54 protein-coding genes (2 of these 54 running past the window's edge) are annotated in these 56698 nt (G+C 71.5%); 26 read left to right on the plus strand and 28 right to left on the minus strand.

Going from position 1 to position 56698, the window contains the following annotated elements; translation table 11 throughout:
* From ACFFR3_RS16725 to ACFFR3_RS16735, 3 genes are all read left to right on the plus strand, one after another.
* Window positions 1-1441: the 3' portion of a DEAD/DEAH box helicase gene (locus ACFFR3_RS16725; protein ID WP_364371311.1), read on the plus strand. It extends 557 nt beyond the left edge of the window; only the last 1441 of its 1998 coding nucleotides appear in the window; its start codon lies beyond the left edge, outside the window; it ends in the stop codon at window positions 1439-1441.
* A gap of 380 nt (window positions 1442-1821) precedes the next feature.
* Window positions 1822-2712: an alpha/beta fold hydrolase gene (locus tag ACFFR3_RS16730; RefSeq protein ID WP_345389812.1), complete on the plus strand. Its 891-nt coding sequence runs from the start codon at window positions 1822-1824 to the stop codon at window positions 2710-2712.
* Between the two features lie 13 nt (window positions 2713-2725).
* Window positions 2726-3625, plus strand: coding sequence for an oxygenase MpaB family protein (locus ACFFR3_RS16735; protein ID WP_379483401.1), 900 nt, complete (start codon window positions 2726-2728; stop codon window positions 3623-3625).
* Window positions 3626-3704: 79 nt separating this feature from the next.
* On the opposite strand, the gene ACFFR3_RS16740 is transcribed toward ACFFR3_RS16735, so the two are convergent.
* The 3 genes from ACFFR3_RS16740 to ACFFR3_RS16750 form a co-directional block, all read right to left on the minus strand.
* Window positions 3705-4544 carry a RecB family exonuclease gene (locus tag ACFFR3_RS16740; RefSeq protein WP_379483402.1) on the minus strand — a complete coding sequence of 280 codons (840 nt, stop codon included), beginning with the start codon at window positions 4542-4544 and terminating at the stop codon, window positions 3705-3707.
* A 63-nt stretch (window positions 4545-4607) separates the two neighbouring features.
* Window positions 4608-5324 (minus strand): MBL fold metallo-hydrolase, encoded by a 717-nt coding sequence (locus ACFFR3_RS16745; RefSeq protein WP_364926337.1) that lies wholly within the window; start codon window positions 5322-5324, stop codon window positions 4608-4610.
* A gap of 52 nt (window positions 5325-5376) precedes the next feature.
* Entirely contained in the window at window positions 5377-6003 is a 627-nt protein-coding gene (locus tag ACFFR3_RS16750) for a DUF6758 family protein (RefSeq protein WP_345389824.1), read from the minus strand.
* Between the two features lie 74 nt (window positions 6004-6077).
* On the opposite strand from ACFFR3_RS16750, the gene ACFFR3_RS16755 reads away from it, so the two are divergent.
* Window positions 6078-6476, plus strand: coding sequence for an NUDIX hydrolase (locus tag ACFFR3_RS16755; protein ID WP_364371323.1), 399 nt, complete (start codon window positions 6078-6080; stop codon window positions 6474-6476).
* A 4-nt stretch (window positions 6477-6480) separates the two neighbouring features.
* Here the strand turns inward: ACFFR3_RS16755 and ACFFR3_RS16760 are convergent, their stop codons facing one another.
* Window positions 6481-9489, minus strand: coding sequence for a WD40/YVTN/BNR-like repeat-containing protein (locus tag ACFFR3_RS16760; protein WP_379483403.1), 3009 nt, complete (start codon window positions 9487-9489; stop codon window positions 6481-6483).
* A gap of 345 nt (window positions 9490-9834) precedes the next feature.
* A complete protein-coding gene (locus tag ACFFR3_RS16765) occupies window positions 9835-10806 on the minus strand; it encodes a CPBP family intramembrane glutamic endopeptidase (protein ID WP_364371329.1) in 972 nt (323 codons plus the stop codon).
* 99 nt (window positions 10807-10905) lie between these two features.
* Between ACFFR3_RS16765 and ACFFR3_RS16770 the strand changes: the two genes are divergently transcribed.
* Both ACFFR3_RS16770 and ACFFR3_RS16775 read left to right on the plus strand, forming a co-directional pair.
* Window positions 10906-11622, plus strand: coding sequence for a hypothetical protein (locus ACFFR3_RS16770; RefSeq protein WP_345389839.1), 717 nt, complete (start codon window positions 10906-10908; stop codon window positions 11620-11622).
* Window positions 11619-12164: a DUF6529 family protein gene (locus tag ACFFR3_RS16775; protein WP_364371335.1), complete on the plus strand. Its 546-nt coding sequence runs from the start codon at window positions 11619-11621 to the stop codon at window positions 12162-12164. Before ACFFR3_RS16770 ends, ACFFR3_RS16775 begins: the two co-directional genes overlap by 4 nt.
* Here the strand turns inward: ACFFR3_RS16775 and ACFFR3_RS16780 are convergent.
* Window positions 12154-13086 (minus strand): HpcH/HpaI aldolase/citrate lyase family protein, encoded by a 933-nt coding sequence (locus ACFFR3_RS16780; RefSeq protein WP_379483404.1) that lies wholly within the window; start codon window positions 13084-13086, stop codon window positions 12154-12156. The two genes, ACFFR3_RS16775 and ACFFR3_RS16780, sit on opposite strands and share 11 nt — an antisense overlap.
* 47 nt (window positions 13087-13133) lie before the next feature.
* On the opposite strand from ACFFR3_RS16780, the gene ACFFR3_RS16785 reads away from it, so the two are divergent.
* A complete protein-coding gene (locus ACFFR3_RS16785; RefSeq protein WP_345389845.1) occupies window positions 13134-13544 on the plus strand; it encodes a hypothetical protein in 411 nt (136 codons plus the stop codon).
* A gap of 7 nt (window positions 13545-13551) precedes the next feature.
* On the opposite strand, the gene ACFFR3_RS16790 is transcribed toward ACFFR3_RS16785, so the two are convergent.
* Entirely contained in the window at window positions 13552-14499 is a 948-nt protein-coding gene (locus tag ACFFR3_RS16790) for an EamA family transporter (protein ID WP_364371344.1), read from the minus strand.
* Between the two features lie 96 nt (window positions 14500-14595).
* Here ACFFR3_RS16790 and ACFFR3_RS16795 point away from each other — a divergent pair, with 96 nt between their 5' ends.
* The 3 genes from ACFFR3_RS16795 (at window position 14596) to ACFFR3_RS16805 (ending at window position 17612) form a co-directional block, all read left to right on the plus strand.
* Window positions 14596-15807 carry a magnesium transporter MgtE N-terminal domain-containing protein gene (locus ACFFR3_RS16795; RefSeq protein WP_345389848.1) on the plus strand — a complete coding sequence of 404 codons (1212 nt, stop codon included), beginning with the start codon at window positions 14596-14598 and terminating at the stop codon, window positions 15805-15807.
* Complete coding sequence (locus ACFFR3_RS16800) at window positions 15797-16321, plus strand: DUF1003 domain-containing protein (protein ID WP_345389851.1); 525 nt, start codon at window positions 15797-15799, stop codon at window positions 16319-16321. The genes ACFFR3_RS16795 and ACFFR3_RS16800 overlap by 11 nt, the downstream gene beginning before the upstream one ends.
* Before the next feature lie 154 nt (window positions 16322-16475).
* Window positions 16476-17612: an Mrp/NBP35 family ATP-binding protein gene (locus ACFFR3_RS16805; protein ID WP_364371348.1), complete on the plus strand. Its 1137-nt coding sequence runs from the start codon at window positions 16476-16478 to the stop codon at window positions 17610-17612.
* Window positions 17613-17680: 68 nt separating this feature from the next.
* Here ACFFR3_RS16805 and ACFFR3_RS16810 read toward each other — a convergent pair whose 3' ends face one another.
* The 4 genes from ACFFR3_RS16810 to sigE form a co-directional block, all read right to left on the minus strand.
* A complete protein-coding gene (locus tag ACFFR3_RS16810) occupies window positions 17681-18046 on the minus strand; it encodes a sec-independent translocase (protein ID WP_364371351.1) in 366 nt (121 codons plus the stop codon).
* Between the two features lie 322 nt (window positions 18047-18368).
* Window positions 18369-20354 carry a S1C family serine protease gene (locus tag ACFFR3_RS16815; protein WP_379483405.1) on the minus strand — a complete coding sequence of 662 codons (1986 nt, stop codon included), beginning with the start codon at window positions 20352-20354 and terminating at the stop codon, window positions 18369-18371.
* A gap of 166 nt (window positions 20355-20520) precedes the next feature.
* Window positions 20521-21048 carry an anti-sigma factor family protein gene (locus ACFFR3_RS16820; protein ID WP_355424404.1) on the minus strand — a complete coding sequence of 176 codons (528 nt, stop codon included), beginning with the start codon at window positions 21046-21048 and terminating at the stop codon, window positions 20521-20523.
* A 1-nt stretch (window position 21049) separates the two neighbouring features.
* Window positions 21050-21682 carry an RNA polymerase sigma factor SigE gene (sigE, locus tag ACFFR3_RS16825; protein WP_355424401.1) on the minus strand — a complete coding sequence of 211 codons (633 nt, stop codon included), beginning with the start codon at window positions 21680-21682 and terminating at the stop codon, window positions 21050-21052.
* A 183-nt stretch (window positions 21683-21865) separates the two neighbouring features.
* On the opposite strand from sigE, the gene ACFFR3_RS16830 reads away from it, so the two are divergent.
* Window positions 21866-22504, plus strand: a complete 639-nt coding sequence (locus ACFFR3_RS16830; protein WP_345389856.1) for an O-methyltransferase — start codon at window positions 21866-21868, stop codon at window positions 22502-22504.
* A 37-nt stretch (window positions 22505-22541) separates the two neighbouring features.
* Here ACFFR3_RS16830 and ACFFR3_RS16835 read toward each other — a convergent pair whose 3' ends face one another.
* Together ACFFR3_RS16835 and ACFFR3_RS16840 are read right to left on the minus strand one after the other, a co-directional pair.
* Window positions 22542-23945: a leucyl aminopeptidase gene (locus ACFFR3_RS16835; protein WP_364371358.1), complete on the minus strand. Its 1404-nt coding sequence runs from the start codon at window positions 23943-23945 to the stop codon at window positions 22542-22544.
* A 79-nt stretch (window positions 23946-24024) separates the two neighbouring features.
* Entirely contained in the window at window positions 24025-24192 is a 168-nt protein-coding gene (locus ACFFR3_RS16840; protein WP_020545024.1) for a DUF3117 domain-containing protein, read from the minus strand.
* 159 nt (window positions 24193-24351) lie between these two features.
* Between ACFFR3_RS16840 and ACFFR3_RS16845 the strand changes: the two genes are divergently transcribed.
* Window positions 24352-25149, plus strand: coding sequence for a PaaX family transcriptional regulator (locus ACFFR3_RS16845; protein ID WP_345389862.1), 798 nt, complete (start codon window positions 24352-24354; stop codon window positions 25147-25149).
* The gene (locus ACFFR3_RS16850; protein ID WP_345389865.1) at window positions 25146-25922 is read left to right on the plus strand and encodes an enoyl-CoA hydratase-related protein; all 777 of its coding nucleotides are present in this window, start codon (window positions 25146-25148) and stop codon (window positions 25920-25922) included. The genes ACFFR3_RS16845 and ACFFR3_RS16850 overlap by 4 nt, the downstream gene beginning before the upstream one ends.
* A gap of 600 nt (window positions 25923-26522) precedes the next feature.
* Here ACFFR3_RS16850 and ACFFR3_RS16855 read toward each other — a convergent pair.
* From ACFFR3_RS16855 to ACFFR3_RS16880, 6 genes are all read right to left on the minus strand, one after another.
* Window positions 26523-27086: a DNA-3-methyladenine glycosylase I gene (locus ACFFR3_RS16855; protein WP_345389868.1), complete on the minus strand. Its 564-nt coding sequence runs from the start codon at window positions 27084-27086 to the stop codon at window positions 26523-26525.
* Window positions 27083-27748, minus strand: a complete 666-nt coding sequence (locus ACFFR3_RS16860; protein ID WP_345389871.1) for a prolipoprotein diacylglyceryl transferase — start codon at window positions 27746-27748, stop codon at window positions 27083-27085. Before ACFFR3_RS16860 ends, ACFFR3_RS16855 begins: the two co-directional genes overlap by 4 nt.
* A gap of 82 nt (window positions 27749-27830) precedes the next feature.
* Window positions 27831-28415: an LOG family protein gene (locus tag ACFFR3_RS16865; RefSeq protein ID WP_345389874.1), complete on the minus strand. Its 585-nt coding sequence runs from the start codon at window positions 28413-28415 to the stop codon at window positions 27831-27833.
* A gap of 11 nt (window positions 28416-28426) precedes the next feature.
* Window positions 28427-29224: an LOG family protein gene (locus tag ACFFR3_RS16870; protein WP_364371367.1), complete on the minus strand. Its 798-nt coding sequence runs from the start codon at window positions 29222-29224 to the stop codon at window positions 28427-28429.
* 258 nt (window positions 29225-29482) lie between these two features.
* Complete coding sequence (gene dapE, locus ACFFR3_RS16875) at window positions 29483-30538, minus strand: succinyl-diaminopimelate desuccinylase (RefSeq protein ID WP_345389877.1); 1056 nt, start codon at window positions 30536-30538, stop codon at window positions 29483-29485.
* A complete protein-coding gene (locus ACFFR3_RS16880) occupies window positions 30538-31371 on the minus strand; it encodes a 2,3,4,5-tetrahydropyridine-2,6-dicarboxylate N-succinyltransferase (RefSeq protein ID WP_345389880.1) in 834 nt (277 codons plus the stop codon). Before ACFFR3_RS16880 ends, dapE begins: the two co-directional genes overlap by 1 nt.
* 37 nt (window positions 31372-31408) lie before the next feature.
* On the opposite strand from ACFFR3_RS16880, the gene ACFFR3_RS16885 reads away from it, so the two are divergent.
* The gene (locus ACFFR3_RS16885) at window positions 31409-32227 is read left to right on the plus strand and encodes a hypothetical protein (protein ID WP_364371372.1); all 819 of its coding nucleotides are present in this window, start codon (window positions 31409-31411) and stop codon (window positions 32225-32227) included.
* Window positions 32228-32231: 4 nt separating this feature from the next.
* Here the strand turns inward: ACFFR3_RS16885 and ACFFR3_RS16890 are convergent, their stop codons facing one another.
* The 3 genes from ACFFR3_RS16890 to fdxA form a co-directional block, all read right to left on the minus strand.
* On the minus strand, window positions 32232-32888 hold the full coding sequence (locus ACFFR3_RS16890) for a DUF4178 domain-containing protein (protein WP_345389886.1): 657 nt from the start codon (window positions 32886-32888) through the stop codon (window positions 32232-32234).
* Between the two features lie 94 nt (window positions 32889-32982).
* The gene (dapC, locus tag ACFFR3_RS16895) at window positions 32983-34053 is read right to left on the minus strand and encodes a succinyldiaminopimelate transaminase (protein WP_364371375.1); all 1071 of its coding nucleotides are present in this window, start codon (window positions 34051-34053) and stop codon (window positions 32983-32985) included.
* Window positions 34054-34144: 91 nt separating this feature from the next.
* The gene (gene fdxA / locus ACFFR3_RS16900; protein WP_175593000.1) at window positions 34145-34471 is read right to left on the minus strand and encodes a ferredoxin; all 327 of its coding nucleotides are present in this window, start codon (window positions 34469-34471) and stop codon (window positions 34145-34147) included.
* 105 nt (window positions 34472-34576) lie between these two features.
* On the opposite strand from fdxA, the gene ACFFR3_RS50250 reads away from it, so the two are divergent.
* From ACFFR3_RS50250 to ACFFR3_RS16935, 8 genes are all read left to right on the plus strand, one after another.
* Window positions 34577-34813, plus strand: coding sequence for a putative acetyltransferase (locus tag ACFFR3_RS50250; protein WP_425569083.1), 237 nt, complete (start codon window positions 34577-34579; stop codon window positions 34811-34813).
* A gap of 11 nt (window positions 34814-34824) precedes the next feature.
* On the plus strand, window positions 34825-35895 hold the full coding sequence (locus ACFFR3_RS16905) for an ABC transporter substrate-binding protein (protein WP_345389893.1): 1071 nt from the start codon (window positions 34825-34827) through the stop codon (window positions 35893-35895).
* A 102-nt stretch (window positions 35896-35997) separates the two neighbouring features.
* On the plus strand, window positions 35998-36774 hold the full coding sequence (locus ACFFR3_RS16910; RefSeq protein WP_364371379.1) for a class I SAM-dependent methyltransferase: 777 nt from the start codon (window positions 35998-36000) through the stop codon (window positions 36772-36774).
* Window positions 36775-36886: 112 nt separating this feature from the next.
* Window positions 36887-39076 (plus strand): hypothetical protein, encoded by a 2190-nt coding sequence (locus tag ACFFR3_RS16915; protein WP_379483406.1) that lies wholly within the window; start codon window positions 36887-36889, stop codon window positions 39074-39076.
* A 4-nt stretch (window positions 39077-39080) separates the two neighbouring features.
* Window positions 39081-40925: a UvrD-helicase domain-containing protein gene (locus ACFFR3_RS16920; protein WP_345389911.1), complete on the plus strand. Its 1845-nt coding sequence runs from the start codon at window positions 39081-39083 to the stop codon at window positions 40923-40925.
* 48 nt (window positions 40926-40973) lie between these two features.
* Complete coding sequence (locus ACFFR3_RS16925; RefSeq protein ID WP_379483407.1) at window positions 40974-42818, plus strand: sigma factor-like helix-turn-helix DNA-binding protein; 1845 nt, start codon at window positions 40974-40976, stop codon at window positions 42816-42818.
* A 20-nt stretch (window positions 42819-42838) separates the two neighbouring features.
* Window positions 42839-43603, plus strand: coding sequence for a nucleotidyl transferase family protein (locus ACFFR3_RS16930; RefSeq protein ID WP_345389917.1), 765 nt, complete (start codon window positions 42839-42841; stop codon window positions 43601-43603).
* 108 nt (window positions 43604-43711) lie between these two features.
* Window positions 43712-46225 carry a penicillin acylase family protein gene (locus ACFFR3_RS16935; RefSeq protein ID WP_364371821.1) on the plus strand — a complete coding sequence of 838 codons (2514 nt, stop codon included), beginning with the start codon at window positions 43712-43714 and terminating at the stop codon, window positions 46223-46225.
* 133 nt (window positions 46226-46358) lie between these two features.
* Here the strand turns inward: ACFFR3_RS16935 and ACFFR3_RS16940 are convergent, their stop codons facing one another.
* Window positions 46359-46784: a hypothetical protein gene (locus ACFFR3_RS16940; protein WP_345389928.1), complete on the minus strand. Its 426-nt coding sequence runs from the start codon at window positions 46782-46784 to the stop codon at window positions 46359-46361.
* Between the two features lie 357 nt (window positions 46785-47141).
* Between ACFFR3_RS16940 and ACFFR3_RS16945 the strand changes: the two genes are divergently transcribed.
* Complete coding sequence (locus ACFFR3_RS16945; protein ID WP_345389931.1) at window positions 47142-47900, plus strand: hypothetical protein; 759 nt, start codon at window positions 47142-47144, stop codon at window positions 47898-47900.
* A 99-nt stretch (window positions 47901-47999) separates the two neighbouring features.
* Here ACFFR3_RS16945 and ACFFR3_RS16950 read toward each other — a convergent pair whose 3' ends face one another.
* From ACFFR3_RS16950 to mshB, 3 genes are read right to left on the minus strand one after another with little or no spacing between them, the layout of a single operon-like run.
* Window positions 48000-48494 carry a flavin reductase family protein gene (locus ACFFR3_RS16950; RefSeq protein ID WP_379483408.1) on the minus strand — a complete coding sequence of 165 codons (495 nt, stop codon included), beginning with the start codon at window positions 48492-48494 and terminating at the stop codon, window positions 48000-48002.
* Between the two features lie 9 nt (window positions 48495-48503).
* Window positions 48504-48929, minus strand: a complete 426-nt coding sequence (locus ACFFR3_RS16955) for a DUF6113 family protein (RefSeq protein WP_345389936.1) — start codon at window positions 48927-48929, stop codon at window positions 48504-48506.
* A gap of 10 nt (window positions 48930-48939) precedes the next feature.
* Complete coding sequence (mshB, locus tag ACFFR3_RS16960) at window positions 48940-49845, minus strand: N-acetyl-1-D-myo-inositol-2-amino-2-deoxy-alpha-D-glucopyranoside deacetylase (RefSeq protein ID WP_345389938.1); 906 nt, start codon at window positions 49843-49845, stop codon at window positions 48940-48942.
* 33 nt (window positions 49846-49878) lie between these two features.
* Between mshB and ACFFR3_RS16965 the strand changes: the two genes are divergently transcribed.
* The 3 genes from ACFFR3_RS16965 (at window position 49879) to ACFFR3_RS16975 (ending at window position 54277) form a co-directional block, all read left to right on the plus strand.
* A complete protein-coding gene (locus tag ACFFR3_RS16965; RefSeq protein ID WP_379483409.1) occupies window positions 49879-51945 on the plus strand; it encodes a S9 family peptidase in 2067 nt (688 codons plus the stop codon).
* A gap of 256 nt (window positions 51946-52201) precedes the next feature.
* Window positions 52202-53593 (plus strand): alpha/beta fold hydrolase, encoded by a 1392-nt coding sequence (locus tag ACFFR3_RS16970; RefSeq protein WP_379483410.1) that lies wholly within the window; start codon window positions 52202-52204, stop codon window positions 53591-53593.
* Between the two features lie 75 nt (window positions 53594-53668).
* Window positions 53669-54277, plus strand: a complete 609-nt coding sequence (locus ACFFR3_RS16975; protein WP_364371409.1) for a VOC family protein — start codon at window positions 53669-53671, stop codon at window positions 54275-54277.
* Between the two features lie 344 nt (window positions 54278-54621).
* Here ACFFR3_RS16975 and ACFFR3_RS16980 read toward each other — a convergent pair whose 3' ends face one another.
* Both ACFFR3_RS16980 and ACFFR3_RS16985 read right to left on the minus strand, forming a co-directional pair.
* A complete protein-coding gene (locus ACFFR3_RS16980; RefSeq protein WP_379483411.1) occupies window positions 54622-56469 on the minus strand; it encodes an ABC transporter ATP-binding protein in 1848 nt (615 codons plus the stop codon).
* Window positions 56470-56698: the final stretch of an ABC transporter transmembrane domain-containing protein gene (locus tag ACFFR3_RS16985; RefSeq protein ID WP_345389948.1), read on the minus strand. The gene runs 1460 nt beyond the window's last position; the window shows 229 of its 1689 coding nt (coding positions 1461-1689); its start codon lies beyond the right edge, outside the window; it ends in the stop codon at window positions 56470-56472.

Below are 56698 nucleotides of genomic sequence, written 5' to 3' on the forward strand. Positions count from 1 at the left end.
GACCACGCCGCAGGTACGCCAGATCGTGTGGCGCACGCACCGGATGGACAAGATCGAGATCGTCTCCCGCCTGCTGCAGGCGGATGGCCGCGGGCTCACGATGGTCTTCTGCGAGACCAAGCGGGCCTGTGACATGGTCGCCGAGCAGCTCGACACGCGTGGTTTCGCGGTCGCGGCAGTCCACGGCGACCTCGGTCAGGGCCAGCGGGAGCAGGCGCTGCGAGCGTTCCGCAACGGCAAGATCGACGTGCTGGTCGCCACCGACGTGGCGGCGCGCGGCATCGACATCGACGACGTCACCCACGTGGTCAACTACGACTGCCCCACCGACGACAAGACCTACGTGCACCGCATCGGCCGCACCGGCCGGGCCGGGCGCACGGGCATCGCGGTCACGTTCGTGGAGTGGGAGGAGCTGACCCGCTGGAAGATGATCAACCAGATGCTCGGCCTGGAGTTCGCGGAGCCCGAGGAGACCTACTCGACCTCGCCCCACGTCTACTCCGAGCTCAACATCCCCGAGGGCACCAAGGGTGTGCTGCCGCACGCCAGCCGGTCGCGGGCGGGGCTGTCGGCCGAGCGCATCGAGGACCTCGGTGAGACCGGCCGGATCCGTACGCGTGGCGGGCGGCGCAAGGACGAGCGCGAGGAGCGTCCCGCCCGTACGCCGCGCCAGCGCCGCCGTACGCGCGGTGGCAAGGAGCTGGCAGAGACCGCATCCGTCGACAGGCCGGAGGTCGAGCCCGTGGACAGCCCCCCGAACAGCCCCGTGAACGACAGCGCGGAGGAGACTCCGGCGATCTTCACGACGGACGAGATCGAGGCCGCGGGCGAGTCCAGGCGCGCACGTACGCGCAGGGGCGCCGCCTCCACGGCCATCGAGCAGGCGCTCGCCGACGCCCCCGAGGCGCCGGCCAGGCGCACCCGGGTCCGTCGCAGCGCCGCCGAGGCGGAGGAGGTGGCGGAGGCGCCCAAGCGCACCCGCGTACGCCGTCCCGCCGAGGCGGTCACCGAGGAGTCGGAGGCGCCGGCGCGGCGCACGCGGGCCCGCAGGGTCGCCGCCGAGCCGGAGACGGTCGAGGCCGCTGCGCCGGTCGCCGAGCCGTCCGGGTCGCGTGAGGCTTCCCGTCAGGTCGCTCCCGCGAGCGAGCCGGTGCGGGAGCAGCCGCGTGAGGCCGCCCGCGAGCAGGTGGAGGAGCGCAGGGCCGCGCCCGAGTGGTCCGACCCCGAGCCGAGCTTCATGGCGACGCCGCCGGCCCCGGCACCGCGAAAGGAGCCGGAGCGGATCATCCCGCCGAGCCCGTTCGCGGTGATCTTCCAGTCACCCGACCTGGCCACGGACGACGACGACATCGCGCCGTCGGCCGCGACCGAGCGCAAGCAGCAGCGCCGCCAGCCCCGTGGCGGCGGTGGCGGCGGCAACCGCCGCCGCGCCGGCTGACCCGCACGCACCGAGGAAGGCGCGCACCCCGCAGTGGGTGCGCGCCTTCCGCGCGTCCGGGCCCTCCGACGGGAACGGGCTCACCCGGCGGCATGCCTTCGGCGCGTTCGGGGAGCCGAAGGGCGCGTTCCGCGCGCCCGAGGGCGGCCAGGGAGGGCGTGTGCGGGCCTGTGGGGGACGCTGGCGTGTTCGGGTGCGGTCAGTGGTGGGTGGGAGGCTCTCAGGGCTGTGGCGGGCTGTGGGGGCGTTTCAGGAGCGGGTACGGCGCTTTTCGTCCCAGCCGGGACGATCCGGGCATTCGGCGCAAGCGATCAGGACTCGCACCGGCGTCATCGGCATGCCGGTGTCGAGGCGCTGACCTCTGGGTATTGTTGCCCCACGTGAGTACGCCGCGATTCCTCGACCTGCCTCCTGGCGTTGCACCACAGAAGATCGAGACGCCACAGGGCACGTTCGCGGCCCTGGAGGCGGTGCCGGTCAGTGGTGTGGTTGAGCGCTGGCCCGCGCTCCTGGTCCCCGGGCTGACGGGCAGCAAGGAGGACTTCATCGCGGTCCTGATGACGCTGGCCCAGTCGGGCCGCCGGGTGGTGGCGATCGACCTGCGCGGCCAGTACGAGACCCCGGGCCCCGACGACCCGGGCGCCTACACGTGCGCGGCCCTGGGCGCCGACGTCGACGCGCTGGCCCAGGTGGTGGGCGACGGCGACCCGGTCCACCTGGTGGGCCACTCGTTCGGCGGCCTGGTGGCGCGGGAGGCGGTGATCGACGGGCGGACGAAGTTCGCCTCCTTCACGCTGATGAGCTCGGGCCCGGGCCCGATCGAGGGCAGGCGGGCCAACGCCGGCAAGAAGATCATGGAGGAGGCCCCGACGCTGGGCCTCGAACATGTGTGGCGCTCCAGGTTCGAGCCTGAGGCGCTGGCCGACGACGTGCCCGACGACATCGTCGGCTTCCTGCGCAAGCGGCTGCTGGCCAACTCCCCCGTCGGGCTGTCGTGCATGGCCGAGCAGGTGCTGACGACGCGTGACCGTACCGACGAGCTGCGCGAGATCGAGATCCCCACCCTGGTCCTGTACGGCGAGCACGACGACGGCTGGCCCCCCGACGCGCAGTCGGACATGGCGGCCCAGCTCGGCGCCGACTGCGTGGTCGTGCCGGGCGCGGTGCACTCCCCCGCCGTCGAGGCGCCGGAGACGACGGCGGCGGCGCTGGTCAGGTTCTGGAACGCGGCCGAGAAGCACTTTTTGGACACCAGGTCCAGCGCCGTGTAATCCTTCGTTCACTATGACCGACCTCGTCGTTCAGCCGCCGCAGAGCGCCACCTGGCAGGTGCATCTCGACCGGTCGATGTGGGTGGGGGGCGTACGCGGCCTGATGTTGCAGGCGCTGCACCCGCTGGCGATGCTCGGCGTCTGGCAGAACTCGAACTTCCAGGACGACCCGTTCGGACGGCTGCGGCGCACGGCCGACTTCGTGGGGCGGGTGACGTTCGGCAGCCCTGAGGAGGCCGACGAGATCGGCCGCCGGGTGCGCGGCATCCACAGGACGCTGCGCATCCGCGACCCCGAGACGGGCAGGACGCACCGGGTGGACGACCCCGAGCTGCTGCTGTGGGTGCACTGCGCGGAGGTGTCGTCGTACCTGGAGGTGGCCAGGCGCGGCGGGCTCGGGCTCACCGAGCGGCAGGCCGACCGCTACCTGCGCGAGCAGCGCACGAGCGCCGGGTACGTGGGGCTGCACCCCGAGGACGTGCCGGGCTCGTGCGCGGAGCTGGCGGCCTACTTCAAGCAGGTACGCCCTCAGCTGCGGGTGACGCCGGAGGCGGTGTCGGCCGTGCGGTTCCTGCTGTGGCCGAAGCTGCCGCGCGAGCTGCGCCTGCTGTCACCCGGTAAGCCGGTCTACTTCCCGTTCGGCGCGCTGTGCTACTACACGCTGCCTGGCTGGGCCAGGCGGATGTACGGCCTGCTGCCCGAGGTGCCGCAGGCCACGGTGACGGCCGCGCTGAAGACGTTCAGGCTGGGGCTGAACTCGCTGCCCGAGCCCGTGCACGACCTGGCCTTCATGCCGGCCACGCGCCGCATGTTGCAGGGCGCGCGGGAACGCCTCGGCGCGGCGGGCTACGACGTCGGCAAGGGACTCAAGGGCCTCACCGACCCCCGCCGCTGGCCGAAGACCGCCGCCTGAGCCCGCCGCACGCCCAGCAGCCGGCACAGCGGGCGTCGCGGCGGGTGTCACAGTGGGTGCCACAGCGGGCGGCGGCCGGTCATTCGGCGAGGCCGTCCCAGGGCTGGCGATCAGGGCCGGCCGCCTGGCCTTCGGGGCAGTGGCGGCGGAAGTCGCACCAGGAGCAGATGGGCCCGGGGTTGGGCGCGAACAGCTTGTCGACGGCGGCGGGCACCTGCGCGGGCCCGACCGGCTGCCGGTCGGCGGGCGCGCGCCGGGCGCCCTGCGGCGTGGCGACGGCCTCGCGGTAGCGGTCGTCGGCCTCGGCGGCCTCCATGGCCATCTCTTCCGCGCGCGCGATGTGGCGGGCCAGCGACTCTTCGGTGTGGCGCCACTCGACGATCTCGCCCGTTGGCAGGTGGTGCAGCTCGACCGTGCGGCACGGGGTGCGCATCATGGTCGACGCGGCCACGGCGTAGGTGGCCAGGGCCAGCGAGGAGCGGGCGTCGTCCTGGGTGAGCGGGCGGCGGCCGGTCTTGTAGTCGACGACCACCAGCTCGTCACCGCGCCGGTCGAGGCGGTCGATGCGGCCGGACAGCGCGATGACCTTGGTCCGCGTGGCGACCGTGCGCTCGACGCCGACCGGGTCGTCCGAAGGATCCAGAGTCGCGACATATCCGGACACGAGGTCGCGGGCCCTGCCCAGCCACCGCCCCGACTGCTCGGCGTCCCTGAACCCCTCGGTGATCCACCCGTTGGTCAGCAGGACGGCGGCCGTCAGCGGCGTGCGGCGCTCGTACGGCTCGCGCCACCACCCCGCCAGCGCGTTGTGGACGCTCGCGCCCACGCTGTTGTGCGCCCACGCCGGGCCCTTGGAGGGCTGCGGCCGGTCCAGATAGGTGAACCGGTAGCGGCGGCGGCAGTCGAGCCAGGTGTTCAACCGCGACGGCGTGCACGAATAGAGCCGCCGCGGCATCCCTTCGAGCGGAAGCTGCCCCTGCACCTAGTCGTCGCCCGGGCTGAGCGAGATGCCGGAGATCTTGGTGCCGTCGCTGAGCGGCCCCTCGCTCTCGGGCTCGGTGGTGCTCCTGGTCAGCGAGCCGGACACCCAGTCGTCGAAGTGCGGCTCCAGGTCGCCGACCGTGACCTCGTCACCGTGGACGGGCAGCACCCGCGTCTCGGCCGGCAGCGTGAACAGCCGCCCGCCGATCGAGGTGAGCTGGTCGGCCAGGGCTGGGTATTCGCCGCCCAGCTTGCCGGGGCCGTCGGCCTGCAGGGCCTTGCCGGTGAAGACGGCCTTGAGACCCTCGGAGTAGAGCGACACGCCGCCGGGCGTGACTCCGGGCGTCTCCATGACGTCGAGCTGGACGTCGGCCACCTCGAAGATGCCGTCGTCCTCCATGTCGATGTCGGGCCAGGTCTCCCGCCAGGTCTCCCGCCACAGGGGCTTGTCCTTGGGGTGCAGGGCCACCACGGCCTCGTCCCTGCTGGCCACCTCGATGGCCGCGGAGACGTGGTCGGGCAGGCCCGCCGTGCAGATGACGGCGAGCACCTCGCGCTCGCCCACCTGCTCCAGGATCTTCTCGGCGTCACGCGCCGCGTCGATGACGATGACCTCGTCGTCGTCACCCACGATCCAGGTGTTGTTCTCGACCTTGTGCTCGGTGCCGTCGATCTCGACGACACCCTCGGTCACCACTCGCTCGATACGCGCTGTCACGCCTCCGAACTCTAGCCCGTCTGCCTGGCAGAGCGAATCTCGATCGCGCGTCCTAATCCTCAAGTCTGGGTGAGAACGCCCCGAACGGCACATCCAGGTCGTGGTCACGGGCGTCGATCAGGGACAGCTCGGCGAGCGCGATCACACATCCGGCGTCCGCCGGCCAGGCGATGGCCCACAGCCAGTTGCCCATGGCCTCGCCCGCGTACACGGCTCGGTCGTCCTGGCCGTCCACGCACCACAGCGCGGTGGGATGGCCGAGTACGGCGATCTTCGCGTTGGGCGGCCCCGCGTCGAACCCCTCGCCGGGGTCGGGCCCGTCGAGGCCGGCGAACCCCGCGCCGATGCCGACGCCCGGCTCCTCGGCCACGATGATCAGGTCGGCGGGCCCCTCCATCAGCGAGGGCCCGCTCAGCGCCACCAGGCTGGCGCGCCCTCCCGTACGCTGATCGCCCACCTCCCCGAACCCCGTCACCAGCCATCCGGCGGGCAACGGCCAGGGCAGCCACACGGGCACGACCGAGCTCTTGCGGATCGCCTCCAGCGCGGTGCTGGTCGGCGGCCACGGAGGCTGGTACGGCAGGACGTCACCGTGCGTGTCGCATCGATACGCACTCGACCAGGCGCTCGGCCCGTGAAGCGGGCCAAAACACCGCGGGCAGGTTGGAGCCGCTCTCACAAGTACCCACGGTGCGTTCTCCGGTACGGCCCCGTCAAGACGGCTCCTCGTTATCGCGTCGTAATCTTGGTCATGTGCGCGTAAATTGTGTCGGAGCGATCATTTTCGACGGCTCTGACCGGCTGCTGCTCGTCCAGCGCGGTCATCCGCCCGGCATGGGGTCGTGGTCGATCCCCGGCGGCCGCCTGGAGCCCGGCGAGACGGACGAGGCGGGGCTGCGGCGCGAGGTGCTGGAGGAGACCGGGCTGCGCGTGCGGGTGGGCCGCCTGGCCGGCACGGTGGAGCGGCCCGGGCCCGGCGGGGTGACGTACGTGATCCGCGACTATCTCGCGACCGTCGCCGGCGGCGTCGCCAGGGCCGGTGACGACGCCGCGGACGTGCGCTGGTGCGGCCGCGCCGATCTGGCGCGGCTACCGCTGACCGAGGGCCTGCTGGAGTCGCTGACCGAGTGGGACGCGCTCCCCCGGGTCTGATCCTCTACCTGCTGGACGTGAGGCTGGAGGTCCACAGGATCAGGTGGTCCGCGTCGTACGTCGTGGACCGCCCGAGCGCCACCACCTCCGTGCCCGCCACCGCCACCGCCGACAGCCACTGCGCGCCCTGACCGGCCAGCCGGTCCTTGGTGAGCTCCATGCGGCTCCAGGCCAGCCCGTCCTGGGACGTCCAGGCCGCGCTGTCGCCCTCGCCCTGCGTGCCGTGCCAGCCGACCGCCACCAGGCCCTCGTCGGCCGCCGCGAGGTCGTAGACGCCGGCCGCGCGCTCGGCGGGCAGCCAGGTGGTCTGCCAGCTCTCGCCGTCGTCGTCGGAGACCGCGGCGAACGCCCGGCGCGCGCCGTCGGCCGGCGCCGTGCCGATCGCGACGAGCCTGCCCTGGTGCACCACGATCCGCCGGAGCCCCGCGGACGTGGCGCCGGGTGGCGCCGCGGGCTCGCGGGCCCGCCAGTTGAGTCCGTCCTCCGAGTGCCAGACCACGGCGTCCTCGCGGTCGCCTGTCCCCTTGCCGCCGACCGCCACGAACCCGTCGCCGACCGCGACCACGTCGTGGACGCGGACGCCTGCGCCGCCCTGCGGCAGCTTCTCCGAGCGCGTGTACTTGCGCGTGTCGGGCGTGAACCACATCGCCGCGCCGGTCACGCCCGCCTGGTCGCGCGCCTCGCCGGCCACCACGTAGCCCTTCTTGCCCGCGGTGACGACGTGGGTCCGCAGGTAGGGGTCGTTCTGGGGGCGGGCCAGGTCGCCGGTGACGTTCACCCGCTTCCAGTTCTCGCCGTCCTGCGAGGTGACGAGGAGGGGGTCGGTGAGCGAGACGTTCGTCTGGGTGCCGCCGACGGCGAGCCAGCCGCGGGCGCCGTGGGCGACGTCCTCCAGCGTCTGCCGGCCGGGGCCGCCCAGGCTCATCGACTTCCAGCTCTGCCAGTTCCTGATCGTCCACAGGCCGGCGTCGCCCGAGGCCGAGCCGACGGCGACGTACCTGCCGTCGTACGCGGCCAGCGCGTTGGTCTCGCGGGCCATCCTGGTCAGGCCCTCGACGTCGCCGAGGCGTACCTGTGTGGCGGACCCCCGCTGCGGCGCGGCCATGAGCACGAGCTGGTTGTCCACGTCGGACGCCGCCCGGTCGCCGCCGGCGAACAGCGTGCCGCCCTCCGCGATCGTGAACCCGCGCAGCGTCGCCCCCGTCAGGTCACCGAGGTCGGCCCGCTTGTCCCAGTCGCGCCCGTCCGAGCTGGTCAGCACCGAGTAGCCGCCGATGCCGGCCGGCGCGATGGCCGCCACGCCCGACGGGTACGCGATCAGCGACTCCACGCCGGTGCTCGCGGCGTCGAGACCGCGGATGGAGCCGCACTGCGACCACTGCGCGCCGGTCGGCGAGCAGTAGACGCGGACGTCCCCCTCGACCGTCCGCCGCCGTGTCGGCACCAGCACGAACCGCTCGGGCAGCGCCGCCACCGTGCCCGCCCGTGGGTCGGCCGCCTCGGGGAGCTGGAAGCCGGTCGCCTGCCAGGCGCGACCGCCGTCGGCCGATCGGAGCACCCGCGATCCCTCGCCGTCCGCGGGTACTCCGATGGCCACGACCGTGTCGCCCTTGGCCACGACGGCCCTGAGCTCACGGACGCCTGGCTCGCTCAGCTCGGCGCGCTCCCAGGCGGCGCCGTCGGCCGAGCGCCACGCCGCCGGGGCCGTGCCGCCACCAGGACCGCCGCCCGCGCCCCTGGTGCGGCCGACCGCGACGAAGCCGGACTTCGTGCGCGCGATGTCCGCGATCTGGTCGCCATCCTTGAAAGCGCCGAGGCGCGACGACGGCACGGCCGTCCAGCTGTAGCCGTCGGTGCTGGTCCACAGGCCGCGCTCGCCGGTGGTCTCGTCGCCGCCGCTGGCCAGCCAGCGCCCGTCGCCGCCGACGACCCGGCGTACGGTGGGGGTGGCCGAGGTGCCGTTGACCTGGCCGAGCTGCCAGCGCTTGCCGCCGTCGGGCGAGAACAGGAAGAGCGGGCGCGGGGTCGGGCTGGTCGTGTCGCTGCCGACCGCCACCACCGCCTTGCCCACCGAGGTCATGTCGTTGAGCTTCTGGTTGACGCCGTCGCCCGCGGCGGGGACGGTGAACAGCTCGTCGCCCGACCGCCCCGTGCCCGCCTCCAGGCGCAGCGCGGGGGCCTCGTCGCCGGCCCACTGCCACACCAGCACGCCGGTGGCCACCAGCATGGCGGCGGCCACGGTGAGCACGACGGGGACGGCCCTGCTGCCCCTGCGCACCGGCCCCGCGCGGCGGATCGCGGACGGCGCCGGGCCTCTGTGGTGGCGTCCGCCCTGCGGGCGTGCGGGGCCGGCCGCGACCAGCAGGTCGGGACGGGTCGGGCGGCCCGCCGGTGGGCGTCCCACCCGCCGCACCTCTTCCTCGCCGCTCTCCTGCTCGGGCGGGGTGTCGCGCGACGGGATCGGATAGACCAGCCGGTACGGCGGCGGCTCACGGTCCGCACGAGCACCGGCCTCACCGCCGGACAGCGGCGGACGGTCCTCACCCCGCGCCTCGCCGCCGGACAGCGGCGGACGGTCCGCACCCCGCGCCTCGCCTGCGGAGAGTGGCGGACGGTCCTCACCTCGCGCCTCGCCTGCGGAGAGTGGCGGACGGTCCTCACCCCGCGTCTCGCCGCGCCCCTGGGCGGGAGCGTCCTGGGCGGGGGCCTTCTGGACGGGAGAGTCCTGGGCGGGAGCCTCCTGGACGGGCACGCCGGGGGCCGCGGCCAGCGGCTGGGTGACCTCGCCTGGGCGGCGCTCCTGGCCGGACTGCTCCCGGCCCGGGCGGCTCTCCTGGCCTGGCCGCTCCCCGCTGAGCGGGCCGCCGGCGACCAGCTTGTCCGGCCGGTTGACGACGCGGCGCGGCCGGCGGCGCGGCTCCACGTCGGGCTCGGCCGTCGGCGAGCTGTACGGCCGCCGTCCCTTGGGCGGCTCGGGCTCCTCGTCGGGGATGGGGGCGGCGAAGGGCGGCATGCCCCACGGAGAGGCCAGGGGCAGCCCTCTGGCCCGATCGTCGGTGGGACCGGGCGGCGAATGGCTGATCCTGGGTTCTTCGGCAGGCGGCTGGGGGTCGGACGATCCCTCGGTACGGGGCTCGTCGTCTTCCGGCGATCGCCGTGGCGGTTCGCTGGGGCCGGAGGCCACGCGCCGTACCTCCTAGTCGGACTAGTCGTACAGGTCGTTCCAGGCCGCTGTCGCGGACCGTTCCAGGGAGGTCCGGGCGGGAGCCCTCGCCGTCCCTGACAGCATCCAGACCAGCATGACTCAGCCGGAATAGCGAGACCTCTCTAGCGAGATTCCCCGCACCTTCCGCCCGATTTATTGCGAAATAGTGCTAATCGACCGCTTTTTGGCTAGATACATCACACCAAACGCATACACCCCGAGCTGCACCACGGTTCCCGCCAACGCCTGCCAGGGCACCGGCGTCTTCGCCTGATCCAGGGCGTCCTGGAGCTGGCCCGCGGCGGCGCTCATGCTGAAGGCGATGACGTTGTTGAGCACGTGCAGCGCGATCGCCGCCTCCAGCCCTCCGGTACGCACGCTCAGCCACCCCATGATCGCCCCGAACGCGAACACGTCGACCAGCCCGGCCCACGAATAACCGTGCACCGAGGCGAACAGCACCGCCCCGATGAGGATCGACCAGACGGGGTTGCGCACGTGGGCGCCGACGGCTTGGATGAACCAGCCGCGGAACATGTACTCCTCGGCCGCCGCCTGGAAGGGCACCAGCAGCACGATCACGACGAGCAGCGGCAGGAAGACGTCCCATCCGGCCCAGCCGAACAGCTCGGTGTCCAGGCCGGCCGAGGACAGCACGGCGTACTGAGCGAGCTGCCCGAGCACCATCGCGAGCAGCCCCAGCGCCGCGCAGCGCAGCAGCCACGTCCAGCGCAGCCGCCCGGCCACGGACGACAGCGTCCCAGGAGGGCGCCGCTGGACGAGCGCCGCCGTGCCGAACACCAGCGGCAGCACGAGCGCGAGCCCGAGCAGCGTCATGGCCAGCCCGGTGGGCGTGCCCTTCGGCACCCCGTTCGGCAGGAACGGCTGCGGCAGGCCGAACAGGGTCGTCACGATGGAGAACGCCAAGACCACCACGACGTTGATGAGCACGAACGCGACCGCCACGATGATCGTGCCGACGATCGCCTGCCACGGCCGCGTCGCGGGGTTCCTCGCCAGGTGGTCGTAACGGGCCCCGCGCGGGATCGGCAGGAACCAGGACGGCTGCGGAGGCGGATACGGATAGCCGCCGTGCGGAAATTGGGGCCCTGGTTTCTCCTGCATCTCCCTATTCTGTCCGCCCCATGCGCAATAGTTCACAGACGGGGCCGGAATTTAGGCGGATGCTCAGAGCCATAGACATTTCGACCCTGGGAGCAGTCCATGTCGTCACGGCTGGGACCTGTCATCACCCTCACGACGGGCGCGGTGCTCGCCGTGGGGCTGGGTGTCGCCAGCATCACCGCGGCACCGGCGGCGCAGGAGGCCGCCAATACGCGTACGAACACCGCCACTGAGACGCCCGCCGCCGAAGCGAGCGCACCTGAGGAGAGCGCCGCCCCGGCGTCGCCCTCCCCCACGGCCACCGAGCCGAAGAAGATCGAGAAGGCCGACTACGGCGGCCGGGTCAAGGGCAACGGCGCCCTGATCGCCATCTCCATCAGGAACGGCAAGGCCGTCGGCTACTTCTGCGACGGCCGCACCGAGGCCTGGTTCAAGGGCTCGGGGACGGCCGGCGAGCTGCGGCTCAAGGGCGTCGCCAACGCCCGTTCCACGGTCAAGGCGGAGCTGGGCGGCGGACGGGCCGAGGGCACGGTCACGGTCGCCGGCAGACGCTGGACCTTCGAGGCGCCCACCGTGGAGAAGCCGTCGGGCCTCTACCGGGCCACCGCCATCGTCAGGGGCGCGCGGTTCCGGGCCGGCTGGATCATGGTCAGGAACCCGGCCGGCGGCTACTACCAGGTCGGCGCCGCGTTCGCGGGCGAGGAGCAGCTCGACGTCCCCGAGCTCGACAGCGGGCAGCCGACCGCGCCCATCACGGTCGAGGGCACGACCGTCTACCCCAAGGACGCCGACTCCTTCGTCGAGGAGATGCAATGACCGCCATCCCCCAGCGGCCCTCCCGCGGCCTGACCCCGTTGCTGGTGCCGCTGCTCGCGGGCGGCCTCGTGGTGCTCGCGCTCGGCGTGTACGGCCGCGCGCACACGCCGACCGGTTTCGCGGTCGGCGTGGCCGGCTTCTCCGGCGCGCTGACGATGAAGGTGTGGCTGACGACGGGCGCGTTCGTGCTCGCTATCGTGCAGGTCGTCTCTGCGCTGTCGATGTGGGGCAGGCTCGGGGTCACCATCCCGCCCGGCGTGCACCGCTGGTCGGGACGGCTGGCGTTCCTGCTCACGATCCCGGTCGCCTTCCACTGCCTGTACGCGCTCGGCCTGCAGTACGACGTGCCGAGGGTGCTCGCTCACTCGCTGCTCGGCTGCTTCTTCTACGGCCTGTTCACCGCGAAGATGCTGGCCCTGCCCAAGCAGGGCACGCCGGGCTGGACGCTGCCGGTCTTCGGCGGGCTGGCGTTCACGGCGCTGGTCGGGCTCTGGCTGACCTCGTCGTTCTGGTTCTTCACCGCCATCGGCATCAAGGTGTGAACCGTCTCGTCCTGCTCAACCCGGCCGCCCGCCCCTTGGCGGCCACGACGAGCGCCATCTTCCTGCTGGCCTCGTCGATCATCTCGTCGCCCAGCATGACCGCGCCGCGCTTCTCCACGGTGGTGTAGTGCTCGTACGCCTCCAGGATGAGCTCGGCGTGGTCATAGTCCTCCTGCGACGGCGAGAACACCTCGTTGGCCGCGTCGACCTGCGCGGGGTGCAGCACCCACTTGCCGTCGAAGCCCAGCGCCGCGGCGCGCATCGCGACCCTGCGGAAGCCGTCGACATCCTTGATCTGCAGGTAGGGGCCGTCGATGACCTGCAGGTCGTGCATCCTCGCGGCCATCAGCAGCCGCATGAGGATGTAGTGGTAGGCGTCGCCCTCGGCGTAGCCGGGCGGCTGCTCGCCGACGACGAGCGTGCGCATGTTGATGGAGGCCATGAAGTCGGCCGGGCCGAACACCAGCGTCTCCAGCCGTTTCGACGACCCGGCGATGGCGTCGGCGTTGACCAGGCCGCGGGCGTTCTCGATCTGCGCCTCTATGCCGATGCGGCCGACCTCGTAGCCCATGGTCTTCTCGATCTGGGTGAGCAGCGTGTCGAGCCAGACGACCTCGGTGGAGTCCTGCACCTTGGGCAGCATGACGCAGTCGATGAAGTCCCCCGCCCCCTCCACGACCTCGATCACGTCGCGGTAGGTCCATTGCGTGGTCAGGTCGTTGACCCTGACCACCCGCGTCTTGCCGGCCCAGTCGCCCTCGCGCAGGGCGGCGACGATGTTGACCCGCGCCTCCTCCTTGGCGAGCGGGGCGACGGAGTCCTCCAGGTCGAGGAAGACCTCGTCCACGGGCAGGGCCTGGGCCTTCTCCAGGAACCGGGGGTTGCTGCCTGGCACGGCGAGCACCGAACGTCGTGAGCGCATGCGCTCAACCTACTCGTGGCCTGCTTTCTGCGGTTACAGTCGTGCTTGTGAGCGAGCAGCCTGTGAGCACCGTGCCGGCCGCGGCCGTCGAGGAGGGCGCGAAGAAGTCGGGCATCCTCTGGCTCGCCCTCGACCGTCCGCGCCTGGCCTGGCACGCCTGGCACGACGGCGCCGTCTACCTCGTCTCAGGCGGCGCCGAGCAGCAACTTCCCGGTCTTGAGTCGCTCGACCGGGTGCGGGTGACGCTGCGCAGCAAGGACAACGGGGCGCGGCTCGCGGAGTTCGAGGCGACGGTCGAGGCAGTCGATCAGACCGCGGCGGACGACGCGGCGGCCGACGCGGCGGCCGACGCGGTGGCGGTGCTCGCCAAAGAGCGGCTCAACGCCCGTGACACCGAGCACCTGGCCGAGCGCTGGGCCCGCGAGTCCACCGTCTGGCGCCTCACCCCGCTGCTCTGACCTCCTATTACGGGGTCACAGGCACCGGCTCTGGCTCCGGCCCGAGCTCCGGCTTGGTGGCCGCGGTGGCGGTCTGGGCGAGCAGCGCGCCGCCGATCACGATGAGCCCGCCGAAGATCTGGAACGCGCCGAGCGTCTCCCCCACCAGCGCCCACGCCACGACGGCGCCGAAGATCACCTCCAGGGACGCCACGGTCGCGCCGACCGCGGCCGACAGCCGCCGCACGGCGTTCACGCCCAGGATGTACGCGACCACGGTGGCGACGAGCACCATCCACAGGTACGCCCCCAGGACCGGCAGCGCGAACCCGCCCTCGGGAGAGGCGGTGGCCGTGAAGGCGCTCCAGGGGATGTCCCACGGCCGGGCGAACGGGATCAGCACCACGGCCGCCCCCGTCATGCCCCACGCGATGAGGCCAAGAGGGTCGATCTCATCGCTGAAGCTATCGTTCATCAGGAAATATCCGGCGCAGCACGCCCCGGCCAGCAGGCCGAGCAGCAGGCCCAGCGCGTCCAGGCGCAGCCCCTGCCACGCCTCGACGACGATGCCGAGCCCCACGACCGCGACGACGGCGCCCACGTACGCGGCCCTGGCCAGGCGTACCTTGCGGATGACCCGCACCCACGCCACCACCATCACCGGCGCCATGAACTCCAGCAGCAGCGCGATCCCCACCGGCAGCCGGGTGATCGCCACGAAGTAGAGCGCCTGCACGCCGGCGACGGCCATGATCGCGTACAGGCCGACGAAAGGCATCATGGAGCGCGGGATCCGCAGCGCGCGGGGCCGCACCAGGGCCAGCACGGCCACCAGCAGCAGCCCGGCGCCCGCCATGCGCGTCCACACCGCCTCGATCGGCGCCAGCCCGGCCGCGATGAGGTATTTCGCCATCGGCCCGGAGAACGCGAAACAGCACGAGCTCACGAACGCGAGCGCCAGCCCCGCATACCTCATCGCACACCACCTGCAGCGTAATCACCGTTTAGCAGGTTTGATACTGACACGTACCGCGTCCCTGGCGCAACGGAGCCCCGCTGTTAGCCTGGCCACGTGAAGATCTTCGTGGCCCGCCTGCCGGGGACCCCGGTCTTCGACCCGGCGGGCGACCAGATCGGCCGCGTCAGGGACGTCGTGGTCGGGCTGCGCATCGGCCGCCGGCCCACCGTCCACGGGTTCGTGGTGGAGGTGCAGCCGCGCCGCCGCGTCTTCCTGCCCATCACCCGCCTGGTCCGCATCGAGGCCGGCTCCGTCGTCTTCACCGGGCGGCTCAACATGCGCAGGTTCGAGCAGCGCGCCACCGAGACGCTGGTCATCGGCGAGATGCTCGACCTCACCGTGACCGTCGAAGGCCAGCCGATGACCGTCTACGACGTCGCCATGGAGGAGATCAAGCCGTCCGTCTGGGAGATCACCAAGGTCGCCGTCTACAAGCGCAGGCGGCGCGACCCGCGCATCGTCGCCTGGCAGGAGGTGTCCGGGTTCGACACGCTGCAGAAGGACCAGGGCGCCGCCGGGCTGATCGCCGCGTTCGAGTCCCTGCGCGCCGCCGACATGGCCAGCGCCCTGCACGACCTGCCCAGCAAGCGCCGGCTGGAGATCGCCCGCGCGCTCAACGACACGCGCCTCGCCGACGTGCTGGAGGAGCTGCCGCCCGACGACCAGATCGGCATCCTCAGCATCCTGGAGCCCGAGCGGGCCGCCGTCGTCCTGGAGGAGATGGGGCCCGACGACGCCGCCGACCTGCTGCACGACCTGCCCGACCAGCAGGCGGCCCAGCTCCTCGCGCTGATGGAGCCCGAGGAGGCGGAGCCGGTGCGGCGGCTGCTGACGTACCCGGAGACCAGCGCGGGCGGCGTGATGACCAGTGAGCCCGTCATCCTGCCGCCCACCTCCACCGTCGCGGAGGCGCTCGCCCACATCAGGCAGCAGGACCTCACGCCCGCCGTAGCCGCCCAGGTCTACGTCACCAGGCCGCCCACCGAGACGCCGACGGGCACGTACCTGGGGGTGGCGCACTTCCAGCGGCTGCTGCGCGAGCCGCCGTCCACGCTGCTCGGCGGCGTGCTCGACCCCTCGATCGACCCGATCAAGCCGGAGTTCACGCTGCGCGAGGTCACCTACTACCTGGCCAACTACAACCTCGTGGCGGCGCCCGTCGTGGACGAGCTGGGCCACCTGGTCGGGGCTGTGACCGTGGACGACGTGCTCGACCACATGCTGCCCGAGGACTGGCGGGAGAGGGACGACGAGGATGACGACTGACCGGCTCGACCAGCCGCGGGCGCTGCGCCGTACGCTGCGGCCCCACTACGACCCCGAGGCGTTCGGGCGGCTGTCCGAGCGCATCGCCCGCTTCCTCGGCACCGCCAGGTTCATCGTCTACATGACGGTTTTCGTGTCGGTCTGGGTGTTGTGGAACGTGTTCGCGCCGCCGCACCTCAAGTTCGACCCGTACCCGTTCATCTTCCTCACGCTGATGCTCTCGCTGCAGGCGAGCTACGCCGCGCCGCTCATCCTGCTCGCCCAGAACCGCCAGGACGACCGCGACCGCATCCAGTACGAGCAGGACCGCGAGACCGCCGAGCGCAACCAGGCCGAGATCGAATACCTGACGCGCGAGATCGCCGGGCTGCGCCTCGCCATCAACGACGTGGCCACCCGCGACTACCTGCGCGCCGAGATGGGCCGGCTGCTCGACGAGCTGAAGGACACCGTCGCCGCGAGTCCAGGGGCCGCGCAGGACGGCCGTTCGTCGCGCACGGGGCACGCGGAGTAACCTTGAGACGCTGTTGCACAGACATCTAACAGTGCGGATTAACCCGGCGAGGCCGCTGGTTCATACCATGGAGGGGCATCCTCACCGGCGTCCCAGCGCCTGTCACACATAGACCGACTAAGGAGGGACGGCACTCCCTCGTGCCGAGACTTCGATGGCACCTACCCAGGAACTCGTGACGGCCGCGCTGTCCACCGTCATCGACCCCGAGATCCGTCGCCCGATCACGGACCTCGACATGGTCAAGAACATCGAGATCGCTCCCGACGGCTCGGTGCGCGTAGGCGTCTACCTCACGGTGGCCGGCTGCCCGATGAAGGACACCATCAGCCGCGACGTCACCGCCGCCGTCGCCAAGGTCGACGGCGTGACCGGCGTGCAGATCGAGCTCGACGTGATGAGCGCCGAGCAGCGCAAGACCCTGCAGACCAAGCTCAGGGGCGACCGCGGGCCCGAGAAGGAGATCCCGTTCAACCAGCCGGGCTCGCTCACCCGCGTCTTCGCGGTGGCCAGCGGCAAGGGCGGGGTCGGCAAGTCGTCCGTCACGGTCAACCTCGCCGCCGCCATGGCCTCCAACGGGCTCAAGGTCGGCATCGTCGACGCCGACATCTACGGCCACAGCATCCCCCGCATGCTGGGCGCCGCCGAGCGGCCCACCAAGGTCGAAGACATGATCATGCCGCCGGTGGCCCACGACATCAAGGTCATCTCGGTCGGCATGTTCAAGCCGCCGGGCAACACGCCGGTCGTCTGGCGCGGCCCCATGCTCGACCGGGCGCTGCACCAGTTCCTCGCCGACGTCTACTGGGGCGACCTCGACGTCCTCCTGCTCGACCTGCCGCCCGGCACCGGCGACATCGCCATCTCGGTCGCCCAGCGGCTGCCGGGGGCCGAGATCCTCGTCGTCACCACGCCCCAGATGGCCGCCGCCGAGGTCGCCGAGCGGGCCGGCTCCATCGCGGCGCAGACCCACCAGCAGATCGCCGGCGTCATCGAGAACATGGCGTGGCTGCCCTGCCCCCACTGCGACGAGCGCATCGCCGTCTTCGGCGAGGGCGGCGGCCAGACCGTCGCCGACGCGCTCACCCGCACGCTCGGCGCGCGCGTGCCGCTGCTCGGTCAGGTGCCCATCGACATGCGGCTGCGCGAGGGCGGCGACGAGGGCAAGCCGCTCGTGCTCACCGACCCCGACTCGCCGGCCGCGGCCGAGCTGCGCACGATCGCCGACGGGCTGAGCAAGCGCTCCTCCAGCCTCAAGGGCATGCAGCTGGGCCTCGCCCCGCGCCGCTGACCCTCACCCACGTCGGGCCCGCTCCCAGATTGCTCTGGGCGGGCCCGATGCGCGTCTGTGGAGGTCTGTCAGGTCGCTTCCGAGTCGTACGGGGGGATCTCGCCGAAGCCCAGCTCATCGACCGGCTCGGGCGTGTACGTGGCCGCCGCCGGCTCCAGCTCCTTCGGCTTGCCCTGGTTGTTCCAGTCGTCCTCGAGGTCGTCGAGGAGATGCTTGCGGACGAAGTTGCGCGGGTTGAGGTCGGCCGGGTCGAAGTTCTGGAACTCCGGGCCCAGACCGGCGCGCAGGTCGTCGCGCGCGCTGTTGGCCATCCGGCGCAGGTTGCGCAGGGTCTTGCCCGCCTGCGCGGCGGCCTGCGGCAGTTTTTCGGGACCGAAGACGAGCAGCGCGATCACGATCAGCGCTCCGATCTCCATCCACCCGAGTCCGAACACCGTGAGCTCCTACCGCAGTCCAACCTCTCCGAGGACAACCCCGGCCTATCCACAGACTAAGGGCTCCCGGCCGTGCCCGAGTCGCCCCCCCAGCCACAAATCCCCCAGCCCGCGAAAAGATCACCCACCCAGTACGAACAGCAACGCGCCGAGATCGGCACCGGCGAATGCGGGCAAGGACGCGCGTGGCGGCCGGATGGGCCGGCGAGACCGACGCCACTCCCCACTTCTTCGGGCCGCACCCCAAGAAGCGGGACGGGGTGCTGGAGGGCGTCGTTCGGGGTTGTCTTCCGCTCGACGCCCTTGCTCGATCAGCGCGCTGTCAGGAGGGCGTGGGGGCGGGCTCGTCGTCCGCCACGACGGTCAGGGTTGCGGTGCGGTCCTGGCCGTCGCGCTGGTACTTGACCTTGATCTTCGAGCCGGGCTCCTTGCTGCGGATCAGGGCGATGAGCTCGTTGCCGTCCTGGAGGGTGAGGCCGTCGATCTCCAGGATCACGTCGCCGGCCTTGAGACCGGCCTTGTCGGCGGGGCCGCCGGGGGTGACCGGCTGCTGGCCGGCCGCCGGTTCGGTGGCGATCTTGACGCCCTGGCCCCTGAAGTCCTTCTCCAGGACGATGCCGATCTTCGGACGCTTGGCCTTGCCGGTGGTGATCAGCTCTTCCGCCACCCGCCGCGTCTGGTTGACCGGGATCGCGAAGCCCAGCCCGATGCTGCCGCTCTGGCTGGTCATCGACCGGCCCAGGGTGGCGATCGCGGAGTTGACCCCGACGACCTCGCCCTTGCCGTTCACCAGCGGACCGCCGGAGTTGCCCGGGTTGATGGCGGCGTCGGTCTGGATGGCGCTGATGTACGCCGGCTCCTCGCTGCTGGTGCCGGTGTCGTCACCGGCGATGACCGGCCGGTTGAGCGAGCTGACGATGCCGGTCGTGACCGTACCGGTCAGGCCGAGCGGCGAACCGATCGCGATGACGGGGTCGCCCACGACGACCTGGTCGGAGTTGCCGAGCGTGATCTCCGGCGTCCCGAACGTCTCCTCAGGCTTGACCACCGCCAGGTCGGAGCCGGGGTCGCGGCCGACGATACGGGCCGTGGTGGTCTTGCGGTTGTTGAACATGATCCGGATCTCGCCGCCCTGTGCGGCCAGCGCGACGACGTGGTTGTTGGTGACCACGTAGCCGTTCTTGATGAGGAAGCCGGAGCCCGAGGCGCCCTCGGTGTTGCTGCCGTTGCCGACCTCCAGCGAGACCACGCTGGGCAGCACCCGGGCGGCCACGCCCGCGACGGAGTCGGGCGCGCGGTTGGTGGCGCCGGTGGGCAGCGGGCCCAGGCTGTAGGAGGGGTCGTTGGCGCTGCTGCTCGGCCGGGTGAGCAGGTAGGTGCCGACGCTGCCGAGCAGGGACGCCACCAGCGCGATGACCAGGGCCATGGCGATCAGGAACCCGGTGCGCGGCCCGCGGCCCGCGGCGCTCCCGTCCTTGCCGCCGGGCGGTGGCGGGGCCCAGCCGGGGCCCATGCCCATGGCCTGGCGCGGAGGCGGCGGCTGGGGCGGCCCGCCGTAGGAGTCGCCGTACGCACCGCCGCGCGGTCTCCCGTAGCCCGGGCCTTCGCCGGACGACCCGAACGGCGGCCCCTCGTACGAGCGGGCGCCCCCGTCGGGCGAGCCGAAGAACGGGCCGTCATAGGCCCGCGTGTCCCCGTTGGGCGGCCCGAAGGACGGCCCAGACGATGGCCCACCTGGCCCACCGGAACCGGGCGGCCCGAAGGAGGGGCCGGAGGAGTCGGGCGGGCCGAAAGAGGGGCCGCTGGAAGGGCCGGAGGAGTCCGGCGGGCCGAAGGACGGCCCAGAAGAGTCGGATCGGCCGAAAGACGGGCCAGAGGAGGGCCCGGAAGAGTCGGGCGGGCCGAAGGAGGGGCCTTCGTGGGAACGGGTCTCCGCGTCGGGCCGTCCGTAGACGGGGCCGTCGTAGGAGCGGGAGTCGGCGTCAGGGCGGCCGTAGGCAGGGCCTTCGTGGGAACGGTCCGGGGGGCCGAACGACGGCGCGCCGTACTGCGACCCCGTGCCCAGCGACCCCGTGCCCTGCGACCCCGTCCCCTGCGACCCCGTCCCCTGCGGCCCTGCCCCGCCGTACGGCGGCGAGCCGGAGCCCCCGGGGCGGCCTGACGGATCGCCCCACGACGAGCCGAAGGATGCGGGCGGCTCCGACCGCTGCTCGGACCGGTCGTCCGCGGGCAGGAAGTCAGGCCGCCCCTGTGGCTCGGGGGAGTCCGACGGTGTGCGTCCTTCTGCGGACCGCGTCTCGTCGGTCATCTAAGTCTCACCACTCCTTGGCTCGGCCACCGCAAATCCGGGCTCTTGCGGCATACGAGTGATCTAAAGCTTTTGTCAGGACTTGCCTGTGACAATTCCCGAACCCAGATCGTATGCCCGCTCCGCCGCCGACTACGCCAACCGATTGCCCCCGGCATTGCCGAGGTCAGGGTGTGGCAGTAGCGGGGGCGTTCGTAGGCGTAGTACGGGCCTGCTGCTGGAACAGTTCAACAGGCGGAGCCGGGTTGTTCTGCCCGACTCCGCTCACGGCGAAGAAGGTGCCGAGCGCCACGGCCGCCGAGACCACGCCGACCGCGACATAGGTGTTGCGCCGCCTACTGCCACGGCCAGGCCCCGAAGCCCCGCCACCGGCGTCGCGGCGCGGCCGGTTGTCGAGCGGCGCGATGGTGTGCGGCCCCGGAATGGGCACTCCCCCGAACGTACGCGTGGGGAAAGGGCGCTCCCTCGGCGGCAACGGCCCGCCCGGCTCCGCCATGCGGAGCAGGGACATCGTCAGGTCGGCCGGCATCGCCGGCGTCTCGAGCGAGCGCAGACGGGACTTGAGCGCCCGCACCGACTCGACCTCGCGACGACAGTCAGCACAGAAAGTCAGATGAGCCAGCGCACGCTCGCGCTCGGTGTGGCTGAGCTCTCCGTCGACGAGCGCGGATGCGCGTTCTCCCAGATGAGCCATGTCAGATTTCCTCCCCACGGATCACGGTCGGGGGGAGTTGAGAATTACGGGGGGCTCGATGGTCGAGAGCCTCCCGCAACTGCGCCCGGCCACGGTGAATACGGCTTCGGACCGTACCCAGCTTGACGCCGAGCGTGGCCGCGATCTCCTCGTAGGACAGGCCCTCGATGTCACACAGCACGATCGCGGCCCGGAACTCGGGGGCGAGCGCGTCGAGGGCGGCTTGGATGTCGGGCTCCAGGTGGGCGTCGTCGAACGCCTGCGCCGGGGACGGCTCACGACCGCGCAGCCGCTCGGCGGCGTCGTCGGCCAGCCCCTCGAACCTGATGCGCTGCTTGCGCCGCGCCATGTCGAGGAACAGGTTGGTCGTGATCCGGTGCAGCCACCCCTCGAACGTGCCGGGGGTGTAACTCGACAGCGACCTGAAGACCCTGACGAAGACCTCCTGCGTGAGGTCTTCGGCGTCATGGACATTGCCGGTCAGCCGGTACGCCAGCCGATACACGCGTGCGGAGTGAGTCCGCACCACTTCCTCCCAGCTGGGAGGCGTCCAGTCGGACGACACCGGAGCATCGGTCTGGTGGTCGCTCTCGTCCACCAGAACTCCTCTCTCTGGGACCACCGCTACCGCCATAGTGCCTGGTTTCGTCCCTTCGTGCGCACTGCCTGCCTTCCGGACCGGCAAAGCCCGTTTAAACCTGCAACGCCTCGGGACCCTCCTGAGTTCCCGTCCCGGCGTGTCTCCCCTAGGCTGCGATCGGTGCCAATCACGCGTATACCTCGCGACCAATCGCACGAAAGTGGGGGGAGGAGGCCGATGACCACTCCGGTGGAGGCCACTCTGGCCTATGCGGAGCAGTTCCATCATGAGGATGAGATCCTGCACGCGGCGCGGCAGCGCGGGCTGGAGATGGGTGCCACACCCATCCTTCCCGGCGGCGGCGCCGCCCTGTGCTTTCTCACGACCGTCGTCAACGCCAAGTCGGTGGTCGAGATCGGCACGGGTTGCGGCGTGTCGGGATTGTGGCTGCTGCGCGGCATGCGTACGGACGGCACATTGACGAGCGTCGACGTGGAGCCCGAGCATCAGCGGCTGGCCCGGCAGGCGTTCACGGAGGCCGGGTTCTCCGGCAGCAGGGTGCGGCTCATCTCGGGCCGCGCGCTCGACGTGCTGCCGCGTTTGTCGGACGGCGGCTATGACATGGTGTTCGCCGACGGCGCCAAGCAGGAATACGCCGACTATCTCGCCGAGGCGGTCCGGCTGCTGCGCGTGGGCGGCATCGTGGCGTTCGACAACATGTTGTGGCACCACCGCGTGGCCGACCCGACGCAGCGCGACACCGACACGGTGGCGCTGCGCGAGGTCGGCAAGCTGGTGCAGTCGGACGAGCGGCTGCGTTCGGTGCTCATGCCGCTCGGCGACGGCCTGCTGGCCGCGGTGAAGATCTCCGGCTGACCCACCGACCCCACGCGGGGGCCGGTGGGGGCAGCGGTCAGCCCTTGGTGAGCCACTCCACCAGGAGGCGGACGCCGAAGCCCGTGGCGCCCTTGGTGAGCGTGCCCTCGTCCACGGTGCTGCGCCCGACGCCGGCGACGTCGAGGTGCGCCCACGGCCGCTTGCCCGCGAACTCCCGCAGGAACAGCGCCGCCGTGATCGACCCGCCGCCGTAGGTGGAGCCGGACTCGACGTTGGCGAGGTCGGCGATCGGCGACCTGAGCGCGGGCGCGTAGTCCTCGACCAGCGGCATCCGCCACAGCTTGTCGTCGGCCGCCCGGCCCGCGGAGACGAGCCGCTCGGCCAGCGTGTCGTCGGAGGAGTAGACGGCGCCGTAGTGGCGGCCGAGCGCGACCGTGATGGCCCCGGTGAGCGTGGCGATGTCGATCACCTCGTCGGGGTCGAGCACGGCGTCGGCGTAGGCGAGCGCGTCGGCCAGCACGAGCCGGCCCTCGGCGTCGGTGTTGAGCACCTCGACCGTACGGCCGCCGTAGTGCTTGATCACGTCGCTGGGCCGCTGGGCGGTGCCGGACGGCATGTTCTCGGCGGCGGCGACCAGACCGGTCACGCGTACGGGGGCCTTGAGCTCGGCCAGCGCCTTGAGCACCGCGATGACGACCGCGCCGCCCGCCATGTCGGTCTTCTGGGTCTTCATGTTGTCGGTCGGCTTGAGCGACAGCCCGCCCGAGTCGAACGTGATGCCCTTGCCCACCAGCACGACGTGCCGCTCGACCGGCTCGTCGGGGGTGTAGGTGAGCTTGATGAGCCGGGGCGGGCTGGCCGAGCCCTGCCCGACGGCGAGGATGCCGCCGAACCCGTCGGCCTTCAGCCGCTCCTCGTCCCAGACCTCGACCGGCACGCCGCTCTCCTGGGCCTGCTCGGCGAGCCAGGCGGGGTTCTTCACCGAGGACGGCGTGTTGGCGAGGTCGCGGGCGAACGCGACGGCCCGCGCGACGGTCTCGGCGCGCCGCACCTGGCCCTCGTCGGCCCCGGCGAACACCAGCGTGCCGACCGGCTTCTTGCCGGCCTTGCCGATCCTGAACGTGTACGCCGCCAGCAGCGCCGCCTCGGCGAACGGCGTCAGGTCACCAGCGGGCGGCACCACGGTCAGCGTGTCCCTGCCCTTGGCCTTCCTGGTCAGCGCGGCGGCGGCGGTGCGCAGGGCGCGCGGGGAGCCGTCGCCGACGCCGTACAGCAGGACCCGGCCCACTCCGCCGGACCGAGCCACCGGCACCTCGACGATCTCGCCCGCCTCGCCCTTGGCGTCGTAGTGGGCGAGCAGGCCGGCGGCCGGCAGCGGCAGCTCGACCGAGGGGCTGAGGTCGGAGTCATAGGGGACGGCCAGCAACTCGGCGTCGTCGGGAACCTCGGTGACCACCGACGTAGTGGTCTCAATGGGCACGAACTACTCCTCAAACGTCAGCGACCCTGGCGTCGTGGGTACGCCAGGGTCGTGGAACAAAGTGATCTCCGGGGAGCGCTCAGCCGACGACGTTCTTCAACGCCTCGCCGAGCGCCTTGGCCTCGTCGGCGGAGATCTCCACGACGAGCCGGCCGCCACCCTCCAGGGGGACCCGCATGACAATGCCGCGCCCTTCCTTGGTGACCTCGAGCGGACCATCGCCGGTCCGCGGCTTCATCGCCGCCATGCGTGCATCCCTTCCTGCCTTGGGCTCCCGCGGCCCGCGATTTCCGACCTCCCGAGGGGGTGGTCGGCGCATTCACGTCTTCTGTGATGTCCTATTCTCCCGCATCGAGAGCGCTCATGGGTAACGATCTCCTCCCAGAATGCGTTGTCGCGGCAGGCGATGACGTCCAAACTGGACTTCGTGCACGCTCGCGCCGCTCTGTTCGACCTCTACGGTGACCACCTGCGTTCACGCGGCGGACAGGCGTCCGTCGCCGCTCTCGTGCGCCTCATGAAACCCCTGGAAATAGCCGCTCCCGCCGTACGTACGGCGGTTTCGAGAATGGTGCGACAGGGCTGGCTCCAGCCGGTGCGGCTGCCACAGGGCGCGGGCTACGGGCTGACGCCGAAGTGCGTCAGGCGGCTGGACGAGGCGGCGCTGAGAATTTACCGAGCCGGAACGCTGACCTGGCACGGCCGCTGGCACCTGATCGTCTTCGAGCCGGTCAAGGAACGGCAGCGCAGAGAGCGGCTGAAGGCGGACCTGACGTTCCTCGGCTACGCCTCGCTGTCGGAGACGACGTGGATCGGCCCGCGCTCCTCGATCGAGCTGGACAACCTGCTGGAGGGCGAAGGGGTGCGGGCCGACAGGTTCGACGCGGCGCTGGAGGGCGACCCGCGCGAGCTGGTGGCCAGGGCATGGGATCTGGACGCCATCGGCGAGGCGTACGAGCACTGGCTGGCCGAGGCTGTCACGCTGATCAGCACGCTGCCGGAGGAGGCGCCGCCCGACCGGGTGTTCGCGACGCGGAGCCGGCTGGTGCACGGGTGGCGCAACTTCCTGTTCCGCGATCCCGGCCTGCCGCCCGAGCTGCTGCCCGCGGGCTGGCCGGGCGAGAAGGCACGGGCCTTCTTCGAGCAGGAGGCCGCCAGGCTGCTGCCCGCAGCCGCCGCGTTCGTCGACAGGGAGTTGCTGTGATCCGCTATGACGTGGCCGACGCCGTCGCCACCATCACGCTCGACCGGCCCGAGGCGATGAACTCGCTGACCGCCGAGACCAAGCAGGCGCTGCACGACGCGCTGCGCAGGGCCGCGCACGACCGCGGGGTGCGCGCGGTGCTGCTGACCGGCTCGGGCCGGGCCTTCTGCGCGGGCCAGGACCTGCGTGAGCACGCCGACAACCTGGAGGCGGGGCGCGGGCTGGCCAACACCGTGCGGGCCCACTACAACCCGATCGTCGAGCTGATCAGCACGATGCCCAAGCCGGTGGTGGCCGCCGTCAACGGGGTGGCGGCGGGCGCGGGCGCGTCGCTGGCGTTCGCGTGCGACCTGCGGGTGGCGTCGGAGCGGGCGAAGTTCGCGCTGGCGTTCGCGGGGATCGGGCTCGCGCCCGACTCGGGCGCGTCGTGGACGTTGCAGCGCCTGGTGGGCCAGGGGCACGCGGCCGAGCTGATGCTGCTGGGCGAGCCGCTCGACGCGGCCCGCGCCCTGGAGCTCGGGCTGGTGACCCGCGTGGTGCCGGCGGAGGACGTCTTGAAGACCGCCACCGACCTCGCCGTACGTCTCGCGCAGGGCCCCACGCTGGCCTACGGCGCCACCAAGCGGGCGCTGGCCTACGCCGCCACCCACGCGCTGGCCGACTCGCTCGCCATGGAGGCCGACCTCCAGGACCAGTGCGTCGCCACCCAGGACCACCTCAACGCCACCCGCGCCTTCCTCGCCAAGGAGCAGCCGACGTTCAACGCGGAGTGACCTCCCCTCGGGGAAGCCGGACATCACGCACGCACCCGACCACTTCGACGCTCTCCGCGCGACCGCCCTGGAACCGCTGACCGGCGGCGAGCCGGACGCCGGTGACCCGGTCCACGCCCGGCCGCCGGCCGCGCTGAGCGAGCGGTCCGGCGAGTGGCTGGCGGGGATGGCGCCGGGGCGGCTGTGGGCCGATCCGCCGCTCGAAGGGCGGCCGGGTTCGTCCAGCACGGCTGCGTGGCCTACACGGGCTCCTACGGCCTCTCACTGCTCATCGCGGCGTCGGAGACCCTGGCGCTGCTGCACGGCTCTCCCTGGCGATCACGGACCCGGGACGGCGGGTTCCGCGCGCCGGCCAAGGGCTGGATCGAGCGTTGCCCGCGTCCCTACCGGGAGCACGCGATCGTGCCCGAGACCAGGCGGCGGGCGCCGCGAGCCCGTCACGCGCCGCTACGTCCGCATCTGGCTGGACCACGACGCCGACCCCGAGGACGCCTCCTACACCTGCGTCCTGCTGCCGAACGCCGCAAGATCAGCGCCGATGCACCCGCCCGCGCATACCGGCGCTCGGCGGGTCGCTCGGGCGCAGTCACGCGGCGGAGCTCACCACGTACGCGCGACGCAGTCCTCGAGATGATCGTTGACCAGCCCGATCGCCTGCATGAGCGCGTAGGCGGTGGTCGGGCCGACGAACCTGAAGCCGTGTCTCTTGAGCTCCTTGGCCAGCGCCTTGGAGCCGGGCGTGACGGCCGGCACGTCGGCCATCGTGCGCGGCACGGGCGCGTCGGGATCGGCGTGCCGCCACACCAGCTCCGACAGGCCGCCGGGCAGGTCGAGCGCGGCCCTGGCGTTGGCGACGGCCGCCTCGATCTTGGCGCGGTTGCGGATGATGCCGGCGTCGCCGAGCAGCCGCTCGACGTCTTCTTCCGTGTACGCGGCCACCTTCGCGATGGAGAAGCCGTCGAACGCGGCGCGGAAGTTCTCCCGCTTGCGCAGGATCGTCAGCCACGACAACCCCGACTGGAACGCCTCGAGCGAGACCCGCTCGAAGACCGCGTCGTCGCCCTTGAGCGGGCGGCCCCACTCCTTGTCGTGGTAGGCGAGGTACATCGGGTCGGACATGCCGGCCCAGGTGCAGCGGATCGGCTCTGTTACGTGCGCTGTCACTTGCGCTGCTCATCCTCCTGGCCGTTGAGCGAGGCCCGCGCGGAGGAGTCTTCCTGCTCCTCAGCGTCCTTCTCGTCGTCCTTCTCGGCGTCCTTCTCGTCGGCCTTGTCTGCTGCTCCGGCCTTCTCGGCCTTCTCTTCGCCGGCCGTGTCCTCGGGCTCCTTCTCAGCCTCGGGCAGCCGCCACTCCGGGTCCTCGGGCGGGCTGGTCAGGCCGGCCTCGCCGTCCCACGACACCGAGGCGCCGCTGGAGGTCACCGGGTCACCCGACTCCGACAGCGCGCGGGACTCGGCGGGAGCCTCGGGCTCGTGCTCGGTGCGCGGGCCGGAACCGGGCGCGGCGTAGACCTCCTGCCGCGCGTACAGCCGGTTGGACAGCAGCTCGGAGACCCGCTGCTCCAGCACGGCGATGCGGGTGTCACGCGCGCTGATCGCCGTCGCGGCGCGGCGCAGCGTCTCATCGACGCTCTGCGTGTGATAGCCGACCAGGTTGACCGGCAGGTGGAGCGCCATGAAGTCGACCGCCGAGAGCTGCCCCGCCTCGGGGAGGTCGAGCGGCGGCACATCGGGCGGGAACTCGGTCAGCTCACCGCCCTTGCCCAGGGAGACCAGGACCACGCAGACCAGGATCGCGATGGCGGCGATGGCGAGTATGACCAGCACATTGGCATCGTACTCATAGCATCGGGGCACGAGGTCCCGCACATGCCGCGACCGGTGCGTCTCCGGGCGGCGGGAAAGCCGGTCAGCCGGCGGCCTCGCCCAGCTCGGCGACGCTCGGCCTGACCGGTTGCGTACGCGCCTCCAGGTGGGCGAACGCCTCCTCGACCGTCGAGGTCCAGGAGATGGCGTCGAAGACGTCGGGACGGGTGAAGCCCTCGTCGTACATGCGCTCGACGAGCGTCTTCAGCGGGTCGTACAGGCCGAAGGGGTCGAGCAGCACCAGCGGGCGGTCGTGGATGCCGAGCACCCGCGCGCTCCAGATCTCGAACAGCTCCTCCAGCGTGCCGATGCCGCCCGGCAGCACCAGGAACGCGTCGGAGCGGTCGTCCATGACGCCCTTGCGCTCGCGCATGCCGTCGGTCACGACCAGCTCGTCCGACTCCTCGTCGGCCACCTCCATGTCGACCAGGACCTGCGGGATCACGCCGACCGTCCGGCCGCCCGCGGCGCGGGCGGCCGAGGTGACGGCGCCCATGCAGGACACCGACCCACCGCCGCTCACCAGCGTGTGACCCCGCCGGGCCAGCTCGGTGCCCACCTGGGCGGCCAGGTCGATGTATTTGGCGTCGATGGTCAGGCTGGAGGCGCAGTAGACGCAGATGTTCACGCTGAAAGAGCTTATTGGGGCTCCGCCGTCTGGACCGATGTCGCCTCGATCTCCTCCTGGCGCTGCCGGGAGCGGGCCCGGTCGGACTCGACGATGATGCGGACCGCCTCGTCGGGGTCGTCGGTGACGGTGATCAGCTCGAGGTCCTGGGCGGCGATCTTGCCGGTGCCCAGCAGCGTGCCCTTGATCCAGTCGATCAGCCCGCCCCAGAACTCGCTGCCGAGCAGCACCACGGGGAAGGAGGTGACCTTGCGGGTCTGCACCAGCGTGAGCGCCTCGAACAGCTCGTCGAGCGTGCCGAAGCCGCCGGGCAGCGTGATGAAGCCGCAGGAGTATTTGACGAACATCGTCTTGCGGACGAAGAAGTAGCGGAACTCGATGCCGAGATCGACGTAGTCGTTCATGCGCTGCTCGAAGGGCAGCTCGATGCCGAGCCCCACGGACACCGCGCCGTCGACCTCGCTCGCGCCCCGGTTGGCCGACTCCATGACGCCGGGCCCGCCACCGGTGATCACCGCGTAGCCGGCCTCGGCCAGCTTGCGGCCGAGCGTGCGGCCCAGCGCGTATTCGGGCGAGTCGGGGGCGGTGCGGGCCGAGCCGAAGACCGTGACGGCCGGGGGCAGCTCGGCGAGCTGGCCGAAGCCCTCCACGAACTCCGCCTGGATGCGCAGGACCCGCCACGGGTCCATGTGCACCCAGTCGGACGGCCCCTGACGGGCCAGCAGCCGCTGGTCGTGGGTGGAGCTGGGGACGAGGCTGCCGCGGACGAAAGCCTGGCCCTGTCGGCGTTCTCGACGGATCTTTTCCATGCGGATCACGCTAGTCCTTCTCGCACGTGGCCGGTTCCAGGAACCGCGTCACTGCCCCCTGGAGGTCTCCAGCGTGCATGCCGCAGGCGTAACCGCAGGTGGCGGGGGTGAGAAACCGTTCTGAAAAAACTTGGAAGAAGCAGGGAACCAGATTTCGGCTCCCCCGCGTCTAATCGGCGAGGGTGCTGCTCGGGACTGAAAGTGGTCTTCCCCGCCAAATGGCCGGCGAGGAAGGCCACTTTCATGTGTGGGCCCCTTCTAGGCGGACAGCCAGTCGAGCATCGCCCGCTCGCTCTCCACGATCTTCTGCAGCGACACGTACTCGCCCTGCTGGTGTGCCAGGTTCGGGTCCCCAGGGCCGTAGTTGACGGCCGGGACGCCGAGCGCGGAGAAGCGGGCCACGTCGGTCCAGCCCAGCTTGGCGCGCGGGGTGCCGCCGACCGCCGCCGTGAAGGCCGCCGCCACCGGGTGCGTGAGCCCGGGACGGGCGGCCGGCGCCGCGTCCGTCAGGCTCACCGCGAAACCGTCGAAGACCTCGCGTACGTGCTGCTCCGCCTCCTCGATCGACAGGTCGGGCGCGAAGCGGTAGTTGACGCTCACCACGCACAGGTCGGGGATGACGTTGCCGGCCACGCCGCCGCGCACGCCCACCGCGTTGAGCCCTTCGTGGTATTCGAGCCCGTCGACCACCGGCCGGCGCGGCTCGTACGCGTTGAGCCTGGCCAGCACCGGCTCGATGCCGTGGATGGCGTTGACCCCGAACCACGAGCGCGCGCTGTGCGCCCGCTTGCCCGCCACCGTGACGTCGGCGCGCAGCGTGCCCTGGCAGCCGCCCTCGATGACGCCGTCGGTGGGCTCCATCAGCACCGCGAAGTCGGCCGCCAGCCAGTCGGGGTGCTCGCGCGCGACCCTGGTCAGGCCGTTGCGCTCGGCCTCGACCTCCTCGCAGTCGTAGAAGACGTAGGTGACGTCGCGGCCGGGCGCGGGCAGGGCGGCGGCCAGCTTGAGCGCGACGGCCACGCCCGCCTTCATGTCGGTGGTGCCGCAGCCGTAGAGCAGGTCGCCCTCCACCCGGCTGGGCAGGTTGCCGGCGACGGGGACGGTGTCGAGGTGGCCCGCGATCAGCACCCGCTCGGAGCGGCCCTGCTCGGTGCGTGCCACGACCGTCTCGCCCGACCGGGTCACCTTGAGGTGCGGCAGCGCGGCCAGTGCCCGCTCGACCTCGTCGGCCAGCGCCTTCTCGCCGCCGCTGACGGACTCGATGTCCACGATCGCGGCGGTCAGGTCGCGTACGTCCTGGGTCAGGTCAAGCATCAGGTGTTCACTCCGTGTTCGCGCAGCACCTCGTTGAGCGCCGCCTTGTCGTGCCTGCTCCCCGGCTCGAGGCGCTTGAGCACCAGCACGCACGGCAGGCCGAACGTGCCGCCGGGGAACTCCTTCTGCCGCGTGCCGCTCACCGCCACGCACCACGGCGGGATCGCGCCGCGGGCCAGCTCCTCGCCGGTCTCGACGTCGATGACCGGGATCGACGCGGAAAGGATCGTTCCCGCGCCGACGACCGCGCCCTCGCCCACCCTGGCGCCCTCGACGATCATCGCCCGGCTGCCGATGAGCGCGCCGTCCTCGACGACCACCGGCACCGCGTTCGGCGGCTCCAGCACGCCGCCGATGCCGACGCCGCCCGACAGGTGGACGTTCCTGCCGATCTGGGCGCACGAGCCGACCGTGGCCCATGTGTCGACCATGGTGCCGGCGTCGACGTACGCGCCGATGTTCGTGAACGACGGCATCAGCACCACGCCCGGCGCGAGGTAGGAGCCCCATCGGGCGATCGCGCCCGGCACCACCCGCACGCCCTCCAGCGAGCTCTTGAGCGGATGCCGGTCGTGGTGGTGGAAGTCGCCCACCTGCGAGCGCGTCATGCCGAGCACCTTGAAGCTGAGCAGGATCGCGCGTTTGGCCCGCTCGTCCACCACGACCTCGTCGTCCACCACCCGCGCGACCCTGGCCTCGCCCTTGTCGAGCAGATCGACCGCGCCCACCACGAGATGCCGGGCCTCGGCGTCGGCGGGTGTCAGCTCCGCCCTGCGCTCCCACAGCTCGTCCACCACGGCGGGCAGCGGTGACGACGTACGCACGTTGCTCATGGCCTGGGAGCTTATCCGGCCGGGTAGGTTTCTCAGCGTGCGCCCGCGCTTCTCCCGTGCTGTCATCACCATCGCGATCATCGTCGTCGTGCTGGCCGTCGGCGTGTCCTTCGGCCTCTACCACCTGCTGAAGCGCACGCCGCGGCTGGCGGTCCAGGAAGATCCGTTCTGCGTGGTCAAGACGCCTGAGGGGGTGCTGACCCTCGATCCCGAGCAGGCGCAGATCTCCGCCACGATCGCGGCCGTGGCGGCGCGGCGCAGGCTGCCCGAGCGGGCGGTGGTCATCGCGTACGCGACCGCGCTGCAGGAGTCGAAGCTGCTCAACCTCACCTACGGCGACCGCGACTCGCTGGGCGTGTTCCAGCAGCGTCCCTCGCAGGGCTGGGGCTCGAAGAAGCAGCTGATGGACCCGGTCTACGCCACGAACAAGTTCTTCGCCGAGCTGGTCAAGGTGAAGAACTACCGGAAGATCCCGCTGGCCGACGCGGCGCAGGCGGTGCAGCGGTCGGCGGGCGGCTACGCGTACGCGCCGCACGAGGGCGACGCGAAGATCCTGGCCGCCGCCTTCACCGGCCGGGTGCCGCAGGCCGTGCACTGCTGGTATCCGGCGAAGCAGACCCCGGCGCCGAAGCCCCGCACCGACGCCGCGCGCAAGCAGCTCGCCAAGGCGCTCGGCAGCACCGCGATCACCACGAAGCGGCGCGGCTGGCTGATGGCGGCCTGGTCGGTGGCGCACGCCGAGAAGTACGCGCTCACCAAGGTCGGCTACAACGGCGCCACCTGGCTCAACGACATCGAGGCCGACGGCTGGCAGCGGGGCGGCGCGGCGGGCGCCCGCCGCGTGGAGCTGGCGTGAGCGGTCAGGAGGCGCGGCGGACGATCGAGATCGAGCCGGGCGGCAGCGGCTGGGCGTAGGCGGCGGTCCACGAGCGGCCCTGGATGCGCTCGAACGACAGCAGCCGCCCGTCGGAGGCACGGTAGTCGGCGAAGTCGAGCAGCCCGCGATCGGGGTTGCCGGTGTCGCCCTCGCTCCTGAACGCGGCCGTGCCCCGCTCGATGGGGAAGAACTCCACGCCCTCCATGATCAGCATGCTCTTGGCGGGGACCATGCCCTGGGTCGGCACATCGTTCCAGAGCTGCACCTCAAGATGGGGCGGGCTGCCGGGACGCACCTCGACCGAGAGCCACTGCAGCCGCCGTGAGCCGTCGCGCAGCAGGAACTCCACCCACTGCTGGCCCTGCCAGGAGACGTGCATGGCGCCGAGCACGCGCGCGGGTGACCCGTGCACCTCGATCCGGTCGCCGACCTGGATCGTGCGAGGGTCGGTGTAGTCGGTGCCGGCACGGCCGGGGGCGCTGACCGGCGCCGCCAGCGGGGCCTCGACGGAGGCGACCTCGGCCGGTGCGGCGCTGGAGCGACCCTTCCTGTCTTGCCGCAGGGTGGCCCAGAAGGCACCCAGCAGCAGCAGGACGGTGGCGATGCTCAGCCCGAGAACGACCATGGAGGTCACGCTCATCGATCAGCTCGCTCCACTCGCGGTCTGCCTCGGCATAAGCCCTTATCAATTTATGCGCGCGAACCCGGCTCCGCCGGGGCTTTGCCGGGTGATCCTACTGGAGGCGGCGCACCGCCGCACCGATCCGCTCATCGGTCGCCGTGAGCGCCACGCGGATGTGCCGCCCACCTGCCGATCCGTAGAATTCGCCAGGAGCGACCAAAATCCCGATTTCGGAAAGCTTGCCGACCTGATCCCAGGCGCTCTGGCCGTTGGTGGCCCAGAAGTACAGCCCGGCGGTCGAGTGGTCGATGCTCCAGCCGGCCTTCTCCAGCGCGGGCCGCAGCAGCGCCCGGCGCCCGGCGTAGCGCTCGCGCTGCAGGTCGGCGTGCTGATCGTCGCCGAGCGCGACCGTCATCGCGGCCTGTACGGGCTGCGGCATCAGCATGCCGGCGTGCTTGCGGATCTCCAGCAGGCGCTTGACCAGGGCGGGGTCGCCGGTCACGAACCCGGCGCGATAGCCCGCCAGGTTGGAGCGCTTGGAGAGCGAGTGGACGGCGAGCAGCCCCTCGTGGGAGCCGCCGCAGACGTCGGGGTGCAGGATCGAGACCGGCCGTTCTTCCCAGCCGAGCTCGATGTAGCACTCGTCGGAGGCCACGATCGCGCCGCGCTCGCGGGCCCAGGCGACGACCTTGCGCAGGTGCTCGGCGGGCAGCACCCGGCCCGTGGGGTTGCCCGGCGAGTTGACCCAGATGAGGTCGACCTTCTCCGGGCCGAGCGCGAGCGTGCTGTCGGATGCGGTGCCCGTGGCGCCCGCGAGCCTGGCGCCCACGTCGTAGGTGGGGTAGGCCAGCTCGGGGAAGACGACCCTGCGCGCCCCCAGGTAGGTGGGCAGCCAGGCGACGAACTCCTTGGAGCCGATCAGCGGCAGCACGTCGCGCTGGTCGACGGTGACGCCGTGGCGGCGCGCCAGCCACCCGGCCGCGGCCTCGCGCAGCGCCTTGGTGCCGTGGGTGAGCGGATAGCCGGGGCTGTCGGCGGCCCCGGTGAGCGCGTCCTGGACGACTTGTGGCACGGAGTCGACGGGTGTGCCGACCGACAGGTCGACGATGCCGTCGGGGTGTGCCAGCGCGCGCTCCTTGTAGGGCTCCAGCCGGTCCCAGGGGAAGTCGGGCAGGTTGTTCACGGTTCTCCAGGGTGTTGCAGGCTGTCGCTAGGGCGCGCGCGTACGGGGCGCATCCCGCGGGATGCGCCCGTGCACGTCGGGCAGACGATCGTCAGTGATCCTCGCCCTGCGGCGGCAGGGCGGCCACCACCGGGTGATCCTTCTCGATCTTGCCCACCTTCGAGGCGCCACCGGGCGAGCCCAGGTCCTCGAAGAAGTCCACGTTCGCCTTGTAGTAGTCCTTCCACTGCTCGGGAAGGTCGTCCTCATAGAAAATCGCCTCGACGGGGCACACTGGCTCGCACGCGCCGCAGTCCACGCACTCGTCGGGGTGGATGTAAAGCATGCGCTCGCCCTCGTAGATGCAATCGACGGGGCACTCCTCGATGCACGCCTTGTCCAGGACGTCCACGCAAGGCTGCGCGATGACGTAGGTCACCTCGAGCTCCTTCTTCTCCGCACCATGGCATGACTCTGACCGCGGTTTGCTACGCCCTAGTATTGCCGTGCTTGCTCGCTGGCCGAAACGGAGGGTGGCAAACTCGTGGCCGCACGCCTCGTCATCGCCATCACAAGTCAGGATATAGGCGCCCGGATCACTACCCGAAGGCGCGTGCCTGGCGGGTTTCGGGACACGGTGGGCATCCTCGTGTCGTGGGCGGACGGAACTCTCAAGATCCGCAAAAGGGATGGCACGGAGGTGGAGATCCCCGAGGAGACGCTGGTGGCCGCGAAGGTCGTACCGGCCGCGCCTCCTCGACCTGGGAGGATGCAGCGGTAAGTATTCAATCTGTGACCGTACGTACCTGCGCCGCCGCAGCAGCCATCCTCGCCAGCGCCGGATGCGGCGCGTCGTCCACCGACACCGCCTCCACCGAGACCGAGAACCTGCCGCCCGTCAACGCCAAGGCCAGCTCGCTCAAGTCGGGCTTCGGCACCATGGAGCGGCTCGTCGAGGCCGCCCAGCAGGAGGGCGAGCTCAACGTCATCGCCCTGCCCCGCGAATGGGTGAACTTCGGCGAGATCATCGACACCTTCGCCGACAAGTACGACATCAAGATCAACGAACTCGAGCCCGCCGCCAGCAGCAAGCGCGAGCTCGACGTCGCCACCCAGCTCAAGCCCGACGTCTTCGACCTGACCATGGACATGGCGGTCTATGGTGCCGCCAAGTTCGCGCCGTACAAGGTGCAGGGGTGGCAGGATCTGCCCGACCACGTCAAGGACCCGTCCGGCGCCTGGTACGCCGCCTACGGCGGTTACATGTCGATCGGCTACGACCCGCGCGCGGTCAAGGCGCCCGCCTCCTTCGCCGACCTGCTCAAGCCCGGCTACCGCGTCGCGCTCGACGGCGACCCGCTGCGCTCCTCGTCGGCGTTCGGCGGGGTGATGGCCGCGTCCATGAGCTCGGGGGCGCCGCGGCCCGAGCAGGGCGTGGAGCTGTTCGCCAAGCTCAAGCAGGCCGGCCGGCTGACCGACGTGGCCAAGGCCAACGTGGTCGTCGCCTGGGACCACCTCAACGCCGCGCGCAGCGCGGAGCAGGCCGACGCGTGGAAGGTGACCATCCCCAAGGGCGCCGCGCTCGGCGGCTACCACGTGCAGGCCGTCAACAAGGCGGCGCCGCATCCCGCCGCGGCCCGGCTGTGGCAGGAGTTCCTGTTCTCCGACGAGGGCCAGAACCTGCTCCAGAAGGGCTACGCCCGCCCGGCGCGCGGCGAGGCGATGCTGATGAAGGGCACGCTCGACACCGAGCAGGCCCAGAAACTGCCGAAGGCGCCCGGTCCGCCGGTGCTCATGACGATTCCGCAGGCAGATGCGGCGAAGGCGTATCTCAAGCGGGAATGGACGAAGAGTGTGGGATGAGTCCCATGTGACTTGATATGTCGTAGGGACAATCAGGCTCTAAAGTGAACGGACAGCACGGCCACGGGGGCCCGATGTCTGATCGAATGTGAGCTGATCGTCTTGCGATACGACACACCGAGCTTGGAGCGGTGGAACAGTCGCGCCTACGACAGCAGCTTCGGCTACGTCTCCACGCAGGGCGCGCCACTGGTCGACCTGCTCGATCCGCGGCCCGGCGAGCGCGTGCTCGACCTGGGCTGCGGCACCGGGGTGCTGACCGCCCAGATCGCCTTCAGGGGCGCCGACGTGCTCGGCATCGACGGCTCCCCCGCGATGATCGAGAAGGCGCTGGCGCAGTATCCGGGCATCAACTTCATCATCGGCGACGGGCACGACTTCACCGTCGTGGACAAGTACGACGCGGTCTTCTCCAACGCCGCGCTGCACTGGATGAACCGCGACCCCCGCGCCGTCATCGCCAACGTCCGCGAGGCGCTCACGCCTGGCGGACGTTTCGTCGCGGAGATGGGCGGCGCGGGCAACTGCGCCGAGCTGACCGCCGCGATGCTGACCGCCTGGCGCGAATACGGCCTGCGCGAACCCGAGCTGCCGTGGTACTTTCCCACGCCTGCCGAGTACGCGCACCGCCTCGAGCAAGAGGGGTTCGTCGTCAGGCTGCTGGAATACTTCGACCGGCCCACACCCCTCGACGAGTGCCCCGGCGGCGCCGCCGACTGGGTCCGCACATTCGCCGCGTCGGTGCTCGAAGGGCTTCCCCCCACCATCGTGGAGCCCCTGCTCCGGCGCGTGAACGAACTGGCGGCCCCCGCACTCCGCAGGGAGACTGGCTGGATGGCCGACTACGTGCGTCTACGCTTTGCCGCTGTTCGGCGTTGATGCGTAGAGCATGATGCGTAGGGCTGTTTTGCCGGACTATGGTCTGTTCCGTGGGCGGCGAGATTATGGCTGCACCGCTGCGGCGGCGTGAGGGGCTGGTGAACGGAACGGGATGAACTTCTGCCTGAGCGACCTCGTACCACCGTTGAGGTGGAGCGACGCGTCGACGATCACGCTACTCACCGGGCAGCCGGATCTGCCGGACGCGTGGTGGCGCAGCCTGCCCATGCCGCGCGTCCTCACGGCGATCGGCCCCGAGTCGCTGGGCGAGCTGCTGACGGAGATCGCCCTGGAGCACTGGCCCGCCGCGGCCATCGGTGACGTCCTGCCCGCGCTGCACGTGCTGGACCCCGAGGAGGCCGACGAGCCCGCCGTCGCCATCGCGCTCGACCGGGCCGGCTCGTGGGCCGGGCTGCTGGCGCTGACCAGCCGCGAGCTGGTCGACCAGCCGTTCATCCAGGCGCGGCCGGTGCTCAACACGCTGTTCTCCGCCGTCCTGGTACGCCTCGCACCCGCCAGGCCCGTCCCCGACGAGGCCGGTGAGCCCGCGGCTGCGGCGTCCGTACCGGCCGTGGCGCCGCTCCCCGTGCCGGACGTCGAGTCCCCCGCTCCTGAGGCCGCTGAGGGCGCCGAGCGGGTCCTGGACGCCGACGACGAGCCGGTCATCGACGCGGCCCCCGAGCCGGAGCCTGAGCCGGTGCTGGACGCCGCCGACGAGCCCGCCCCGGAGCCGGCCGCCGAAGAGGCGGAGGCCCGCGAGGACGCGCTGCAGGAGGCTCGCGCGGAGAGCCCCGCCGAGGAGCCGGCCCCCGACGCCGAGGTCCCTCACGCCGAGGTCCCCGACGCCGAGGCGGCGCACGTCGGCGATGAGCCTTCCGACGCCGACGAGGCTGCCGACGCCGAGGCGGTGCACGCGGCCGAGGCGGTCGCCGAGGAGGAGCCCGAGCTCGGCGCCGAGCCCGCCCCCGAGGCCGGCGCCGTCGCCGAGGCCCCCGACGCTGAGGCGGCCCACCAGGCGGAGGCCCTCCCCGAGCACGAGGAGACGGACGGCGAGCCGGAGGTTCCGTCCGGCGTCGAGCCCGGGTCCGAGGCAGCGGCCGCGGGACATGCGGGCTACGAGTTCACCCCCGAGGACGAGCACGGGGACGAGCACGACGAGGACGAGCAGGGGGACGGGCAGGGCCAGGTAGGCGGGCAGGAGCTGCCGCAGCTCATCGAGGCCGCGTTCGCCGGTCTCGACGACAAGAGCTGGGCGGTGGCCCAGAACCGGGTGTTCACCGACGAGCCGTCCGCGGTGGACCAGCTCGCCAAGCTCTTCGCCGTCCCCCCTGCCGAGATCGTCTCCACGGAGATGGAGCTGCGCGCCCGGCTGGACCGGTGGCTGGCCAGCGACGAGGCGGCCCCGTACCGGGCGCATCTGGACGAGCTGGTCAGGACGCTGGGCCCGGACGCCCCCAAGGAGCAGGTGGTCGGCGCGGCCGACTGGCACCGGGTGGAGATCCAGGCGCTGGAGGTCCCGGCGTGGCAGGTGGTGCTGACCACGCTGGCGCCCCCGCCACCGCCGCCCCCGCCGGTGCCTGAGCCTCCGGCGGAGCCGCTGCCGAGGCGGAAGGGGCCGCGCCAGCAGCAGCCGTACCCGCAGCCGCCGGTGGAGCTGGTGCAGTCGGCGTTCGGCCCGGTGCACATGACGCCGGCGCCGCCGCCGGGGCCGCCGCAGTTCCAGGCGTTCACCCCGGTGGCTCAGCCGGCGAGCGAGGCGAACGGCGGCGAGGCGGACAAGCCGTACCAGCCGCTGAAGGACGTCTCGCAGACGCGGCGCTGCTTCCGTCAGCCGGACGGCCGCTGGTGGCTCCGCATCGACGTGACGGCCGAGCAGATGGCCGGGGGCGAGTGCGCGCTGCCGACCGGGTTCGCCTCCTACCTGGGGCTGTCGCCGGGCGAGAGCAGGACGGTCAGGAGCGCGGCCGGCGAGCTGGCGATGACCTGGCACGGCCGGCCCGTGCTGGAGTCGATCGAGCGGCTGCTGGTGGACGTGGGAGCCCGCGAGGGCGGGCACCTGTTCCTGACGCTGTCGGACGAGGGCGTGCTGCGGGCCAGGCATCTGCCGGTGGCCGCCCAGGGAGCTGAGAAGATCACGAAGGCGCTCCGGCTGGTCGGGTACACGGCCCCTGGAGGCACCAAGGAGCAGGCTGCCAGGGTGATCGCCACCCGCATCGGCATGCCGGGCCCCGTCGCTCTGCCCGACCTGCTCGACAGGCTCCGCGAGCGCGGGGACCGCGACCTGCTCGAACTGCTGGACTGAGCCGGTGCCGCGGCTCGCGATCGGCCCTGAGTTTCCCAGGGAGCTCAGCGCACTGGCCCAGCCGGTGCGCAGGGACGCCGTGGTCGCGCTGCGCCGGTTCCTGCTGAACGTGTCGGGCGCGCCGCATCCCGAGCGGGTGCGGGGCGCCAGGGACCCGAGGGTTGCCACCCTGCGCCTGGCGCCGGGCCATCGCGGGGTGGTGGTGCGGCAGCGGGACGTCTACTGGCTGCGTACGGTCCTGCCCGACCCCGATGCCTGGTCGTACGCCCGCCGCCACCGCTACGGCGTCAACCCGGTGATCGGCGTCGTCGAGGAGTGGGACGCCGAGGCCCTGGAGCGGGTGGAGCCCGCGTTACGCCGCTCGGTGCGGCCGTCGCGGCTGTTCGACGCGATCTGCGACGGCGACCTGCTGGGCCTGGGCCTGGACGGGGTCGCGCTGCCACTGTTCCGGCTGATCACCACCGAGGCGGACGTGGCCGCGCTCGAGCCGTTGCTGCCGCCCACCCAGTACGCCCCGCTGGCGGTGCTGGCCAGGGGCGGCACCATGGCCGAGGCGTGGCGCGAGCTGGACGCCTGGCGGGCCTCGGCCGACGACGCGGGCCCGATCGACACCGACGACCTGTACGCGGCCCTGCGGCGCAGCCCTGACCGGGCGGCGTTCGTGCCCGACAAGGTGGCGCTCGACCGGGTGCTCGCGTCGCCCGAGTGGTGCACGTTCCTGCGTCCCGCGCAGCACCGGCTGGCGAAGGCGGCGCGGTACGACCACCCGGTGCTGGTGATCGGCGGCGCGGGCACGGGAAAGACGGTGATCGCCCTGCACAGGGCGGCCCACCTGGCGCTGCGCGGCGCGGGTCCTGTGCTGCTGGTGACGTTCTCGCAGAGCCTGGCCGAGGAGTTGTCGGCCCGGCTGGACCTGCTGATCGAGGACGAGGTGGTGCGCAAGCGGGTCGAGGTGGACAACGCCGAGCGGCTGGCGGTGCGCATCGTGGCCGCCGCGGAGGGACGGCGTCCCGCGCTGGTGGGGCCGGGCGCGCGGTCGCTGGCCCAGCTCACGGACGAGGCGCTGCGGGTGCTGTCGATCGCCACGGGCGATCTCCTGGACGATGTGGATCCGGCGCTCAAGCCGTACCGTCATGTGGTGGTGGACGAGGCGCAGGACGTCAGCCCGGCGCAGTGGCGGCTGCTGCGCGCGGTGGTGCCGCGGGCGCGCGACGACCTGTTCATCGTGGGCGACCCGCACCAGCGGGTGACCGACACGCGGGTGGCGCTCGGCTCCGTCGGCATCCCGGCCGACCAGCACCTGCTCGGGGTCTCCTACCGGCTGCCGCAGGAACTGCTGTCCTTCGTCGTACGGCTGCGCGGCGGCGGCCCCTCCCCCGGTCTCGTCAAGGGCGTGACCGACATGTACGACTACAGCGCGACGCATCACGGCGAGCGCCCGGTCGTCAGGGCGTACGACTCGGAGGAGGCGGAGCTGGCCGGCCTGCGCGCCACGGTCGAGTCGTGGCTGGCCGACGGCGTCTCACCGGCCGAGATCGCCGTCGGAGCCAGGAACCAGCGGCTGGTCCGCGCGGCCAAGGAGACGCTCGACGGGCTGGACGTGCGGGCGCTGACGTTCCAGCATCTGAAGGGGCTTGAGTTCGAGCGGGTGGCGCTGATCGGCGTCGCCGAAGGCATCGTTCCCGAACCGCCCTCACAAGGACCGCCGCAGGACCCGGCGCCCGATCCGTACGCGCGGGCTCGTGCGCTGCAACGCGAACGGAGCATACTGTTCGTCGCCTGCACCCGTGCCCGTTCGATGCTCTATATCTCGCATTCCGGAAGAGGAAGCCCGTTTCTACCCCTCTGATCACATAGTCTGAACTGCGGATATATTCCCATTGCCGGTTGGACCTCAATGAACCTCAGCCTGAGCGACCTCGCTCCACCCCTGCGCTGGACCTCTCCTGGTCAGATCGCGCCGATCGTGGAGGAGCCCCAGCTGCCCGAGGCCTGGTGGCAGGCGATCCCGCTCGATCGCGCGTGCGCCATCGTCGGCACGCAGACCGTGGCGGGCCACCTGGCCGACCTCGCCGTGGCCTGCTGGGGGCATCTCATGCTCGGCGACATCCTGCCCCTGCTGCGTTTCTCCGACCCCGCCGAGGCCGAGCGGTCGCCGGAGACGCTGGGCAAGGACGTGGTGCAGAAGCTGTTCACCGGCGTGTTCGACCGGCTGCTCGAGCCCGTGCCCGAGGCCGTGCCCGCGCCCTCACGTCCGGACAAGCCGCTGCCCGACCTGATCGACGAGCTGTTCGGCGGCCTCGACGACCGGCAGCGGGCGATCGCCCGCGACCGCCTCTACGCCACCCGCAGGGCCACGCTCGACGAGCTGGCCCAGCGGTTCTCGGTCACCCGCGAGCGCATCAGGCAGATCGAGCGCGACCTGCGCGAGCAAGTGGACGCCTGGCTGGCCAAGCCCGAGACCGCCGCCCTGGCCGCCCACGTCGTGTGGCTGCGCGGGCGGCTGGGCTCCGCCGTGCCGGCCGACGACCTCCAGGCGGCCGTGCCGTGGCACGGGGCCGAGCTGCGCTCGCTGGGCATCCCGGCCTGGCGCTTCATCCGTACGCTGCTGACCGGCTACGAGCAGTCCGACGGCTGGCTGGTCGCGGGCGGCGCCGACGACCTGCGGGAGAAGACCCGTCAGCTGTTCGCCGACGGGCCGCGCCCGCTGCCCGAGGCCATCGCCATGGTGGCGCAGCTCGGCGTGCGCGAGGACGTCGCCGAGCGGTGGATCCTCGCGGTGCCGCAGCTGCGGGTGCTCGGCCAGCACGTGGTGCCGTGGCCGCGCAGCATCAATGAGAAGGCCGAGGCGGTGCTCGCGGTGGCCGCCACGCCGCTGTCGCCCGAGGAGATCCAGGAGCGCATCGGCGAGGACTACAGCCTGGTCGGCATCCGCAACCAGCTCACCGCCGACGATCGCTTCCGCCGGGTCGACCGCAACAAGTACGGGCTGACGCGGTGGGGCGGCGACGAATACCTCGGCATCAGGGAGATGATCGCCAGGGAGATCGAGCGGGCCGGCGGCGAGGCGTCGGTGAGCACGATCGTGGCCAACCTGACCTCCCGCTACGACGTCAGCGAGAGCTCGGTGCGCGCCTACTCGGGCGGTCCCGGGTTCGAGCGGACGCAGCGGGGCTGGATCAGGGTGGCCGGCACCGCTCCCGGCGGCGAGTCGGAGCCGTACCAGCCGCGTAAGGACGTCTCGGAGACGCGGCGCAGCTTCCGCTCCCGCGACGGCCGCTGGTGGCACCGGGTGGACATCAACGCCGAGCACCTGCGCGGTTCCGGCTCGCCGCTGCCGACCGGGTTCGCGGCCTACCTGGGGATGGCGCCCGGCGGGCAGCTCACGGCCTCCGCGCCGTCGGGCGACGTGGTGATCAGCTGGCACAACCAGCCCACCATGGGGTCGATCAGGAACGTGCTCGCCGAGTACAAGGCGAGCGAGGGCGACCACGTGTTCCTGACCGTCTCCGACGGCGGCGAGCTGCTGACCCGCTACCTGCCCGCCGCCCCTCCCGGGATGCCGCCCGTCAACAGGGCGCTCTACCTGCTCGGCTACACCGCTCCGGTCAGCTCCGAGCTGGAGGGCCTGCGGCTCATCGGCGCCAGGATCGGGCTGTCCGACATGGCGAGCCGCGAAGAGGTGCTGGCCAGGCTGCGCGAGCGCGGCGACAGGGACATCCTCGGTTTCCTGGGCGCGTGAGGCCGGGCTAAGCTCGGGTGATGGTGCGGATCTACGACACGCGCGCCGGGCAGGTCGAGGAGATCGCCGCCGGGCGGGCGCTGCGGCTGTACACGTGCGGGCTTGAGACCGCTCGCCGGGCACACGTGGGCGATCTGCGCATCTTCCTGGTGTCCGACCTGATCAGGCGGGCGCTGGAGCGGCGCAGGGTGCGGGTCGTGGCGGCCCGCGACGCCGTCCACGACGAAGACGCCTTCCGTGCCGACGCCGCCGCGCTCAACCTGCGGCCGGCGGAGCACGTGCCCGAGGCAGGCGAGCCGATCGAGGAGCTGGGCTCCCGGATCGACCTGTGTGTCGGTGGCGCCGTTCCCCGTGAGGACGTACGCGGCCGTTGGGTGCACGCCGAGGGCGTGCGGTTCGCCGGCGACGCCCCGCTGCTCTCCGACGTGGCCGACGCCGGGCTCGATCCGCTCGCCGTGCGGATGGCGTTCCTGGAGAGCCACTACCGGCAGCCGGTCGAGCTGACGTGGGACACGCTGCGGGCCGCCGACGGCAGGGTGCGGCGGTGGCGGGCCGGGGTGGCCGAGTGGTCGGAGTCGGTCAGCGCGCCCATGGCCACCGCGTACGCCGAACGCGCCGAGTCGGCCTTCGACGACGACCTCGACACGCCCGCCGCCCTGCGGGTGCTGGACGAGCTGGAGGGCGACGCGTCGGTGGCGCCGGGGGCGAAGTTCGAGACGTTCCTGCACCTCGACTCCCTCCTGGGGCTCGACCTGTCGAGCGACATCGGCAAGATCCGGACCTGAGACTCTGACCTGCTGCTTCGTGGGCCCCGGGTCTGAGGAGTGATCGCGAACTGCCAAACTTGATGCCAGTTCGGCATGAAGGAGGTGGCGGTGAGGCCCTTTGCGTGGATGCCGTGGCCCTTGCGGTGGTTCGTTCGGGTGTTGATCGTTCTGCTGGCGCTGGCGGTGGTGCTGGCGGGGGTTCTCGTCTACACGGTGCGCAGGTCGTTCCCGCAAGTGGACGGGTCGTTACGGCTGCCCGGCTTGTCAGGAAGTGTGGAGATTTATCGTGATAAATCAGGAATTCCGCACATCTACGCTGACACCGCCGCCGACCTCTTCATGGCCCAGGGCTTCGTGCACGCCCAGGACCGCTTCTACGAGATGGACTTCCGCCGCCACCTGACCGCCGGCCGCCTGTCGGAGGTCTACGGCGCCGCCACCCTCGACAACGACAAGGCCCTGCGGACCATGGGCTGGCGCCGGGTCGCCGAACAGGAGCTGCCCGAGCTGGCCCAGGAGACCCGCGACTTCCTGGCCGCGTACGCGAAGGGCGTCAACGCCTGGCTGGCCGCCAACCCCAACGCCTCCGACCGCAGCCTGGAGTACTCACTGCTCAAGCTCCAAGGAAGCGGCGGCAAGCCGGAGAAGTGGACCCCCGTCGACTCGCTGGCCTGGCTGAAGGCCATGGCGTGGGACCTGCGCTCCAACATGGAGGACGAGATCGACCGCGCGCTGGCGCTGACCAAGCTGCCCAGGGAGCGAGTCGAGCAGCTCTATCCCGGCTACCCGTTCGACCGGCACGCGCCGATCGTCAACGAGGGCGGCATCCGTCAGGGCCGCTTCGAGCAGCGTCCTCCCCAGCAGGGCCCGCAGCAGCGTCCGCAGCAGCGGACTCGGGCCGCCAGGGCGCTGACGCAGGCCGCGAAGACCCTCTCGGACGTGCCCGAGACGATGAGCGCGGCCGACCGCGCGGGCATCGGGTCGAACTCGTGGGTCGTCTCCGGCGAGTACACCGAGGGCGGCAAGCCGCTGCTCGCCAACGACCCGCACCTCGCGCCGAACATGCCGTCGGTGTGGTACCAGGCCGGTCTGCACTGCAGGAAGGTGAGTGAGGAGTGCCCGTACGACGTGACGGGGTTCACCTTCTCCGGCGTGCCCGGCGTGATCATCGGGCACACGGACAAGATCGCGTGGGGGTTCACGAACCTGGGGCCCGACGTCGCCGACCTCTTCCTTGAGCAGGTGGAGGGGGACGCGTACCTCTACAAGGGGCAGCAGCTGCCGCTGGACGTCCGCGAGGAGAAGATCAAGGTGGCCGGCGGGCCGACGGTCACGCTGACCGTCAGGAGCACCGTGCACGGGCCGCTGATCAACGACGTCATGGCGGGGGCCAAGCCGAGCGGCGAGGCAAACGCGGTGGCGCTGCAGTGGACGGCGCTGACCCCAGGGCGGACGGCCGACGCCGTCTTCGCGCTGAACAGGGCGACGGACTGGGACGAGTTCAAGGCGGCGGCGGCGTTGTTCGAGGTGCCCGCCCAGAACCTGATTTATGCCGACACGTCGGGGAAGATCGGGTATCAGGCACCAGGGCGCATCCCCGTACGTGAGAACGGCGACGGCACCTGGCCCGTGCCCGGCTGGACCGGCGAGTACGACTGGAAGCCCGCCCCCATCCCGTACGACCAGCTCCCCAGCATCGAGAACCCGGCCGACGGCTTCATCGTCACCGCCAACAACGCCGTCATCGACCCCGGCCGCTACCAGCCCCTGCTCACCCAGGACTGGGCCTACGGCTACCGCTCCGAGCGCATCCGCACGCTCATCCGCGACGCGATCAAGAAGGGCCCCATCGACGCGGCCGACATGGCCCGCATCCAGCAGGACACCGCCAACGGCTTCGCCGAGACGCTGGTGCCCGCCCTGGAGCGAGTGGACCTGGCCGGTCCCGCCGTCAAGGCCAGGGAGCTGCTGACGTCATGGGACGGCACGCAGAGCGCCGGCTCGGCGCCCGCCGCGTACTTCAACGCGGTCTGGCGCCACCTGCTGATGCTCACCTTCAACGACGACCTCCCCGAGGGGGCCCGGCCGACCGGCGGCGACCGCTGGTACGAGGTGGTCAGGCGGCTGCTCGACGCGCCCGACGACCCGTACTGGGACGACGTCACCACCAAGGGCTACACCGAGACCCGCGACGACATCCTGCGCCTGGCGATGGCCTCCGCGCACCAGGAGCTCGCCGACCGGCTCGGCGAGGACGTCAAGAAGTGGCGGTGGGGCGATGTGCACACGCTGGAGCTGGTCAACGGCTCGCTCGGCACCTCGGGCATCGAGCCGGTGGAGGCGCTGTTCAACCGGGGGCCGCTGAGCGTCGCCGGTGGCAAGGACGCGGTGAACGCGACCGGTTGGAACGTTCAGAGCGGGTACGAGATCACCGCCGTGCCGTCGATGCGGATGATCGTCGACCTGTCCGACCTGGACAAGTCCCAGTGGATCAACCTCACGGGGGCGTCAGGGCACGCGTACCACGAGAACTACTGGGACCAGGCGGCGGCCTGGGCCCGCGGCGACCTGCAGCCGATGCTCTCCTCGCCGGCCGCCGTGAAGAAGTCCGCCACCCACACGCTCAAGCTGAACCCCTGACCGGGTGGGCGGTGCGAGGCACACGCTTCGCACCGCCCAGCTTGACAGGGCCGGCGCGGACACCTCGTATCGGAATGGCCGAATTTCCACTGAGCTGGCGCTCCAATTAGGCAGGGGCCTTGACAAGGCCCCGTCAACTCGCGCTGCCTTTTCTCCTGCGCCACCACACCGCCGTACGCGGATAACCACCGTCATCGAGCCCGGCCAAGCGCTCGAAAACGTTGTACGACGCCTGATGTCCGCACACCATCACGGACATCAGCATCGACACCAAATAGAGCGGCAACATCGGCAGCCCGACACACCAGGCCCACTGGGTGGCATGCCGTCCTTCGTGCAGGATGAGCCGCTCGCTGAGTGCGTTCCTCCTGGTCAGGACCACGTTTCCGACGGTGAACGCGCCCGCGACCGGGAAACGCCAACGGTAACCGAAGGCCAGGACGAGCCCGTCAGGGCCAGGTTCCCTGGTCGCGCCGCCTATGACGGCTATCAGCAATCCAAGTGGCGTAGAAAGATTCACATAGTTCGCCACTCGCCGGAACCGGAAGCGCCTGTCCATGCGTCTCAGTCTTGACCAAGGTTGACAAGTCGGACCAACGATCCCCGTCCTGAAATCTCCCACAAGAGCAGGATTATGAGATTCTCCATCCTGGGCGCGCTGCTCGGCACCGTCGCACTGGCAGGAGCCGGCGGAGTCGCGATCACCCAGACATCGTCGTCCGAACCCCTACGAGCCACTGACCACTCCTCCCACGCGCGTGTGGCCTTAGCCGCGGACCCCACGACCTCACCACCTCCCTCGGACCCCGCGACGTCGCCACCCGCGTCGCCGCCGCCCGCCGAGACCCCGACCCCGACCCCGACCCCGACTCCGACGGAGAGCCCCACGATCGGGGAGTACACCGCGGAGACATCGGTGGTCAAGAGGAGGGGCGTTTCCTACCTGAACGTCTCGATCACCCATGAGGGCGCGGCCTTCTTCAACGTCAAGCAGCGGGTGTGCAAGCGACGGTCGTGCAAGACGGCCACCGTCGACCTGATCGTGGTCGGCGGCGAGGCCAGCGCCAGGGCGCGGCTGGGCTGGGGCACGTACAAGAAGCGCGGGGACGCCGCCGCCATCGTGGCGCCGCTGCCGACCGTCACCGTACGCGAGACCGTCACGGTGACCGAGCCTGGTCCGACGGTGACCGTCACGTGTCAGCCGTACGTGCCGACCGTCGAACCCACCGTCGACCCTACGGTCGAGCCCACCGAGACCCTCCCGCCGACCGACACGACCGCCCCGTCGGATCCGCCCGCCACGGATCCGCCCGCCACCGAGCCGACACCGACGGAGCCGACACCGACGGAGACCCCGGCGGACCCGCCCACGGACACGCCGACCGACACTCCCACCGACACGCCGACGGACACCCCGACGCCTTCCGTCCCGGTCCTCCCGACCGACACGCCCACCGACGTGCCGACGGACACCCCGACGGACGCGATCCCGACCTGTCCCCCGCCGTCGGAGCCTCCCGCGGACGAGCCGACGGAGGAGCCCACGGACGCCCCGACCTCCACGGAAACCTCGACCGAGACACCGACCGAAACCCCGACTGAGACACCGACCGAGACACCGACTGAGACCACCCCGGCCGACCCGTCCCAGACGGCGACCACTCCGGCTCAGTAACGGATCCGTCCCGGCGCTTCAGCACCGGGACGCCAGCTCACATGACCGGGCCAGGCCAAGCGCCTGGCCCGTCTCATGCCCCGGGCCATGGGAAAGCCGTCACAGGGACTTGTAGCGGCCTTTGTGGTACAGGAGGGGCGCCCCGTCCGAGGGGGTGTCGATGGCCGTGACGCCGCCCACCACGATCGAGTGGTCCCCGCCGTCGTGCACCGCCGTGGTGGCGCACTCCAGCGTGGCGAGGGCGTCGTCGAACAGCGCCACGCCCGACTCGCCCCGGTGATGCGGCCAGGTGGCGAGCTGCCCGTTGAGCGGCCGCCCACGGTGGGCGAAGAAGCGGGAGGCGTCCTCCATGGAAGCCGGCAGCACGGAGACGCCCCACACCCCTGACTCCAGGACGGCGTCGTGGAAGCGCGCGACCTTCTCCGCGCAGAACAGCACGAGCAGGGGGTCGAGGGAGACGGAGGTGAAGGAGTTGATCGTCATCGCGTGATCGACATCGCCGAGCCTGGTCGTCACGATCGCGACTCCGGTGGCGAAGCGGCCGACGACCTTACGGTACGTTGCAGGGTCTACGTGCCGCTCTATGGAATGCACTCAGCTACTTTATGCCTCTACGTCTGGTTCTTTAACGGGGTACCCACGCAAAAGCCACGAACCCCCTCCTGACGAGGGCGAAAGCAGGTAAGCGACGACAAGGCTCACCAAACCGCCGTACAGGTAGACGTAGCCCGCAGTGCCCGCGGCGATCACCAGGTCGCCCGACCCCATCTCCAGCGTGAACGGCATGGTCACCAGCAGCCACCCGAGCGCCGTCACCATGGCCCCGAGCCGCGCGCTCATCATCTTGCCCGCGCCCAGGCACACCCCGAACAACGCCACCACCCAGATCACGGCGGCGAAGGGCACCGGCCCGACCTGCCACTCGGGATGCGTGAACCCGCCCACGACCGCCATGACGACGCCGAGCACGAACAGCATGCCGTAGGCGGCCCCGCCCAGCGCCGACTCGGCCTGGCTGCGATGTTCCATTCGAACGAGGTTAGTGGATGCCCGCGAAGAGATCGTTCTCGCGGGTGTGCGGCTCACCGAGGCCACCGGCGTCGACGGGCGGACCGGGCACCGACGGGCCCGGCACGCCCATGGCCAGCGTGTAGTGCTCAACGCCGAGGACTTCCTGGCCGATGTCGTTCGAGAGCGCGTACCAGGGCGGCCTGACGGTGATCTGGGTGGCGTGGGCGCGCATGGCCTCGATCTTGTTGCCGATCCAGGGGCGCGCGTCGATCTCGGTGGTGACGTCCTCGTCGGCGCAGCCGTACGGCATGTCATCGACGTCCTCGATGAGGAAACCGGTGTCGGCCTCGCGCAGCGCCTCGGTGCCGCGCCGCATGATCGATCTGGGCACGGCCGTGTGGTAGAACTTCGCGATCTGCCACGGCTCGCCCTCGCCGTGGCCGGCCTTCGCCGCCAGCTCGAACGCCCTGCGCGCGACCCGGTGGGCCTGGATGTGATCGGGGTGGCCGTAGAAGCCGTTGTCGTCGTACGTGACCAGGACCTGGGGGCGTACCTCGCGGATGACCTTGACCAGCTCGCCGGCCGCCTCGTCGAGGTCGGCGCGCCAGAACGCCTTCGGGTGGTCGTTGGAGGCGACGCCCATCATGCCCGAGTCGCGCCAGCGGCCCGGCTCGCCCAGGAAGCGGTGGTCCTCCACGCCGAGCGCCTGGCAGGCGGCGGCCAGCTCGCCCACGCGGTAGGGCCCGAGCGCGTCGTCGCGGTCGGCGGCCAGGTGCGCGAGGTCGCCGGGGATGATCTCCCCCTCCTCGCCGAGCGTGCAGGTCACCAGCGTCACGTGGGCGCCCTCGGCGACGTATTTCGCCATGGTGGCGCCGGTGCCGATCGACTCGTCGTCCGGATGGGCGTGCACGAGCAGCAGCCGTCGGTCAGTCATGTCCACGAGCGTAGCAATGGCAGGATTGAGGCCATGAGCGAGAGCTTCCCGCGCCTGAATGCCAGAACCCGCCGCTTCACGCTGGGCGTTCCCAGAGGCTTCACGATCTCCCCGGACGGCGGGCGGGTGGTGTTCCTGCGGACGAAGACGGGCACCGATCCGGTCACCTGTCTGTGGGAGCTCGACACCGACACCCACGTCGAGCGCCTGGTAGTCGACCCGCGCGAGCTGCACGGCGACGAGGAGGAGAACCTCCCGCCCGAGGAGCGTGCCCGGCGCGAGCGCAGCAGGGAGGCCGCGGGCGGGGTGGTCGCGTACGCGTCCGACGCCCACCTGAGCAGGGCCTGTTTTGCGCTGTCCGGCGCGCTCTACCTGGTGGAGCTGGCGAGCGGTCAGGCGCGCAGGCTGGACACGCCTGGGGCGGTCATCGACCCGCGGCTGTCCCCCGACGGGCGGCATGTCGCCTATGTGACCGGGGGCGCGCTGCGCGTCCAGGACCTCGCGTCCGGGCATGACCGCGCGCTGGCCGAGCCCGAGTCGCCGACGGTGACGTACGGGCTGGCCGAGTTCATCGCCGCCGAGGAGATGGACAGGATGCGCGGCTACTGGTGGGCGCCGTCGAGCGACGCGCTGCTGGTCGAGCGTGCCGACGAGGCCCCCGTCCAGGTGTGGCACATCGCCGACCCGGCCAACCCCGACCGTCCCGCGACGGCCCAGCGCTATCCCGCCGCCGGCACGCCCAACGCCGTCACCGAGCTGTTCGTGCTGGGGCTCGACGGGTCGCGGGTGGCGGTGCCGTACGACGAGGAATACCTCACCACCGCGGCTTGGGACTCCCACGCGTTGTCGATCGTCACGCTCACCCGCGACCAGCGCACGATGCGGCTGTTCGAGGTCGACCCGGCCACCGGCGCCACCACGCTCGTCCGCGAGGACACCGACCCCGCCTGGGTCGACATCGTCACCGGCGTGCCCGCCCACCTCGACGACGGCTCCCTGGTGTGGGTGGCCAACTCCGAGGGCGGGCATCGCCTCTTCGTCGGCGACCGCGCGGTCACGCCGCCGACCCTCCAGGTGCGCGCGGTGCTCGACGTCGACCACGACAGCGTGCTGTTCAGCGCCAGCGGCGACCCGACCGAGATCCAGCTCTGGACGTGGGACGGCCACTCGCTGCTGCCTGTCTCGACCCGGTCCGGGGTGTTCTCGGGGCGGATGTCGGGCGGTGTCGGCGTCCTGACCGAGCAGAGTCTCGACGCCGAAGGGGTCTCCACCACGGTCGTGCGCCGTGACGGCATGGCCGTCCCGATCCCGTCCTTCGCCGAGCGTCCCGGCCTCGACCTGCGGGTCTCCATCGGCCGTTCCGGCCGGCGCGAGCTCGCCACCGCCGTGGTGCTGCCCTCGTGGCACGAGCAGGGCTCGCGCAAGCTGCCCGTCCTCCTTGACCCGTACGGCGGGCCGCACGCCCAGCGCGTGCTCAACCGGCGCGGGGCGTACCTCGAGAGCCAGTGGTTCGCCGAGCAGGGCTTCGCGGTCATCGTGGCCGACGGCCGCGGCACCCCGGGGCGGGGCGTCGACTTCGAGCGCGCCGTGCTCAACGACCTCGCCGCCCCCGCGCTCGAGGACCAGATCGACGCGCTGCAGGGCGTCGCCGAGCAATACCCCGACGACCTCGACCTGTCCCGCGTGGCCATCCGGGGCTGGTCGTTCGGCGGCTTCCTGGCCGCGCTCGCGGTCCTGCGCCGCCCCGACGTCTTCCACGCCGCCGTGGCGGGCGCGCCGGTGACCGACTGGCGGCTGTACGACACGTGCTACACCGAGCGCTACCTGGGTGACCCCGGCCGGCAGCCGGAGGTCTACGAGAAGTCGTCGCTGTTCGCCGACGCGGCCAAGCTCGAACGTCCGCTGCTCCTGATCCACGGCCTGGCCGACGACAACGTCGTGTCCGCCCACACGCTGCGCCTGTCGTCCGCGCTGCTGGCGGCGGGGCGGCAGCACAGCGTGCTGCCGTTGTCGGGGGTGACGCACATGACGCCGCAGGAGGTCGTGGCCGAGAACCTGCTGTTGCTGCAGGTGGACTTCCTGAAGAAGTCCCTGGGCTAGCGCTTCTGTTCTGCGCGGGCCGGGCGGGGTGCACACCCCGCCCGGCCTTCTCGCGTACGGACCGGCCTTCTCGCGTACGGCCCGGTCTTCTCGCGTACGGACCTGACCAGCCCCGGGTCTGTCCAATCCGGGTCCGGCCTTTCCCACACGGAACCGACAGTCCTGGGTCTGTCCAACTCAGGTCTGACATCCGGCCCCCGAAAACCAAACCCTGGTCCGACGCGCCCGGCACTCCCGTTCCGGCATCGTGATCGCCATGCTGAAGCCGCTCACCCTCACCTTGGCCCTGCTCACGACCGCCCTCGCGGGTCCCGCCTCGGCGGCGACGGCCGACCCTCCGTCCTCGCTGACCTGGAAACCCTGCCCGCAGGGCGGCATGGAGTGCGCCGACGTGCCGGTCCCCGTCGACTGGGCGAAACCCGACGGCCGCAAGATCACCCTCAAGGTGGGCCGCCTCAAGGCCACCGGTGCCCCGAAGGGCCAGGTGCTGGTGGCGTACGGCGGCCCTGGCGCCCCCGGCATCGCCATGACCCAGCAGTTGTCCGGCTGGTGGACGAAGCTCCGCCGCACCATGGACGTCATCACGTGGGACACCCGCGGCTACGGCGAGCAGTTCCAGGGCCTGAGCACCGGCCTGCCCTGCGCCTGGACCCGCATCCCCATCGCCGGCGTCCCGCGCGACGACGCCGACTTCGGCCGCCTGTCCGACACCAACCGCGGCTACGCCGAGGCCTGCCGGCTCAAAGACCCCGAGCTGTTCGCCAACATGAGCTCGGCCGACCACGCCAGAGACATGGAGGCGATCAGGAAGGCGCTGGGCGCCGACAAGCTCAACTACTACGGCGCCTCCTACGCCGGCTTCTTCGGCCAGGCCTACGCCCGGCTCCACCCCGGCCGCGTCCGCACGATGGTCCTCGACGGCACGCTCAACCACAGCACCGCCGACTGGTCCCGCGAGCTGGAGGCGACGGCCAGGTCAAACGAGCAGTCGATGCGCCGCTTCTTCACCTGGTGCGCCTCCAACGGCTGTAAGGACGTGCCCGCCCTCTGGCGGAGGCTGATCACCCGCGCCGACCGCACCCCGATCCCCACGGGCACGGCCAACGTCGCCTACCGCGCCATCGACCTCCAGTCCTTCGCCCTCGGCCTCGCCCGCCAGGGCGCCCCCGCCTGGCAGGGGCTCGCCGAGGCCATCCGCAAGGCCGCCAAGGGCGACGCCTCCGGCTTCGTCCCCGCCAGGGGCGCCCGCTACCCCGACCAGGCCACCCCGGTCACCGAGTGCACCGACTGGCCGCGTCCCGCCACCCGCAAAGAGCTGACCACCACGCTGGCCCGGCTCCGCAAGGTGGCCCCCGACACGGGCGCCGCCAACACCTCGCTCTCGGCCACCCTCAACTGCATCGGCTGGCCGGTCCCCGTCACCAACCCGCCGGCCGCCCTCCCCAAGGGCCTCCCGCCGCTGCTGGGCGCGGGCGCCTGGAACGAGTCCGACTCGACCCAACGCGTCCTGTCCCAGGTCCCCGGCAGCGTCGTCATCCGCTACGACGGCCCCGGCCACACCCTCTACGGCACCAATGCCTGCGCCCGCGACCACATCGACACCTACCTGACGACGGCCACCCTCCCCCCGAAGAACACGAAATGCTGAGAGGGCGCCTGTGATACGTGAGGAGCCCACACCCCGACACTGAATACCGAGCCGCGAAGTGGTGAGATAGACCGAATGCTAGATCACCTCGTCTACGCCACGCCCAACCTCGACACCACCGTGGCTGAAATCGAACAGCAGCTCGGCGTACAGATGGTCGAGGGCGGCCGCCACCCGGGCCTGGGCACCCGCAACCGCCTCCTGGGCCTGGGCGGCCGTGCCTACCTGGAGGTCATCGGCCCAGACCCGGACCAGGAGCAGCCTCCCGTCCCCCGCCCCTTCGGCATAGACACGCTGACCAGCGCCCGCCTGGTGACCTGGGCGGTGGCGGTGACGGACATCGACGCAGTGGTCGCCCGGGCCCGCGCCCACGGCTACGACCCCGGCGACCCCCAGGACATGTCCCGCCGCACCCCATCAGGCGACCTGCTGACCTGGCGGCTCACCCCACCGGCGACAGCCGGCGTAGTCCCCTTCCTCATCGACTGGTCCACCACCCACCACCCCACAGACTCGGGCCTGCCGAAGGCAGAGCTAACCTCCTTCCGCGCCCGCCACCCAGACGTGGAAGCGGCACAGAGGTCCCTCTCGGCCCTGAACGTCGACCTAGACCTCACCCACGGCACCACCCCCACCCTCACAGCCGTCCTGAGATCCACCCCCGGCTCCCTAACCCTGACCTAAGCGTCGGCACCCACCGCCCAAACGCCGAAGCGCGGAAGCGCGGAAGCGCGGAAGCGTCGAAGCGCGGAAGCGCGGAAGCGTCGAAGCGCGGAAGCGTCGAAGCGTCGAAGCGTCCACCACGATGCTCCCCACCAGAACCGAACTACACCACTCCGTGGGACGCGACCGGCCGAGATCACCGGATATCGGCCGCGGCAGGCGCCGCCGGAATGGGAGTGGGTGGCCGATCACCTCCGTGGAGCCGGCCGAGGGTGGGTGGGCTGGGTGGAGGTGGTTCTGCCACCACCCCAGAACCGCGCCTCCGGCGACCTTCAGGTTCTGGTTCCTGGATTGGCTTCTGGAGGTTAGGACGGGGTGGTGGTCGGGGTGCCGTGCCAGCTGCGCCACAGGGCAGCGTACGAGCCGCCCGCGGCCACCAGCTCCTCGTGTGAGCCCAGCTCCGTGATGCGCCCGTCCTCGACCACGGCCACCCGGTCGGCGTCGTGGGCGGTGTACAGGCGGTGGGCGATGGCGATGACCGTGCGGCCCTCCAGGACGGCGGCCAGGGAGCGTTCGAGGTTGCGGGCGGCGCGGGGGTCGATGAGGGAGGTGGCCTCGTCCAGGACGAGGGTGTGGGGGTCGGCGAGGACGAGCCTGGCCAGGGCCAGCTGCTGGGCCTGGGCCGGTGACACGGTGAGGCCGCCGGAGCCGACCTCGGTGTCCAGGCCGGCGGGCAGGGCCAGTACCCAGTCGAGGGCGTCGACGGCTTCCAGGGCCTTGACCACGGCGGAGTCGGCGGCGTCGGGGCGGGCGATGATGAGGTTGTCGCGGACGGTGCCCTTGAACACGTGGTGTTCCTGGGTGACGAGGGCGACCTGGCCCCGCAGCTCGTCGAGCGGCAGGTCCACCAGGGGCACTCCGCCCACGGTGACGGACCCGGTGCGAGGACCGTGGATCCCGGCCAGCAACCGCCCGAGCGTCGACTTCCCGGCCCCGGACGGCCCCACCATGGCAAGCCGCTCACCGGGCCGAATGGTCAACGACACACCGTGCAGCACATCCCGCCCCTCACGGTAGGCATAACGCACATCGGCGGCCCGCAACACCTCCCCGGCGGACTCCGCCCCAGCGGCCGGCAAGCGCCCACTTGAGGGGGTCGCCGGGGTGGTGGGGGTGGAGCCGTTCGTCGTGGAGGTCGTGGGCATAGAGCCGTTCGTCGTGGGGGTGCGGTCGTCGGGGACGTTGGTCACGCCCAGCAGGCGGGCCATTGAGGCGCCGCCCACCTGGAGTTCGTCGATCCACATCAGGAAGCGGTCGAGGGGGTCGATGAGTTGCTGGGCGTAGAGGGCGGCGGTGGTGACCTGGGCGAGGGAGACCCAGCCGCTGGTGTAGAAGAGGCCGCCGACCAGGAGGGCGGCGACCACCGGGATCACGTAGCCGAGCTCGACCGCTGGGTACCAGGTGGTGCGCAGGCCGAGGGTGTAGCGTTCGGCGGCGAAGGAGCGGGTGATGTCGGTGTCGGTGCGGGCCCGGCGGCGCTCGCGCAGCCCCAGCGCCTCGACGGCCCTGGCGCCTTCGACGGTCTCGGCGAGCCCTTCGGTGATGTCGGCGTAGGCGGCGTTCTCGCGGAGGTAGCCGTCGCGGGCGCGGGCGAGGTACCAGCGGGTGGCGATGTGGATGATGGGCCCGGCCACCAGCATGGGGAGCATGAGGAGCGGGCTGACGAGCAGGAGCGCGCCGATGGTGATCACGAAGGTGACCATGGCGATGAGCGTCTCCGGCACGGCGTGGCGCACGGTGCGGGACAGGGCGTCGACGTCGCGCGAGGTGCGGGTGATGAGGTCGCCGGACCCGGCGCGTTCGACGGTGGACAGGGGCAGCCCGAGCACCCGGTCGACGAACTCCTCGCGCAGCTCGGCCAGCACCTTCTCGCCGAGCCTGGCGGAGGCGAGCACGGCGTAGCGGACGAGGACGCCTTGGAGCAGCAGGAACGCGCCGATGGCGGCGGCGACGAGGGGCACGTCGACGGCGAAGCCGTATTGGACGTTCTGCACCAGCTCGCCGAGCTGCCAAGGGACGAGCAGGCCGGCGACGGCGGCCAGGCCGTGCAGGAGCAGGGCGAAGCCGAGCTCGCGCGGATATTTGAGGGTGAGCCGCCTGGCGTAGGCGCGCACCTGTCTGCGATCGGCGACCGGCAGGATCCCGCGTGCCATTCAGTCCTCCCCGCGGGTCACGGTCGCCGCGTAGGCGGGCGAGCCGTCGAGCAGTTGCCGATGTGTGCCTTCGGCCAGCACCCGGCCCTCCTCGACATAGATGACGTGTTCGGCCCGGTCGAGCACGAGCGGGCTGGTGGTGCAGATGAGCGTGGTGCGGCCGGCTCGGGCGGCGGCGAGGCGTTCGGCGATGCGGGCCTCGCTGTGGGCGTCGACGGCGCTGGTGGGC

The organism is Nonomuraea salmonea, assembly GCF_042428605.1.
In the GTDB taxonomy this organism is placed as follows: Bacteria; Actinomycetota; Actinomycetes; order Streptosporangiales; family Streptosporangiaceae; genus Nonomuraea; species Nonomuraea salmonea.

Coding starts and splice junctions, on each gene's coding strand:
- ACFFR3_RS16735 (WP_379483401.1), top strand. CDS start 2,726: ATGACCGACCTCGTCGTTCAGCCGCCGCAGAGCGCCACCTGGCAGGTG.
- ACFFR3_RS16760 (WP_379483403.1), bottom strand. CDS start 9,489: ATGCCGCCCTTCGCCGCCCCCATCCCCGACGAGGAGCCCGAGCCGCCC.
- ACFFR3_RS16765 (WP_364371329.1), bottom strand. CDS start 10,806: ATGCAGGAGAAACCAGGGCCCCAATTTCCGCACGGCGGCTATCCGTAT.
- ACFFR3_RS16770 (WP_345389839.1), top strand. CDS start 10,906: ATGTCGTCACGGCTGGGACCTGTCATCACCCTCACGACGGGCGCGGTG.
- ACFFR3_RS16775 (WP_364371335.1), top strand. CDS start 11,619: ATGACCGCCATCCCCCAGCGGCCCTCCCGCGGCCTGACCCCGTTGCTG.
- ACFFR3_RS16780 (WP_379483404.1), bottom strand. CDS start 13,086: ATGCGCTCACGACGTTCGGTGCTCGCCGTGCCAGGCAGCAACCCCCGG.
- ACFFR3_RS16790 (WP_364371344.1), bottom strand. CDS start 14,499: ATGAGGTATGCGGGGCTGGCGCTCGCGTTCGTGAGCTCGTGCTGTTTC.
- ACFFR3_RS16800 (WP_345389851.1), top strand. CDS start 15,797: ATGACGACTGACCGGCTCGACCAGCCGCGGGCGCTGCGCCGTACGCTG.
- ACFFR3_RS16805 (WP_364371348.1), top strand. CDS start 16,476: ATGGCACCTACCCAGGAACTCGTGACGGCCGCGCTGTCCACCGTCATC.
- ACFFR3_RS16815 (WP_379483405.1), bottom strand. CDS start 20,354: ATGACCGACGAGACGCGGTCCGCAGAAGGACGCACACCGTCGGACTCC.
- ACFFR3_RS16820 (WP_355424404.1), bottom strand. CDS start 21,048: ATGGCTCATCTGGGAGAACGCGCATCCGCGCTCGTCGACGGAGAGCTC.
- sigE (WP_355424401.1), bottom strand. CDS start 21,682: ATGGCGGTAGCGGTGGTCCCAGAGAGAGGAGTTCTGGTGGACGAGAGC.
- ACFFR3_RS16830 (WP_345389856.1), top strand. CDS start 21,866: ATGACCACTCCGGTGGAGGCCACTCTGGCCTATGCGGAGCAGTTCCAT.
- ACFFR3_RS16840 (WP_020545024.1), bottom strand. CDS start 24,192: ATGGCGGCGATGAAGCCGCGGACCGGCGATGGTCCGCTCGAGGTCACC.
- ACFFR3_RS16845 (WP_345389862.1), top strand. CDS start 24,352: ATGACGTCCAAACTGGACTTCGTGCACGCTCGCGCCGCTCTGTTCGAC.
- ACFFR3_RS16870 (WP_364371367.1), bottom strand. CDS start 29,224: ATGGAAAAGATCCGTCGAGAACGCCGACAGGGCCAGGCTTTCGTCCGC.
- dapE (WP_345389877.1), bottom strand. CDS start 30,538: ATGCTTGACCTGACCCAGGACGTACGCGACCTGACCGCCGCGATCGTG.
- ACFFR3_RS16880 (WP_345389880.1), bottom strand. CDS start 31,371: ATGAGCAACGTGCGTACGTCGTCACCGCTGCCCGCCGTGGTGGACGAG.
- ACFFR3_RS16890 (WP_345389886.1), bottom strand. CDS start 32,888: ATGAGCGTGACCTCCATGGTCGTTCTCGGGCTGAGCATCGCCACCGTC.
- ACFFR3_RS16915 (WP_379483406.1), top strand. CDS start 36,887: ATGAACTTCTGCCTGAGCGACCTCGTACCACCGTTGAGGTGGAGCGAC.
- ACFFR3_RS16925 (WP_379483407.1), top strand. CDS start 40,974: ATGAACCTCAGCCTGAGCGACCTCGCTCCACCCCTGCGCTGGACCTCT.
- ACFFR3_RS16930 (WP_345389917.1), top strand. CDS start 42,839: ATGGTGCGGATCTACGACACGCGCGCCGGGCAGGTCGAGGAGATCGCC.
- ACFFR3_RS16935 (WP_364371821.1), top strand. CDS start 43,712: ATGCCGTGGCCCTTGCGGTGGTTCGTTCGGGTGTTGATCGTTCTGCTG.
- ACFFR3_RS16940 (WP_345389928.1), bottom strand. CDS start 46,784: ATGGACAGGCGCTTCCGGTTCCGGCGAGTGGCGAACTATGTGAATCTT.
- ACFFR3_RS16955 (WP_345389936.1), bottom strand. CDS start 48,929: ATGGAACATCGCAGCCAGGCCGAGTCGGCGCTGGGCGGGGCCGCCTAC.
- mshB (WP_345389938.1), bottom strand. CDS start 49,845: ATGACTGACCGACGGCTGCTGCTCGTGCACGCCCATCCGGACGACGAG.
- ACFFR3_RS16965 (WP_379483409.1), top strand. CDS start 49,879: ATGAGCGAGAGCTTCCCGCGCCTGAATGCCAGAACCCGCCGCTTCACG.
- ACFFR3_RS16970 (WP_379483410.1), top strand. CDS start 52,202: ATGCTGAAGCCGCTCACCCTCACCTTGGCCCTGCTCACGACCGCCCTC.
- ACFFR3_RS16975 (WP_364371409.1), top strand. CDS start 53,669: ATGCTAGATCACCTCGTCTACGCCACGCCCAACCTCGACACCACCGTG.
- ACFFR3_RS16980 (WP_379483411.1), bottom strand. CDS start 56,469: ATGGCACGCGGGATCCTGCCGGTCGCCGATCGCAGACAGGTGCGCGCC.